This is a genomic window from Enterococcus lemanii, from assembly GCF_016909125.1.
Classification (GTDB): domain Bacteria; phylum Bacillota; class Bacilli; order Lactobacillales; family Enterococcaceae; genus Enterococcus_I; species Enterococcus_I lemanii.
The window spans coordinates 1-57,671 of the sequence record NZ_JAFBFD010000010.1 but is presented as its reverse complement, the minus strand read 5'-3'; the positions used below and the strand labels follow the sequence as shown (position 1 = coordinate 57,671).

Below are 57,671 nucleotides of genomic sequence, written 5' to 3'. Positions count from 1 at the left end.
AACCATACCATTCCTTTTTTTCTCATTGTCTACCCTCCTATCTTTGCATATTTTTTTTGGAAAATAACGCGATTCTTTCTTATATAATAGTAGGAACTTTTTTTGTTCGAATAATCAAATAGTGAAAGAAACCGATTTTCCGTTAAAAATTGGGTGACGAACGAAAAAAGTCATTTCACAACAAATTGAAAACCCTTCCTTCCGCAATAAATCAACATTTACCTGTATGTCCTAATACAACTTTAGCACATTTCTCATCTAATTTTCATGTTCTTCTTATCAGCTAGAATTGTTAGATATTTGAACATGCTCAAATGACGTGTTTGTAGTATAATGTTCATTAAGAGGGAGGGTTTACCATGAATAATGAACTATTGAAAGCGCAATCACTATTTGGTCTAGACAAAGAATTCCTCATAAAAAACCAGTTGTTACGAATTTTAGATAATTCAACGACTTATTTAACCACGGCTGAACTAACCAATCGTTTTTTTGAAGTGAGTCAAGATACGATTCAGCAAGCTTGTCGCGCACTTAAAAGTGACATTGAACTTTTATATTCAGAAAATGAATGTCGTTTAATTATTCATCAACGCTACGGTATAAAGCTCGTACGCGAACAAAAATCTTTAAAAAAACTGCTAAATTATTATATTCAGCAGGAACTCTCTTTTATCCTTTTACGGGATTTACTCTTACATCGTGAATTAATTTCTTATGATTTCTTAGAAGAAAGCCATGTTAGTGAGTCAACTTTACGGCGAAAAATCAAAACCATCAACCGTAGTCTCAATAAATATGAGTTGCATATTACTTACGCACAAAAAATTCGGATCGTCGGAACAGAAGTGGCCATTCGTTCTTTTTACTTCAGTTTTTTATTTTTAATCTATCGCCAAATTTCTACCGCTGACTTTATTGTTGAACCTGGTTTTTTTGAGTCCAGAGGCAATAAAATTCGTAAATATTTGAATTTATCTTTAAACTTAAAAGATTTTGATGTGTTTATGCTCGTTTATTACGCACACGAACACGGGGTGCGCACGGGTATTCCCTTACGACTATCCGATGATCAAAAAAAACTATTTAACCACTTTGAGATTCCTAGTAAGCCAATTTTCTTAAATAACTGGTCCCTTGACGATTGGCAATTTTTCTTATTGTTTTTAAGTTCTTCTAATTTATTTGAAGAAAGCTTCTCGGTAAAGTACCGCGATCATTTTTTACTAAGCGAACAAAAGGAAACGCAAGCTTGGATTGATACTTACGAACCTCACTTTCAAGCATTGACAGTGAAAGAAAAAGAGTTCGTTCAGCAAACGATTGCCAAAAGTTTGGTTTTTCAGTCATTTATCTTAATTGAAGATGAACTTTTTCGTCTTTTTGAAATGGTTGATTTAGACAGTTTTAATCAATTGAGTCCGTATTACTTTGAGCGCTTCCAGAGTTTCTGGGAGGAGTTCCGTTATCTAGTACCCTCCCTTGACTGCCAGTCTTTTCAATTAACGAGTTTAATGCTATCGGTTTACCTATCACCACTTGATGTTCGCTTGCATGAATTAACCCTTTGTATTTATACCGAGTTTTCAGTGCTTTTTAAAAACTTTTTACAAGAACGTTTGATTATGCAATTTAAAATGAAATATAGCTTAGCTTTTACCAACCAACCAGCAGAAGCTGATTTAATTATTTCTACCTTGCCTTTGTTTGAAGAGGAATTAACAAGAGCCATGCATATTATCATTGAACCTTTTTGTTCAAGCAATGATTTAGAACGGATTGATACAAAACTTCAAACGATTATTCAAAATCAAAATAGTAATCATTTTTAACAAAAAAAGGTTACTCGAAGAAAAATAATTCTTCGAGTAACCTTTTTTTTGTTAGCACCAGATTGCTTATTTCACTAAAGGAAGCACACTGCCTTTTTTATTAGCCAGTGCAATGGTAACGTCTTCGTTATCCAAATTCGAATAGACAACTTTTATAACATCGTTTTCATTTTCTAAAGATTTGGCGGCTTCTTCAACTAATAACCGGGCCTCATAAATGACATCCAGCTCTGAAGTGGTGGCTGTATTGGCAGCGAGCGCTTCTTTTGCTTGTTCGTATGCATCTCTTGTGTACCGCTCCATCGCACGAATTACGATTTCTTGGTGCCCAGGGTTGTTTCCGTCAGTCGTTATGTCGTTTATTTCTCCTGAAAAATTTAAATGATTATCATTAAAGGTCGCTAGTAGTTTTTCTGCCAGTTTGATGTTTTCTTTCGTTGACTGGGAAGTGATTGCTACTTGTCTTTCAGCTGAATCGACCAATTGATTGGCTTCTTCTAAAGTTTCTGCAAATTGATTGGTAAACGTTTCTTGTTGTAGTTCCGTCATATTTTTATAATCAATTTTTTGAGTATTTTTAAAGATGACGACCATCACTAAGCAGCCAATTAAAAATAGCGTTCCTCCTATTTTTTTCACTTGCTCACCTCTTTTGGTTTTCTTTTAGGACATTTGATTGTTGAAAAATTCCATTCTAAAAAACCTGATGCTTCAGTTGTTTCTAAAGCATCAGGTTTTAGTAAGTACGATATAAAAACTTTTAAAAATCTTTATTGCAAACCTAAAATATTTTCAACGGCACTTTGCATCTCTTCAACGCGCACGACTTGAGTATGGCGGACAGGTAAAGTCGGTAATTCTGCGACGGCTTCTGGTACGGTCGCCCCTGTCTTTTCTGCTATTTCTTCAACTAGTGCAAAATCATCGCCGGCTTGTGGTTGTTCTGTTAATCCTTCGATGACCGTTCTTGGGAATTTATACGGGCTTGCCGTAGAGACAATCACTGCTTTGGTGAAGTCATCGGTTTGGGCTTGATACTTTCGTAAGACGCGCTCAGCCACTGCAGTGTGTGGATCAATCACGTAATCTTCATTGGTAAAAGTTGCTAAAATTCCTTGTTCAACCTCTGCCTCTGTTGCAAAATCACTGGCAAATTCACTTAATTCAGCCATCATCGAATCACTAATTTGATAGTTTCCGTTCGTTGTTAAAGAGGTCATTAAGTCTTTTGTTTGTTTTGGATCATTTGCTGTCAAATGATAGATTAATCGTTCTAAGTTACTTGAGACAACAATGTCCATTGATGGTGACGTTGTTAAATAAAACGGTCGATTCTTATTATATTCACCTGTTGCAAAAAAGTCGGTTAACACTTTATTGTCATTTGACGCACAAATCAAACGATTGATTGGTACACCAATTTTTTTGGCATAGTAAGCGGCTAAAATATTACCAAAATTACCCGTTGGTACGCTAACATTCATCTTTTCACCGACTTTGATTTCGCCTTGTTTAACTAGTTGCGCATAAGTATATACGTAGTAAACAATTTGTGGAATTAAACGGCCAATATTCATGGAGTTTGCTGAAGAAAATTGCATTTTATTTTGTGCTAAATGTTCTTTTAATGCTTCATTATTAAACATTGCTTTAACAGCTGTTTGTGCATCATCGAAATTTCCTTTAACCGCAACCACATGGGTATTGTCCCCTTTTTGGGTGACCATTTGTTTTTCTTGGATTTTACTGACCCCATTTTCTGGGTAAAAAACAATAATTTGAGTGCCAGGTACATCCATAAAACCTGCCATTGCCGCTTTACCAGTGTCTCCTGAGGTTGCTGTTAAAATGACAATTTCTTTATCAGATTGATTTTTTTGGGCTGCTGTTGTCAGCAGATAAGGCAAAATCGACAAGGCTAAATCTTTAAAAGCAAACGTTGGACCGTGAAAAAGTTCCAAATAGTAATCTTTGCCTTTTTTTACGACTGGTGCAATCGTACTTGTCGTGAACTTCTCATCGTAGGCACCTGCCACACAAGTTTGAATTTCTTCTGCAGTAAAATCAGCTAAAAACCCTTGTAAGATCAACGTTGCTACTTCTTGGTAACTTTGGTTGGCTAATTGTTGAAAGTCTAATTGAAACTCGGGCAATTGGGTTGGAACATATAGTCCCCCATCAACCGCAAGTCCTTGTAAAATTGCTTGCGATGCGGTCACAACATTTTCTTTATCTCGAGTACTCTGATACAAAACCGTCATTTTTCCAACTCCTTAGAATTTTTCTTATTAATTTCATCATTCTATCATTTTTCACTCTAAAGGGCTAGTTAAATTTTATAAAACTATTCTTCAATGGTGCGTAATAAATACTTATCAAGCTCTTCAAGAATTTTTTTAGGCATTGTTTGAGGGATTGGGAACGTATTTGCTTCAATTAATCGCGTCGCAAACGTGATAATAAAATCAACACTTCGATTAAATGCTTCGACACTAATAAAATCAATCACGTCTTTTTTCGAATGAATGGCGGCCCCACCCGGCGCTGCGCTTCTGGCAAATGTGATGGCCGGCACGCCTCCATCGGCAAACGACGTTGAATCACTTGGATAAACGCCATCCGATGTTTTCAAACCAAAACCGACTTCTTTGGCTACAAAATCGATAGCATGCTTAATGCTTTCATCACCAGTGACACACGCGATATCATTGCCTAAAACGACACCTAACATGTCAATATTAATATTTAGTTTATAATATTTTAATTCTTCTTCGTGGGCTTTCACATAAGCCGCTGAACCTAACAATCCGCGTTCTTCCGTGCCACACCAAATAAATTTTAAGGTGCGTTTTGGTTTGTTTTGACTAAAGTGCTTTAAGAAATCAAGCACTGCTACGACGCCTGTTGCATTGTCATAAATTCCTTTTGAATGGCGCACAGAATCATAATGCGCACTAAAACAAATCACTTCTTCCCGAATTTCACCTGGAATCGTCACGACTAAGTTATGCGATGTCCGTGTGATTTCTTTTCCAGTGACTGTGAGGTTAACCGTTTTAGGATTCAAACGGACAAGCGCTTCTGCGTCATTGATGCTCATTGTAACTCCTGGTATTTTACCTAGCTCTTGTAATTTTGGTCGTAAATACCGTTCTTCGATTTCAACGGTTTCATCGTAAACACTTCCGTTAAAAGTAATAAAACCGACTGCACCTGCTTCAATAATTTTTTTATAATTTACGTAGCGTAAGCCACCGTTAAATAAGACAATTTTATCTTTTAATTGCGTAACGTGAATGGCATCAAGATCGTCTGCGTAAATAAAGGGCGCCTCTAGACCATCTGTGACACCCGCCATTCCCACGCCGGTTACTTGAAAAGATTGGTTCGTTTCTCCAACGGTTAACGTGGCTTGAACGTCTGCAGGAAACGCGATTTCAAATGGCTCAACCGTCGCAGATAGACCTAACTTCTCCACTTCTTCCTGAATAATGTGTCGTGCTTTGACTTCTTCTTTTGAGCCGGCAATTCGCTCAAAACCTAATGCTGTTAATAAATCTAAGTTTTCCAAAATACTTCGCTCCTTTAATATTAGTTCCAATGAATAGTATACCGTTCTTTTTGTCTAGTAACAAACCGCTTTCATATGATATAGTAAAAATAACAAATTGAAAGGTGCGAAATCCTTTGCTAACTTTAAAAGAAAAAATTATTGCCGAAAGCAAAAAATTAGGGATCGACAAAATTGGTTTTACCACTGCCGAACCTTTTGATTATATGAAAGACTCTCTGTTGGAGCAAAGAGAAAAAGGGCATACTTCTGGTTTTGAACATCAAAACATTGACGAACGACTATATCCTGAACTGACTTTTGAAAACCCTAAAAGTATTATCTCAATTGCTTTAGCTTATCCAACAAAATTTCATGGTGAAATCCCACGTGATGAAAAACGCGGTCAATTTGCTCGGGCATCTTGGGGCTTGGATTACCATTTTATTTTGCAAGACCGCTTAAAAAAATTAATTGAATACATTAAAAGTGAAGCTTCCTCTCAGCAAGAGTTGGAGAGTTGGGCTTTTAGACCACAAGTCGATACTGGCGAATACGTCGATGTGGCCGTTGCCCAAAGAGCAGGTCTTGGGTTTATTGGTCGTAACGGGCTGTTAATTACAGAAGAATTTGGCTCATTTGTTTATCTAGGAGAAATTACTACGAATATTCAATTTGAACCCGATACGCCGGTGCCAAATGGTTGTGGTGATTGTACACGTTGCATTACTGCTTGCCCTACTTCGGCTTTATTAGGCGATGGCCGGATGGATGCTAAAAAGTGTCTTTCTTATCAGACACAAACAAAAGGAATGATGCCAAAAGAATATCGTAAGAAAACGCGCAATGTTATTTACGGTTGTGACATTTGCCAACTCGTTTGCCCTTACAACCAAGGAAAAGATTTCCACTTCCATGAAGAAATGGAACCTAAAGTAGAAGAAGTTTTCCCAAAACTCGTCCCAATTCTAACCGTATCAAATCGTCAATTTAAAGAACAATTTGGACACTTAGCTGGTTCTTGGCGCGGAAAAAAATCACTCCAGCGTAACGCCTTAATTGCATTGGCAAACTTAGGCGGCCGAGAAGCACTGCCCGATATTATCGCCTGCCTAGACGATGGCCGTCCTGTTATTCGTGGGACAGCGGTTTGGGCCATCGCAGAGTTAAGTAAACGCCAGCCAGAAGAAGCCATTGAACGGCTCACTTTATTAAAAGAAACCGAAAGCGACGAAGAAGTCCTTGCTGAGATTGACGATGCACTTTTGACACTTACAACTACCAGAAAGAAAAAAAGAAGCAAAAAGGAATGACTTTAAAAAGAGTCATTCCTTTTTGCTTCGCTTTTATAGTTTTTAAAAAGTCTTTTAAAAACTGGGGCTAATATTAAATAAAATGCCCCGTTTCCCATGGCATGAGCAGTATCAAAAGGGAGTCCGGCCAAATAATAGGCCCACAAATTGGTTAAACCATAAACTTTTGTATCAATGATTGAAATCACAAAACCAAAAAAATATCCGGCAAAGACACTATATAAAATTTGTAGCCACAATCGTCGTTTAAAAATAGCCACTTTAGCGAATAGACCAGCAACTAAGATAATCACTGAAAAAGAGAGAATTTGCGAAATCGTCCATACGCCCATTCCTAGAAATAGATTGGTGATGATAATTGATAAGAGATTTACGATTAGGCCACGCAAGACACCTAACTCTAAGGTAATCAATAGAAAGATGGCGGTCATCGGTTGAACATTGGGAATAAATTGAAACATGAGGCGCCCGACTGTGCAAGTAGCAACCATCAAGGCTAACATGGCGATTTCTTTGGTTGAAAAAAATTGTTTTTGCATGACGTCTTCCCTTTTAATTGTTTTTATACTAAAAGCGTTCAATTTATTAAGCACAAAGATGTAAATATTGAACGTAAAATCTTTGTTTTGCGACCCGAATTCTGATAAAATAAGGATATCAAAGAAAGGAGGTAGTTACAATGTCTGATTCAATTGAACGCTTGAATAAACTTGCAGAAGAGAAAAGAAAACAACGTCCCTTTGCCAAACTCGATAAGATGGAAAAAGAGCTAAACCTAGACGACCAGCCAGATATAGATGTTGAAGACTCTGATTACATTGCACAAACACAGAATAAAAAAACCGTTATTGATGAACAATCGATTATTGAACTTTCTGCCTCCAAACAAGCAAAGTTTAATAACCAAGCACCTAGTTAAATATTTCACGAATTTATCATTAGCGACCTCTTATTCTGTTTGACCATCAAACGAAATAAGGGGTCGTTTTACTATTAAAAAAGAAAAAGAACAGCCGATGTTTTACTATAGGGGGGCCTATTTATTTGCTAATTAATCACATAAAGAAAGGAAGGTTTTATTTTTGTTTCGATTAACAAAAGATACTTGGCTAAAACAAGATATCCTCGACTACTTGGATAATCAACCTGAACCCATTTATTTCCAAGAATTATTGAAGGAGTTCCCTCAAATCAGTTTATCCACGCTACAAAAAAAGTGTCGTGAATTAGACGAACTGATTCAAGATTGCTGTCCGGATCAAACGGTGCAATTACTCATTGATAAAAGAAATGGGATTCAATTAGTCAGAGCGCAAGACAACTTGCAAAAAGTCACGAGTGCTCTCATTAAAAACGAACTGCCTTACCAACTGGTAAAACGTTTTATCTATGTCGACTCTTTTGAGGCATCCGATATTTGTGAAGAACTCAACATTAGTCAGTCGCAATTGAGAAGAAAAGTCAGAGATTTTAATACCTTGACGAACAAATATGGCATTCACGTAACTGTTTCACGCGAAGTCAAAATTTTTGGTAGTGAAGTGATGCGTCGTGCACTAGCAATTTATACCTTATCGACGACTTACCGTCAGTTTTCAGCGATCGAATGGATTGACAACCCTGATTTTTATTTTAATCAGTCGGTCAAAATTTTGGATTATTTAGATTTACCTTTAATTCACAGTCATATTGAAAGTATCTCATTAGTCACTTTGATTATTGAGCAAGCGATTCGCGGAAAAAGAGTGATCCACTTAAGCGATGAAATAATTGAGATCTTCAGCTTAATCCAACTACCTAAAAAGCCCTATTTTTTAGCTCATTGGGATGAGTACGACTGGATTTATTTTATCGCTACCATTTACGGTGCAAATTTTGCTTCTTTTGACTTAGACATAGCAGATTCCCTAAAAGGTTATGTTGTTCATTCAGAAATCGCCCAGACTTGGGTTACTCTATTTGAAAAACACTTTAGCAAGTTAAATGATAGTGACTACGAGTTAATTCATAATCATTTGTTTCGAGGATACCTTACTTATGAAGTGCTTCATGTAGATTTTACCTTTTTTGGTTCGCACACCTTAAATACCGTAAAAACAATTGAAACGCTTCACCCAAGATATTATAAGGTTTTCGAGTCATTCTGGCAAGCTTATATCACAACATATCCGTTATATAACACTGAATATGTCAAGCTGCAAAATTTACTGACTTGTCACCTGATTAAATCACTCGATTATTTTTTACCAACCATTACACTGTATCTCGACACGAATTTGATGTTTTCTTTTGAAAAACTTTTGCAATCAAGAATTATATCTTATTTTTCAACCGATTATGAGATTCGTTTTATAACGAATCGAGAAGACGCCGATTTTATAATTAGTACCTTTGCCTGTACAATTTGTAAAAACACCTCGCAAGATAAATTTATTTTAATTGAGCCAAGTTTATCTGCCAATGATTTTCAAGAAATGAAAAAAAGATTTGACGCCCACTCTTCCTGAGAAGCGTCAAATCTTTTTTTATTTTAAATACTTTTGCAATGCTTCTTTTAGGGCTTCGACCGTTGAAACAACCGCACCATTTAACTTAACTAAACCGACTGTATACAAATTAAGGTAATGAAATTGATTTTCGCCAATTTCATTTAATGCGTTAATTTTTTCCGGATGTCGTCCCCCTTGTTGTCTAGTGTCCGTGTATAACGCTAAGACAGGGATCCCTTTGGCATAAGCAACGCCGATTTCTGAAGCAACCCCTGGATCAATTACTGCTCCATCAAGGATCGCAATCATCAGTTGACTTTCTAAAACTTTTTGTGTATCGGCTAAAGCTATCATTTCGCTATTTGCATAAGCATTTTTGTCATTAATTGTCGCATTTTCTTGGGGCAAATAAATGTTCAACTGGGGGTACTCTGTCCGTAACTCTGAGACAATTGACTGATTATATAATTGTTCACTTTTAGCAAACAAAGGCGCAGCAAAATAAATATTCATTTTTTTCTCCTCAAGCTTCATTTTTTATTACAGTCTAAAACAAAATTGCAAGGCATGCATACAGTCGAATCAAGTATAAGCAAATACCGAAGTCCACTCAAAAATAATCACTAAAATAAGCAGCCATATCCGGAATAATTTCTTCGAGTGTTCGCAGCGCCCCTTTTCCTCCGGTAATGCGTTCAATTCTTGCTAAATAACCTACTCGGCGATAATTCATTAATAAACAAGTTAAGGTTTGAATATCTAAAACGACGGGTTCCCCAACGGGTTCTTTCACAACTTTTACTTGGTCGTTTTCCCAGATTAAGCCAAAAATCCCCTCGTTCCATTCAGCCATCGGATCACTGACGAAAAAATGAAACGGTTCGCGAAACGATTTAAACGGGAAAGCTTTTAAGAATTCCTCGACGTCAACAATGCGTGCCATGTAATAAGGGGCAATTGTTTCTTTAATTTGACCGTCTTCTAGTAAAAAAGCTAACGGCTCATTTTTAAAGATGTCTCCTTCAATCCAGTTAACCATGGAAAAGTGTGCACTAATGAAGTTCCATAAACCATTTCGTGCTTTTTGATTCAAATAAAACATTTCTTTCACATGAAAAACTTCTTCCGCTACCCAGTAAAATAAAACGCCTTTTGGCTGATTGTCTTCATCGTAATAAACAGCCGCGGTTCGCTCTTCTTCATTTTCGTAGCGCCAATACTCTTCCCAGTGAAACTCACTTCGCGTTAAAGCACCGTGGTTTTCTTTGGCAAATTGATTGTAAACGGCTAGGACGTCGGGATGAGCCACTTCATGTCTTTGTACATTTCCTGGCACTTCTACAAATTTAGGCAGTTGCGTATCTTTAATTTTAAAAGATAATTTATCCGACATAATTTCCCAACCTTTTTGACGATAGTAAGGAATGTTATAGGGGTAAAGGTAAGAAATCCATTGCTTATTTTCACGCATATTTTTTAAAGCCAACGTCACTAACTCCATCATTAGTCCGTGCCGAGCATATTCTGGATAGGTTCCAACGCCCGTGATTCCGCCCATTTTATAGGGAGTTCCATGAATATTCACTTCACATGGGTAGATAGCAATTTGTGAAACGAGTTTCTCTTGATCAAACCAGCCAAAAACTTTTGATAGTTCTAAAATCGGACGTTTTGACTTAATCATTTCTCTTTTATTTGCAAAGCCACTTTCTTCAATGTCTGCTTCGGTCACTTGAAACACATAACTTAAAAGTTCATTGAATTGCTGGACATCTTTTTCTTCAAGGGCACGAATTTGTAGTGAATCCGTAAAATCTTGTTCCATTGTTTCCACTTCCTTCAAGCTTTTTCTCTAGTATAGCAAAAGTTTCAGTCAATTTCTGCGCTTTTTGAAAAAAATGGCCTAACAAAAGGCTTTAAATCTTGTTCTTTCGTTGGTATAATGAAAGAGCTGACTAAAAGAAATGAGGAATAAATGAATGCCAACATTAGATGAAATGAGAAAACGCCAGCAGTTGATTCGAAATTTTTCGATTATTGCTCATATTGACCACGGGAAGTCGACTTTAGCTGACCGAATTTTAGAAAAGACCGATACGGTGACTACTAGAGAAATGCAAGCCCAATTACTCGACTCAATGGACCTAGAACGAGAACGGGGCATTACGATTAAATTAAATGCGGTTGAACTGACTTATGACGCCAAAGATGGAAATACTTATATCTTCCATTTAATTGACACTCCTGGACACGTCGACTTTACTTATGAAGTTTCGCGCAGTTTAGCGGCTTGTGAAGGGGCCATTTTAGTCGTGGATGCGGCTCAAGGGATTGAAGCACAAACTTTAGCGAATGTCTATCTTGCTTTAGATAACGACTTAGAAATTTTACCAGTCATTAACAAAATTGATCTTCCAGCAGCAGATCCGGAGCGTGTTCGTAAAGAAATCGAAGACGTCATTGGCCTGGATGCCAGCGAAGCCGTTTTAGCAAGTGCGAAAGCGGGTATCGGGATTGAAGATATTTTAGAACAAATTGTCGAATACGTCCCTGCTCCTACAGGTAATTTAGAAGAGCCTTTAAAAGCGTTGATTTTTGATTCGGTTTATGATCCTTATCGCGGGGTTGTCTTAAACATTCGCGTGATTGATGGGGTTGTTAGACCCGGAGATAAGATTCAATTAATGAGCAACGGAAAAACATTTGACGTGACTGAAGTGGGTGTCTTTTCACCAAAAGCGGTACAAAAAGACTATTTAATGGTCGGTGATGTTGGGTACATTACGGCTGCCATTAAAACGATTCAAGATACGCAAGTTGGTGATACGGTGACGCTTGCTTCAAACCCGGCAACAGAAGCGTTAGATGGTTACCGAAAAATGACACCAATGGTTTATTGTGGTCTATACCCTATTGATACGTCCCGTTACAATGATTTACGTGAAGCGTTGGAGAAACTGCAATTAAATGATGCTGCTTTACAATTTGAACCAGAAACTTCTCAAGCGCTTGGTTTTGGTTTTCGTTGTGGCTTCTTAGGATTACTTCATATGGATGTTATCCAAGAACGTCTAGAGCGTGAATTTAACTTAGATTTAATTACTACGGCTCCTTCTGTTATTTATCATGTGAATTTAACAGACGGCTCACAAGTCGTGGTTGATAACCCAGCGGAATTTCCTGAACCAGTTAAAATTGAAAACGTGGAAGAACCTTATGTGAAAGCTCAAATTATGGTGCCAAACGATTATGTTGGTGCGGTTATGGAGCTTGCTCAAAGAAAACGTGGTGATTTTATCACGATGGATTACTTAGATGAATTCCGTGTAAATGTGGTTTATGAAATCCCTCTTTCTGAGATTGTATATGACTTCTTTGATAAATTAAAATCAAGTACTAAAGGCTATGCTTCATTAGATTATGAATTGACTGGCTATCGTCCAAGTAATTTAGTGAAAATGGATATTTTATTAAATGGTGAAAAAGTCGATGCACTCAGCTTTATCGTTCACCGTACTTTCTCGTTTGAACGTGGGAAAGCCATCGTTGAAAAATTACGAAAACTCATCCCCCGTCAACAATTTGAAGTACCAATTCAAGCAGCGATTGGGCAAAAAATTGTCGCTCGTTCAGACATTAAAGCTTTACGGAAAAACGTTTTAGCAAAATGTTATGGTGGTGACGTTTCCCGTAAGCGTAAATTGCTAGAGAAACAAAAAGAAGGGAAAAAACGGATGAAACAAATTGGTTCCGTTGAAGTTCCTCAAGATGCCTTCATGGCCGTCTTAAAAATGGACGACGATGAATAAATTGATTTAAACGAAGTCTGGTGAGGTGAAGCGGTCGCTTTTATCTCACCTTTCTTTGAATTATTTGGAGGTGTTGTCTATGAAAAAAATTCAAGCCAACTGGAACGAATGGATTGTTCGTTTTCTTTTTATTATGCTCGTTATCATTGGTTATAAATTAATCGCAAATTACCAAGAAATTTATACCGCTATTCTAAATTTCATTCAAGTTTTATCGCCGTTCATTCTTGGTTTTGTGCTTGCCTATTTATTAAGTGGTGCGCAAGTTCGAATAAAACGATTATTAGAAAAAAAACCAAATACTTTTCTCTCGCGCAACAGTCAGCCCCTTAGTGTGTTGCTTTTATATTTATTATTATTTACGATTGTCTTTTTATTATTAAATTATATTGTTCCTTTATTAATTACGAATACAATCGAATTAATTAAATCGATTCCCGCGTTTGTAACTTATTTGCTTGATTTGTCTTCTAAAATTGAAATGGAGGGACTATCTTCGCATTTTTCAATTGAAGAATTTGCTCAAAAAATCTTAAGTAACTTATCAATTGAAACAGCTTTAAACAAATGGGCACAATCCTTGTCTTCGATTGGACAATTTTCAATTAACTTGTCTTCGTTCGTCCTAAATAGCTTCTTAACTTTGGTGATTTCTATTTATACTTTGCTTTATAAGGAGTCGATTTTTGCTTTTTTAAATGACTTTTTTGGGAAAATTCTACCGGAAAAGTTTTTCCAACAAGCGAAATTTTGGTTACAGACAACGAATAAAGTTTTTTATAAATTCGTTACTTCTCAATTTTTAGATGCTTGTATTATTGCCGTGCTATCGACGATTATTTTAACTGTTTTACGCGTTCGTTTTGCTTTGTCGCTCGGTTTGCTTTTAGGAATGGCGAATATGATTCCTTATTTTGGTTCCATTTTCGCGTCTATCGCAACAGCTGTCATTACTTTTTTCACCGGTGGACTCAGTCAAGCCTTAATTACTTTAGTCTCACTTACAGTCTTACAACAAATTGATGGCAACATTATCGGCCCGCGAATCATGGCTGGTGCTTTAAACTTAAACCCGATTATCATTATTATTTCCATTACGATTGGTGGAGCTTACTTAGGTATTCTAGGAATGTTTTTAGCGGTGCCCGTTGCGGCAATCTTAAAGATTATTACGATGAATTGGCTGAAAAAAGAGGACGAAAAAGAAAAAACGCAGCAAGAAGCCATTGATTGACGAGTTTGAAATTATTTAATGCCTACTGAATAATTGCCAAATATTCATAACGTGCCCAATTTAATTTGTAAGCGCCGCTCACCTACGAGAATTCATTGGCTTAAGGGGCCGTGAGACCGCTTCGAGCCTGTAGTCTCTCAGCTTTCGAGCTTCAAACGGAAAGCTAGTTGCTAAAGCACCAAGCTTCCGTAATTCACATCGAATCTTTTGACACGGCTCCGGCGCCAATGATTCTCTTCCGTTCGCTAGTATAGAGGAATTAACAATAGATGCATAAAAATCTTTATTTAACAAAAAAATATGAAATAATTTATAAAAAAAAGAATGAGTAACAAGTATCAATTAATAAATCGGGTAATTTCATCAAATAAATGATTGCAAATAAGGATTTTCTTGAATTTGCATAACGGCTTCTTATTCACTGAAGCCTTATTTTTTTTGAATTAGTAAGGCATCCAAAGCCATTCGTAAAAGTTGCGCAACATTGCCTTTTTTATTAAGGAATTTTTTAGTATATTTCTTTTCTAGCTCTACCCAAGGAATACGAGCCGCTTTTTTAATCCAACGATTTTCAGTATTCTACCGTTAATAGTTTTGCACTTGTTAGATAAAATATAGAGCTCAAACACCGTTGTTTCAATGTTTTTTATTTAATCGGTAGACATTATTTAAAAGAGCACTTTAAAAGTATTTTACTTTTAAAGTGCTCTTTTTTATAGTTCCCTTACCTACTAACGAAGTCACTCAGAAGATTTCAATCCACTTCTTTTGCTCGAATTTCAGCTTCTTGGACAAACTCTGTCATTTCATGGGCTAATGCTTCACGTAATTCACGTAAATCATGCTGTACTAGTTTCTTTTCTTTTACTAGTTGTTGCCCATCCACCCAAACACTCGTTACGTTGCTGCTATTTGCGGAATAAACGAGTGCAGAATACACATCATAGATTGGAAACAAATTAACTGAAGAAGTTTCAACGAGCACAAGATCGGCCTTTTTACCGATTTCAATGCTGCCAATTTCTTTTTCGAGACCGAGTGCTTTGGCTCCTCCAATCGTTGCAAGTTCGACGATTTCTTTTGCTGGAAATAGGCTACGATCGTGATTATAAGTTTTTTGAAAATTAGCAAACATCCGCATTTGCGTAAACAAATCGAGTGTGTTGCCACTACTTGGGCCGTCCGTTCCTAAACCGACCTTTAACCCTTGGGCGCGCATTTCTTTAACGGGTGCGACACCTTTTGCTGATTTGGTATTGGCACCAATGCAATGCGCAATCCCGATGATTTCTTTATATTTAGCTAAAATTGGCCAATCGCTTTCTTCAATAAATAGGCAATGCGCCATAATCAAACGTTCGGAAAAAAAGCCAAATCGCTCTAAAAAGGCAATCGGGGTTTGCTGATATTTTTCTTGGAATTCTTCCATTTCATAAGTCATTTCCGCCACATGCATAGTGACAGGCACCTGATATTTTCGACTCATTTGGACAATTGCTTTAAAAGTTTCTTCGTTATTTGTATTGGTTGCATGGGGTGCAATGACTGGCCTTACGCGCGGATGATTTTGCCAACGTTCGATAAACCCTTCTGTCCATTTCAGAGCGGCTATCGGATTTTCAAAGTCACAAGTCGGCATATCAATAATCGTTTGGCCGACAAGACCACGCATGCCCATTTCGTCCGTTGCGTGGGCGACTTCTTCTTCAAAATAATACATATCACAAAAGGTTGTCACCCCTGCAAGTAACATTTCAGCCATCGCATATTTTGCCGATGCTTTAACTAATTTTGGAGTCATAAATTGCTCGAGTGGAAATAAAAAACGGCGCAAACGATCGGGAACATCATCGCCCAATGAACGAAATGGAATCATCCCTGTATGCGTATGCGGATTAATCATTCCCGGCATTAAAATGCCATTTTGACCATCAATCACCACCTCAGCTTTGGGAAGTGAATGGGTCATTGGTCCAAATTCAGCAATTTTTTGCCCATCAATTAAAACATACGCTTGGGCAATTTCTGTTTTCTTTTCATCATTGGTGATTAGATGAATATTTTTAATTAACTGGCGCATGGACCAACACCCCATCTTCTGGAAAAACTAGCGGATAAAAGGTTTGCAATTTCGTATCCATCATGCCTTTATCGGTGACTTTAATTGCTGGCGATACGGGTAAAGAAAGTGTTGAAAAAGACATAATTTCATTCATATTTTCATAACCTAATGTTTGCATCGCTTCTCGCACTTTTCTCAAAGCTTGGCCTAACTCTTCAATCGGGGCTTGAGATAGGATACCACCAATTGGTAAGGGGCATTTCGCTAAAATTTCCCCTTCTTTGACGACCACGTATCCCCCTTGCATTTCTAATAAGGCATGTTGCGCTTTGATGATGGATTCTTCCTCATTCCCCATCACCATTAAATTATGGTGATCGTGTGCCCAAGTGGTCGCAATGGCTCCTTTTTCTTGAATTGGTTGGTTCATTAAGGCACGACCGATGTTGCCGTTTTTACCGTAACGTTCCATCACAATTAATTGTGCTAATTGCGCTTCTTTCCAAGCAAGCTTTTGTTCTTTAACGGCGAGTGTTTTTGTTATTCGTTTCGTGAAAGTTCCTATGGCTTCTTTTTGAATTACATTACAGCGCACGTGTTCTTTTTTTGTCTCAACTGGCAAATCTAAATCGGCTTTGGTCAGTTTTTTACACTGTACACTTTGATAATAATTTTCTGGAAATTGCTCAATTTGCTTAGGATAAGCGATTGGTTGATCTTTTTGATAAACTTTTTCGCCACTTTTATAAACAGCGGCAATTAAAAAGGCATTTAAATCGTCTAACAAAATAAAATCAGCTACCCGTCCTGGTGCAATCATGCCACGATCATTTAAGCTCATCCGACGAGCAGGTGTATAAGTCGTCATATAGATAGCTTCTTCTATTGGCAACCCACATTGAACAGCTTTCATTAGATTTTTGTTGAGATGCCCCGTTAAAAAGTCATCAGCCATAATATCATCGGTAATAAAACAAGCAAAATCATAAAACGCATGCTCGACGATAACCGCCATATTTTCGGGCGTAATCGATTTGTCTTGGAATTCGATAAATAAACCGGCATGGATTTTTTCTAGCAAATATTCAGGGAATTGATGGGTGTGATCTGAAGAAATACCACTTAGTAAAAAATCAGCTAGTTCTTTGTCATAGATTTTAGGGATATGCCCCTCTAAAGGCATCGTTGGTCGTTCTTTTTTACACAAAGCAATAATTTGGCGAATTAAAGAATCTGGTTCATAGGCGATCCCTTTGAAGTTCATTGCTTCACCTAAACAAATGACACGTGGGTCTTTCAGTAGCTCTTTGACTTCTGCTAAACCGATCATTCCCCCGGTTGTTTCAAGTTCTGGCGTAGTTGACGGTACTGATGAGGGAATCGCATGAAAAATATCCATTTTTGTCGGAGCACTCATAAACTCTTTTAACCCCTCTAAGCCAAATACATTGGCCATCTCATGTGCATCCGCTACGACCGTTGTAACGCCATAACGTAAAGCGGTCTCAGAAAAGATCGCTGGCGTAGTCATGGAACTTTCGATATGCATATGAATGTCAATTAAGCCGGGGATCATATATTGACCCTCGGCTTCAATCGTTTCTTTTATCGTTAATTGTTCCATGCGCGCATCACTCACATAATAAAATTTATCGCCAACAATTGCCACATTTTTTTTTGCAAAATTTCGTGTCGGTGTTTGGTAGATAAACGCATTTTTTATGACTAAATCAACGTGCATGTTTTTTCCTACTTTCTAGTTATTCATTGTCCGGTTCCATTGGTCTACCCAATTGGCCATGTTTTCATTAATCATGGTAAAATCAACCGGTTTTGCTCTTTCAGCAATTTCACCATATGTTTTGTGTCCGATTTCTTCACCGGTCAAAATAACTTCTTGGTTAACTGGGCCTTCATTTAAAGATAAAGCTTTGACTTTTTGGGAATCCGCACTAATACGATAGTTAACAAAAGCCAGGGCTAATTCTTTGTTTTTTGTATCTTTTGGAATATTAACGGTGTTGAAGTTTGCGTAAGTGCCACTTTCTGGTACCACATAGGTGACACCTTCTGCTGCCCCTTTAATGATATCAACCGCAAAATCGGCCACAACAGCGACACTAATTTCGCCAGATTGGAACATATTCGCTAAATCCGAAGACTTGGCATATGTTTTAACTACATTTGGTTTTAACGCTGTCATCGCTTCAAATGCTTTTTCACCATTATCTTTTGCGATTTCTTGTCCCGCATATTCACTTGCTACATAAAGCATTAACGGTCCAGCTGTTACGGTAATATCTGGAATTGAAATTTGACCTTTTAAGTCTTCACTCCATAAATCTTCCCATTTCGTAATGTCTCGGCCAACTTTTTCTTTATCATAAACAATTCCAATACTATTTACAGCAATTGGAACCCCGGCGCCATTTTCAAAGACTTCTTTCGCGCCTTCGGTTAATTGCGCTAAATTCGGTACGTCAGCTTCGGTAATTTCTAAAAACATGCCCTCTTGATTGCCTTGAGTTGAGTGGTTTTGAGCTAACTCAATTACATCAATGCCAGCGTTTGGATTGGTTTTTAGTTTTGTAAAGCGATCGGCACTATTACCTAAATCTAACGTGATATTGGCATTGTTTTCCTTTTCAAAAGGCTCCATGATGTCTTTGCGAACAATGTCTTCACTTAGACCAAATGTTGAAACAACCAGTGCTTGTGAGCCTTTATCTTCTTTTTGACCGCTAGCGTTTGAAGAGGAACCTTGGTTCGCCTCACTATTCCCACATGCACCTAAAACGAGTGTTGCAAATAAAGCAAATCCGACAAAATATTTCTTTTTCATTTTGTTTCCTACCTTTCTAGTAATACGACTTTTTCAGCTGGTAAATCTAATTGAATCAAATCGCCCGTTTGGTAAATTTGTTGGTCACTACCATTGACTAATAGCATGCCTAATGGTGTTTTAACTTCATATTGATGGCTCTTGCCTAAGAAAGTCCGAACGATGACCTCACCAGTTAGCATGCCTTTTGCTACAATTTGGATGTCTTCTGGTCGAATCGTCGCAATCCCTTCTGATTTTGTTAAAGATGAAATACTTGAAGCAATCGTTAAACCGTTTTTTGTTTGGAGTAACCCATCTTGATTGTGTTTCACTTCAAAAAAGTTTTCAAATCCAATAAATTGGGCCACAAATTTTGATACTGGTAAGCGGTAAATTTGCTCCGGTGTATCGTATTGTTCGATTACCCCATTATTCATGATCGCAACTTTATCTGAAATTGAGAAACATTCTTCTTGATCATGCGTCACAAAGACTGTCGTAATGCCTAGTTGTTGCTGAATCCGTTTAATTTCAATTCGCATCGCCACCCGGAGTTTTGCATCTAAGTTTGATAGTGGTTCGTCAAGTAATAATAATTTCGGTTCAATCACTAACGCACGCGCAAGTGCAACCCTTTGGCGTTGACCACCTGATAGTTGTTTTGGATAACGATTTTCAAAACCTTCTAAACCACAAATAGCGAGCATTTCTGTTACTTTTTGCTTCGTCGTCTCTTTACTTTCTTTTCTTAATTTCAAACCAAATGCGACGTTTTCTGCAATGGTCATGTGCGGAAATAAAGCATAACTTTGAAAGACCATCCCGAAATTTCTTTTATGAACCGGGACTTTTGTTAAAGCCTCCTGGTCTAAAAGAAACGTGCCATCTTTTGGCTCAATCAAACCCGCAATGACGCGCAAAGTCGTTGTTTTTCCGCAACCACTTGGCCCAAGTAAAGAAACAAGTTCGCCTTTTTCCATTGAAATATTCAAATCTTCTAATATATTTTTCTTCCCATCATAACTGACGCGAATATCTTTTAGTTCAACAAATGCCATCTTTTTCTCCTTTACGCAATCGCTGCTAAGCCTAGTGTTTTTTCAATTAAGTACATTAATCCAATTGTCAGTAACATCAACATGACAGAAATAGCTGAAACGGTTGGGTCATAGTTATACTCCATGTAACTTAGTAAATTAGTCGGAAGCATCGTCACTCCTGGTCCCGATAAAAACATCGAAACAGGTACGTTATTAAATGAATTGACAAAAGCCAACATAAAAGCCGCAAAAATTCCTGAAGAAACATTTGGCAATACCACTTTCGTAAAAGCTTTCAGACGTGTACACCCTAATGTCCAAGCCGCTTCTTCCATTGAATAGTCCAATTGATCCATACTTGAACCGACAACGCGAATGATATAAGGCAAACTAATTAAAAAGTGACCAATTAAAAGCCCTTGGAAAACCGGCAAACCTAGTGCAACCACAATAAATTGAAACAAAGTATACCCCACTACGATTCCTGGTATAACGGTAGGTGATAAAAAGAAACTCTTAATCCATTGATTGCCTTTCATCGAATAACGCGCTAACGCATACGAGGCAGGGATACCAACGATTAAAGCTAAAACCGTCGCTAAAATTCCAATAAGTAAACTTAATTTAAAACTATCCATCATTGTTTTTAAGCGAAGTGCATTGACATACCAATCCAAGGTAAAACCTTTAATTGGAAACTGGATCGCTGCTGCTGTGCCAAATGACGTCACCACAATTAAAATTAAAGGTAAAAATAAGAAAGCAAAGACACAAATCGCAATTATCGTCATCAATTTTTGTTTACGCATTCGTTGCTTCCCTCCGATCAATTTTCTTTGCAATAAAGTTTAACCCTTGCATCACAAGCAAAGTCGTGACAATCATGATGAGCGCAATAATTGCTACCCCATTCCAATCACCCAATGTCGATGCTTTTTGATAAAGAAAAGTAGCTAATAACATTTTTTGGTTGCCGCCTAATAAAAGTGGCGTCGTATAAGCCGTTAAAGTACCTGTAAAAACTAAAATGCTACCGACAATTGCTCCTGGTAAAGAAAGCGGTAAGACAATCTTAATAAAAGCAATCAGTGGCGATGCGCCAAGCGTTTCTGCTGCTTCTAACATTTCGCCTTCGATATTTTCAAGTACCCCAACTAGCGTCATAATCATTGTCGGTAAGAACAAGTAAACTGAACCAATAATAATCGCAAATTCCGTATATAAAATACTAATTGGTTGATCAATGAGACCAATGGCAACAAGTAAGTTATTGATAACACCATTTTTTCCTAAAATATTAATCCAAGCAAAACTTCGAATTACCGAATTGGTTAACAATGGAAACAACGTCATGGCCATTAGAATGCCACGCCATTTCTTATTTAACCCGGCAATAAAATAAGCCGTAGGAATTCCTAAAATTAAAGAAACGAGTGTCACAATACTTGAAATTCGTATCGTCCGCCAAAAAATCCCACGATTATAATCATCTTGGAAAAAATGAAGATAATTTTGGATCCCTCCATTGGCTGGGAAAAAAGTTGGAAAAATATTCGTTAATAGTGGAATCATTAGAAAAAAGACCAACAAAACAATTCCCGGGGTCAAAATTAAGTAAGGAATACTTTTTTTCATATTTACGCTCCTTTTTCTTTTTTAACACATAGAGATTATAGTCATCTCAGCTACCCTTTTCAACTAAAGGTTAAAAATAAGTGTTGGTACCTTCCAGATTGTTCGGTTATTGCCTAACAACGCTTGTTTTCTATCAGCTATTTCTCAGATTTAAAGCGAATTCTTCATAAAACACTTAACTAACCCTTACTTTTCTCTCATTTATCAATTCTCTCCTGTAGTATAACAACTTCCGGCTGTTTTCTCTAGTAATACACTTTCGACATTTAAAAACGCTTTTTTCAAGTCAAGTTTCTTTGCCCTTTGAAAACAATTCGAGTCCGCTTTGATTTTGGATATAATAAAAAGCGAGCACCGAAATGCTCGCTTTTTAAGTGAATTCGCTTGTTACACTAACTTTTTTTACTTATTCTTCAATTGCTTCATTTTGAAAGACAAGTTGATCATTGATTAACTGAATCGTTACTTTTGTTTTGGGCATCACACGGCCAGCTACAATCTCTTTTGCTAGAGGCGTTTCAACTTCTCTAGTAATAAAACGTCGCAATGGTCGGGCGCCGTAAGCCGGTTCATAAGCGTTTTCTGCAATCCAAGTTTTGGCTTCATCCGTAATTTGAAGATAAATTTCTTGATGTACTAAACGTTTAGATAATTGTTCAATCAATTTATCCACAATATTTTTGACGTTTTCTAAGCTAAGAGGTGTAAATAAAATGGTGTCGTCAATTCGATTTAAAAACTCTGGCTTAAAGTGGCCACGTAAAAGCTCCAAAACCTGTTCTTTTAATTCTTCTGGAATGGTGCCTGTTGCACTAACCCCACTTAATAATATTTGTGAACCAATATTACTAGTCATAATTAACACCGTATTTTTAAAGTCAACCATTCGACCTTTTGAATCCGTTAAACGGCCATCATCTAACACTTGCAATAAGATATTAAATACATCGGGATGCGCTTTTTCAATCTCATCAAGTAAGACAATCGTATACGGATTGCGCCGAACCGCTTCTGTGAGTTGTCCTCCTTCTTCGTAGCCAATGTAGCCTGGAGGCGCACCGACTAAACGAGAGACGGTATGTTTTTCCATATACTCACTCATATCAATACGTACCATTTGATTTTCTGTGTCAAAAAGATTTTCTGCTAAGGCTTTGGCTAGCTCCGTTTTCCCGACGCCAGTAGGTCCTAAGAATAAGAAGGAACCTAGTGGCCGGTTTGGATCTTGTAAACCTGCACGTGAGCGAATCACCGCATCGCTTACCGCATCAACCGCTTCATCTTGACCAATCACACGATTATGGAGTGTTTCGCTTAATTTTAATAGTTTTTCTCTTTCACCTTCAACTAATTTTGTAACAGGAATACCTGTTAAACGGCCAACGACGGTCGCAATCTCATTTTCTGTTACCGCCTCTTGCACCATTTTCCCTTGTTCTTTTTGATTTTTTTCTTCTAGCACCTTCAACTCTTTTTCTAATTGGGGAATCGTGCCGTGTCGTAAAACAGCTGCTCGTTCTAAATCATAGTTGTTTTCTGCGTCTTCTAATTCATGTTTGGCTTGATCAATTTCTGCTCGTTTATTTGATAATAAATTGACTTCTTCTTTTTCCGTTTCCCACTGCATCTTCATTTGATTGGCTTCTTCGCGTAAATCTGCCAGTTCTTCTTGTAAAATGACAAGTCGTTTTTTTGAAGCATCATCGCTTTCTTTTTTTAGTGCCGCTTCTTCAATTTCAAGTTGCATCAATCGACGAGTGACTTGGTCGAGTTCCGTTGGCATGGAATTCATTTCGACACGAATGGTTGCACTTGCTTCATCCACTAAATCAATGGCTTTGTCAGGTAAAAAGCGATCGGTAATGTAGCGGTTAGATAGGACTGCCGCTGCCACTAGTGCATTGTCGTGAATGTTAACACCATGGTGGATCTCAAATCGTTCTTTTAAACCACGCAAAATCGAAATCGTGTCTTCAACGGTTGGCTCTTTAACTAAAACTTTTTGGAAGCGACGTTCTAACGCTTTATCTTTTTCCATGTATTGACGGTATTCATCTAAAGTCGTCGCGCCAATTGTATGTAGCTCTCCTCGAGCAAGCATTGGTTTTAGTAAATTTCCGGCATCCATACTACCTTCTGTTTTACCTGCTCCTACAATGTTATGGATTTCATCGATGAATAAAATAATGCGCCCCTCTGATTTTTTCACTTCTTGTAAAACGGCTTTTAAACGTTCTTCAAATTCGCCACGGAATTTCGCTCCTGCAATTAAAGCACCCATGTCTAAAGAAAAAATCGTTTTATCCTTTAAATTTTCAGGAACATCTTTACGAACAATCCGTTGGGCAAGGCCTTCGACAATCGCTGTTTTACCAACACCTGGTTCGCCAATTAGAACCGGATTGTTTTTTGTTTTACGTGTTAAAATGCGAATCACATCTCGAACTTCTTCGTCACGTCCGATAATTGGATCCATTTTGCCGCTTTTTGCTTGTTGAACTAAATCAATGCCATATTTTTCTAATGCTTTGTATTGTTCTTCTTGATTTTGGGAAGTCACACGATCGCCCCCTCGAATTTCTTCTATATTTTTTCTTAGTTCTTTTTCATTGATTCCTTGTTGGACTAAATATTTGGTCAACGGATGGTTTTTTAATTTCATAAGCGCTAAAATGACAATTTCAGTTGCTAAATATTCATCTTGAAATTCATTTTTTAGTTGTTCGGCTTCATTGAAGAGTTGGAATAAGTTTTGACTCATTGATTGACCATATTGAACATTGCCACCAGATACGCTTGGCCGACGATCCAATTCTAAATCAACTTGCTTTTCAAGTTCATCCACGTTTAGTCCCGCATCGGTGTAAAAGTTGCGAGCAAATTGGTTCGGCTGTAAAAAGATTTTCCATAAATGCGCGATGTCAATTTCTTGATGATGGCGGGTCACGGCAACTTGTTGTGCTTCAGATAATGCACTTTGTAAAGTTGTCGTCATTTTCTCAAGATTCATAGTATTTTCCTCCCATCGATTTGGCTTTCACCTGTTTTTAATTATAATCCGTTGGTCAATAATGGTCAAATAATATCCTTTAAATCGGTGACAAAAAATTAAAAAAACTTAAATAATGCCTACTGAATATTTGGCAATTATTCAGTAGACATTATCTAGATGATGCAAAACAACACAATTTACCAAATACCTTTTTAAAGCACATGGTTGACGTAAGTTCTTCTATAGGTTGTTTCATCCGGTCATTAATGGTGATTTTTAATGACTTCTTTTTTAGTGACGATTACATAAATCAAGCCGATTAAAAACGGTAAAATAAAACTAGCAAAACGATATAGCAATAACGACGAAGCGGCATCAACGGTCCCCACATATGGCCGAAAAATAAGTAAATAGACAAATTCAAAAGAGCCAATCCCAGCTGGTGAAGGGATAATCCCGGAAAGAACGGTCACAAAACTAATTAAAATAATTGATTTTACAAGACTTAAATCAGGATGATCCCCAATCAAGCAAAGATAAGGCAAAATAAACCAAGTCAATGCTTTCACGATACTCCAAAAATAAATGAAGCAGAGGCGTTCTTTATCTTTTAAAACACCTTTTAAAGTCTTTCTTAAACCATTGATCTGCAAGTTAGTTTGATCCACAAATTTTCGCGCTTTTTCGCCTTTTGCAAAGCGATGGCTAAATCGGACCAAAAGAACTTGTAGTTTTGTATTTAACGCGGTCACCATTAAGATACCATTAATCAGGAAGTTCACTATAATTGCTAGCAAGGTAAACCATACCATTTGACTAGACATTTGGTAAAAGTAAGTAAAGTGGAAAATTAAACCCAAGATAGCAATACTTAATGCGGCTGTTTTAAATAACATAAAACGAAAAATAGCGACCCCTACACCTTGAGATACTGGGATTTTTTTGCGGTGATAAAAATTAATCTCAGCAAAAATAGTACCTGCTCCAAAAGTAACGACACGATAAAAAGCAGAATAACAAGAAGCGAACATCCCATCAAAAGCACTAAACTCTTTTGTAAAGCTATGGACCGTTTCTTTAACCATTTGTCCTTCAAAATACTGGTATAAGATACCTAATAACGAAACAAGCAATAATAAAATAAAACTGATTTCTTTCAACTCTAAAAAAATATCACCAAAAGACGGCCATAAATAATATAAAACAAGTGCAATAAAACTAGTAAATAAAATCCCTTTTAAAAAATCTTTACTTAGAACTAACGATTTCATCTGTCCGCCTTCTTTCTAAACAACCTTATTACCGATACTGGCTTAGCTCCATTTTCTCATATAATAAATCAGAGTCAAAGCAATAGCTCCTCCAATTAGATAAACCATCGTAAAGTATTTTTTTCTTGTTTTATGATGAAAAATTTTCTGACTCACTAAGCCTGCTAAACCACCCCCAATTAGTCCTAAAAGCAACAATGTTTTTTCAGGAATTCGTCTTTTTCTTTTAATTGCTCGCCTTTTATCTTCAGCCATTAACCAAAACAAACAAAGGTTAAGGAGAAGTAAGTAACTATAAATAATTTTATCCATTCTTTCAATCTCCTTTAAAAAAACTTTTAAGAAAAACTTTCCGCTATTAAATAAAATGAGCTAGGATGATCAAGCCTAGCTCATTTCACTCATTTTTTATTTTGCATTTAACTCAACAATTTTAACGATCACGTCGGTTGCTTTTTCCATTGCTTGTAATGAAACAAATTCAAAACGTCCATGCATATTTTCGCCACCTGCAAAGATATTCGGAGTTGGAATCCCCATAAATGATATCTTAGAGCCATCCGTCCCCCCGCGAACAGGTTCAATAATCGGCTCAATCTCAAGGGCCAACATCGCATTTTTAGCCAACTCAACAATACTCATATCCTTCTCAATGACTTCACGCATGTTATAATAGTTGTCTTCTAATTGAATTTGAATTCGTTCTTGATCAAAGCGCTGATTCATTTTCGCTTGAATTTCTCGAACAAGTGCTTTACGTGCTTCAAATTTCTCACGATCATGGTCACGAATAATAATACTCATTTTTGCTTCTTCTGGATTTCCCGTTAAACTCATCAAATGGAAGAACCCTTCATAGCCTTCTGTTTTTTCAGGGACTTCTTCACTTGGTAAAGCTTCGTTAAATTCAATGGCTAATGCAAGGGCGTTAATCATTGTGTTTTTGGCTGTACCAGGATGAACGTTCTTTCCTTGAATCGTAATGTCTGCTTGCGCTGCATTAAATGTCTCATATTGCAATTCACCAACTGGGCCACCGTCCATCGTATAAGCAAAATCGACCGCAAATTGATCAACATCAAATTTGTTCGCACCAACACCAATTTCTTCATCTGGCCCAAAAGCTACTTTGACTACCCCGTGTTCAATGCTTGGGTTTGCGAGTAGTATCTCCATTGCTGTCATAATTTCAGCAATCCCTGATTTATCGTCAGCCCCTAGTAAAGTCTGGCCGTCAGTGGTAATCAAGGTTTGACCAGTATAATTTTTTAAGTTCGGGAAATCAGCTGTATTCAAAGTGAATTTTCCTTCTTGGTCTAACGCAATCGTTGCCTTGCCGTCGTAGTTTTCAATGATTTGAGGATTCACATTGACTGCATTAAAATCAGCCGTATCCATGTGCGCAATAAAACCAATTGCAGGAACTTTTTTGGTCGTATTCGCTGGTAGCGTAGCCATTACAAAACCATTGGCTTCATTGTAAAAAACATCAGACAAACCTAAATCTTCTAATTCTTTTTTTAAAGTTTGGGCAAATGCAACTTGTGTTTGTGTCGAAGGTGTTGTCGTGCTTGTTGGATCGGATTGCGTTTCCGTCTTTACATAACGTAAAAATCTCGGTAATAAGTTTTCATATTTTGCCATTTTGTTCGCTCCTAATAATATTGGAAGGGATTTGTATTCGTTTTTGAAGCAAGCAATTCAACGTCCCAACCTTCTGTTAATTTCCAATTTTCCATTTTCTCAATCAGCTTTGGCACACATAATTTCTCAATATGGTGCCCAGGGTCAATCACTGTCAAACCGTCTGCTTGCATATCATGTGCGGTATGATAATAAACATCCCCTGTTAAGTACACGTCTGCGCCTTTTTGAAGGGCAGCTGGATAAAACTTCTCGCCCGAACCACCACAAATGGCAATTTTTTGCACGTATTCTTTTTTAATCGGTGGCTCAATCAAACGTAAGCCATCTAACGCAAAGGTTGTGCGGACTTTTTTAACAAACGTTTCTAGTAAAACTGGCTCTTTTAAGCGACCGATTCTTCCTAAACCATACGTTTTCGGTGGATTTTCAAGTTTGATTAAATCATATGCCGGTTCTTCATAAGGATGTGCTTCTTTCATTGCCGTTAAAACGATGGTGCTTAAAGGTTCGGGTAAGATCACTTCAATTCGTTCTTCTTCGACCGTCTCCGCTTGATTAATCTGACCAATCGCAGGAGTTGCTTGGTCATTTGGTGTAAAACGCCCTAAGCCATTCATTGAGTAGCTTGTATGATAATAGTTTCCTTGTTCGCCAGCACCAGCGTTCCCCAGTACTTGACGCATTTGGTTTGCCTGCTCTTTTGGTGTATAGACAATCAGTTTGAGCCATTTTACTTCGTGCGTTTTCACTAAATAATCTTCTACATTTATTTCTAACGCTTCACAAAACCAATCATTTAATCCATCTGGGATAATATCCATATTCGTATGAGCCGCATAGACTGCAATATCATGTTTAATTAAATCAAAATACATTTTATTTTGCGGCGTGTCAGGCGTCAGACGAGCAATTGGTCGGAAAATCGGTGGATGTTTAGCAATGATTAAATCGATTTTTTTGGCAATGGCTTCTTCAACGACTTCTGGACGAACATCTAGCGTCACCATAATGCGCTTGATTTCGCGCTTCAAACAACCGATATGTAGACCAACCGGATCTCCTTCTTCTGCTAACCACTGAGGACAATATTTTTCAAAATGATTGATGAAGTCAAGACCATAGACCATTACGTCAGCACCTCCTCAATCCATTGTAGTTGTTTTTTCACTTCATTGATTTTTTCATTTGGTGTCTTTTGTGCTTTTAATAATTGATCGAGTACGCGCTTTTTATTTTTAAGTTCACGGCCCCATTTTTTTAAAAAGATTTCATTTCGTTCTTTTAACAAACATGGCCCAAAAAATAATTCTTGTTCAGTATAGACTTTCGGCTGGTTTGGCTTGGCCACGATGATTTCGTATATCTTTTGGTTTTCTTCCAAAATTTCTTCATGACTAATTTCATAACCTTCTAAAACAAGCCACTGACGTAACGTCATTTCACCAACATTCGGTTGTAAAATCAACTTTTCTTCTTTACGCAATTGCCCATTCGCTAAACCTTCTGTTAAAATTTGACGAATTAAACTACCACCCATCCCTGCAATCGTGATGGCTGAAATTTGGTCTTCTGGTTGAATAGCCGCTAAGCCATTTGCTAGGCGAACTATAATTTTATTGCTTAATTGATTTTTAGCAACTTGTTTTAAAGCAGACTCATAAGGGCCTTGAACGACTTCACCAGCCACGGCAAATTTAATCTTTCCCTTTAACATTAAATAAGTCGGTAAATAAGCATGATCGGAACCGATATCGGCTAAGTGCGCATCTTTTGGAACATTCGCGCCAACTCGTTGTAAACGTTTAGATAAAACTTGTTCATTCAATATATATTTCCTCCAGCGTGACGAAAAGAAGGAGGCTAAAAACACCGCTCCTTCTTATTCACTGTTATTTTATTTGACGATTTCTACTAAGAAAATCGCATTACCTGGAATTTGTGGGGGAATTGACATGGTCATTGGTGCATGTTCACTTACAGTTACCTGGATTTTAGTTCCTACAATTAAATCACTTTGATCAAACTCAAAAGTGGTCGGATCTAAATTCAATGCCACGCCATCTTTAAACGAGACTAACATGTCTTCAGCATTTTCAACATTCTCAGGGTTTTCTAAAAGAACTTGGATGGCTTTTTCTTTTGTATCAAGTTCCGTGACTTCTTTTACTGTTGCGGTGAAGATCGCTGTTTTTTCTTCTTCCGTACTAGACGATGCAACTGTTGATGAGGGCGTTGTTTCACTTGGTTTTGTATTATTTGCTGTCGAACAAGCCGTTAATACGCCGACTGTTACAAATAAAAAACTTGCCATTAATATTTTTCTCATCTAAAATTCCTCCTAAAAATAATAACTTTTAATCGCAACTACACCATTTAATTAATGCGGATTGCGACGATTGACTCCTGACATTTCTATTTCTTTGGTTAAGTAGCGAATTCGTTCCATGATTCGCTTCGCCTTTAGTGGCTCATTGTCTCCTTGTTGCGACACTGCTAAATGTTGCTCCAAGCCACTCATCGGAAAATTCGAACTAAAAAAAGTCGGCAGTTGCTCTTGCATACGGTGCTGCAAAATCACCCCAAAAACTTCGTCACGAATCCAACTACTCATTGGTTCTGCACCAATGTCATCCATCATTAGGATGGGCGCTTTTTTGATGGCATTTAACTTTTCACCGACTAAATTCTTAGCGATGGCTTGTTTCATGTCACCGACAAAGGTTGGAAAATGAACTAACGTGGTTGAAAAACCACTTTCTGCCAACTCTCGCGCAATTGCCCCTAACAAATACGTTTTACCTACCCCAAAGCTACCCACTAAATACAAACCTTTATGAAAACTTTGCGGTTGCTTTTTATAGGTTTCGACAAAGTCCATCCCGGCCATCAATGCTTCGCCACGTCCAGTTGTTCCTTCAAAATTACTAAACTTTGCATTTTGAATGTCTTTAGGCATATTTAATGCTTGAATGCGACCTAAAACTTCTTCTTGATGTTTCCGTAAGAGTAAATCTTTTGTCGGAACATACGTCACGTCAATTGTATGATAATTTAATGTCAAACGTGGTTCATAGCCTGGGGCAATCATCCCTTGACCATTTGTTTCAAATTTTTGTTTTTCTTGCACGAATTCATATAGTTTCGCATAACTACGCTCGATATCACTTTTTGTTAAAACTTCTTGATACTCTTGCATGAAGGCGACAACATCTGGATGAGCCAGCACTTCTTCCATCATTTCTTGAAACTGACTACGATAATTTTTTTGGTCTAATAAATGGTTTAGCTTTTGACTAATATTTTCCATCACTGCTCACCTTCTTTGCGTTTTAAGTATTCTTGCAAGCGACGTTGAATCGCTGCTTGTTTTTCTGGATCTTCCTTAATTTCTTTTGGTTCAATAATCCACTCTGGTAATACTTCATTTCGTACAGGCGTTTTCGCATACGTTCGCTTGGCTTGTGTTTGTTTCTTTTCTTCTTTTTCTCTTTGCTTTTCTTTCGATTCACGGACATATTGTCGAACGTATTCAATTGCCATTTCAGGGGTTTTAAAACCTTTTTCTGACCAGTTGGCCGCAATCGTTGTGACAAAACGCTCTTGTAAAGTACTATTATTTTGAATCACTAAAACATAATGAATTAAAATATTAATGACTGCATTGGTTAAGGGCGTGCGTTCAATTAATGTTTTGAGTAAGCGGATTTCACTATCGGTTACAAAACTGTTTTTTTCTAATTTAATCGCTTGTAAGAAATCACTCGGTGCCGTTTCTTCACTAATTTTGATTAAGTTTAAGTCTCGTTGCGTAAAGCCTTTTTGACTTAACTGGCGATAACGTTCAACGTCTTGGCGACTATTTTGTGAAGCTTGTTGTTCTTTTTTGGGTTTTTGCAGCTGATTTTTTTCAATTAGACGTCTAAAATCATTTGGATTCACTAGGCCCGTATCAAGTGCGACCACTTGAGTGAGCAATTCAATTAATTCCATTTCTTTGTAACCATACAAGCTAGCATACACACTCAGCTGCAAACGAAATTCAGCAGTAAAGTTTTCTTTTGCAATAAATTTCTTTTGGGCCAATTGAAATAGGAAATCCCAATCTAATAAATTTTCTGCCACTTGAAGTGATTTATTTTTTTCTTCCTTAAATCCTTGAGCAGTCAATTCTAGTTGCGGTGCTTCTTGAGCAAAGCGGTCCAAATCTAATTGTCCATAAACTTGGGTAAAATTAGCTGTCGTATTCACATAATTCGTCAAATCAATTGTTTTGGGTTCAAAGCGACGAATCATTTGTTCAAAGCGCCTTTTGCCAATTGCTTGATGCAATAAAAAGCTATAAGTCATGTCTTGAATAAAAGATTGCGGGTTAACTGGTTCTTCTAATTGATACAAAAAAAGCTTACCAAACTCCGTATCTTCTTTTTCGTAGACAGTCAAAAGCCCCATACCTTCAAGCCTTCTTCTCGCCGCATAAAAATCATCCATTCCAACGTTTAACAAATTTAAACAATCCAAGTGGGTAAACTCTTGCTCGACCGAGTCAAAGGCATCCCCTAGTAAGTGGTAATACAAGGATAAGGCGTTCGCACCAATAATTGGTTGATACAAATGCATTAAACTCTTTTGTCCATCACTGGTTAAGGGGAGGGCTTTAAAAACCTGATAAATAGCGTTCGGTTTAATTTCTTCTAATGCATGTTTCACAGCAACTCCCCTTTTCTTTTAATTTTTCTCTTTCGCCTTTTCAACAATATCTTGTAATTCCTTTAAGAACACGGACATATCTTTAAATTGACGATAGACACTAGCAAAACGAATATAAGCAATTTCGTCTAAATCAACCAAGTATTCCATCACATATTCTCCAATTAAATGTGTTGGAATCTCATTGTCTCCAGATTCTCGAATTTTTCTTTCGACTTGATCAACAATTCTTTCCATTTGATCCATCGTAACAGGTCTTTTTTCAGCTGAACGGACTAATCCTCTTAAAATTTTCTCGCGGTTAAATTCTTCACGGGTACCATTTTTCTTAATTACTAATAGGGGTGTTTCTTCAACTCTTTCAAAAGTAGTAAAACGGAATCCGCATTTTTCGCACTCTCTACGACGACGAATCGCGCGTCCATCATCGGCTTGACGACTATCAATTACTTTCGAACTATTATGATGACATTTTGGGCACTGCATCTTCCCACCTCATTTCTCTCTTTCTCGGACATATTTTTTTCATCCTTAGTTATATTATAACATGGTTTTTCATTCTAATTTCATCTAAGTCGCAAAAAAACCCTAGTTTCCTAGAGTTTTTTAATGTTTTTTTACAAAAATCCTTGACCTTTTAACCAAGTGTTGACTTGTTGCTTTGTTTCAGCCAAACTTCCTCGATTATCAAAAAGAATATCGGCGCGCTCTTTTTTTTCTTCAATTGACATTTGACTAGCGATTCGTTGTTCCGCTGCCTCTTTTGACAAGTTATCTCTTTGCATTAGACGTTGCATTTGACTTTCTTTTGGTAAGTAAACAACGGCGACTTGATCCATTAGTCTTTCGTAATGCCCTTCATAGAGTAAAGGCAGATCGACAACGGTTAACGCCGCTTGCTTTTTTTTCTTTTCGACTTCTTGGTAGATTGCTTTTCTTAAGAAAGGATTTAACAAAGCATCTAATTCTTTTCTTTTAGTCGCATCAGCAAAGATCAGCGCACCTAACTTCTTTCGGTCCAACTCCTTGTTTTCTAACAAAATTTCTTGGCCAAAATGTGCGACAAGCGCTGCTAAGGCGGGTTGTCCAACTCGAACAATTTCACGAGCAATTTGATCCCCATCTACAATTGGAAAGTGATAATCTTTGAAAAATTGGAGCACCGTACTTTTGCCACTCGCGATGCCGCCTGTGAGTCCTAATACAAATCCCATCGGCTCACCCTTTTCTTATTTGGCACTTCGGACAAAAGTGTGTGCCGCGTTGTGCCACTTTTATTTTTTCAATTGGGGTTAGACAGCGTGGACAAGGCTCATTTGTTTGGCCGTATGCATTTAAAGCGACTTGGAAAGTCCCAACCTCTCCTAAAGCTCCGACATAAGAACGAATCGTTGTCCCTCCTGCTTCTACCGCTTTTGCTAAAACCTCAATAATTGCTTCATGCAAGTGTTGCGCTTCTTCATAAGTTAAGCTGTTCGCACGTGTTTCTGGATGAATTTTAGCTTGCCATAAAGCTTCATCAACATAAATATTCCCTAGACCAACGACAACTTTTTGCCCTAACAAAAGGGGTTTTATAGCCATACTTGATTTCGTTAATTGTTGATAAAATACTTCCACTTGAAAATCTGGTGCTACCGGTTCGACGCCAAGCAATCGAATCCCTTTATAATCGTGACTTTGATTTTTCGGCACAAGCGCCATTCGACCAAACTTACGAACATCATTATACGCTAATTGACTTTGATCACTAAAATGGAAAATCACATGGACATGCTTTGAAGGAGACTCTTCTTTTTGAGTAGGCGTAAATTCATATTTCCCTTCCATTCTTAAATGAGAAATCAAATCAAAATTTGTTAATTTAAAGATTAAAAATTTCCCTCGACGATCGACTCGTTCAATTTTTTGGCCAACTAATAACATTTTAAACTCTTCCACTTCTGGCCTTTCAATAATTCTCGGCCAAAAAACATCAACGGATTCAATGACTTTGTTTAACACCAGTCGGCTTAATCCTTTTCGAACCGTTTCTACTTCTGGTAATTCAGGCATAAGATCCACCTTTCTTTATTTGGCATCATACCACGTTTTTCCCCAACTGCTATCTACAATCAGCGGTACACTTAATGACACTGCACTTTCCATGATTTCTTTAATAATTAAATTCAGCTTTTCTAATTCATTTTCTGGCACTTCAAAAACTAATTCATCATGAACTTGTAAAAGCATTTTCGCTGTCATTTGTTCTTCTGCCAACCGTTTTTCTAATTCGATCATAGCAATTTTAATAATGTCAGCGGCACTTCCTTGAATCGGTGAGTTAATCGCTGTTCTTTCGGCAAATGAACGTAAATTAAAATTGCGCGAATTAATGTCTGGTAAATAACGACGACGGTGGAACAATGTCTCAACATAACCGTTATCTTTGGCTTCACGGACAATTTCTTCCATATATTTCTTGACGCCAGGATAACGCTCAAAATACGTGTCAATGTACTGCTGTGCTTCTTTTCGACTAATTCCTAAGTTTTGTGAAAGACCATAATCTGAAATACCATACACGATACCAAAATTCACCGCTTTGGCTTGACGACGCATATTTTGCGTTACGTCAGCGGCATCCATGATACCAAAGACACGCATCGCCGTACTCGTATGAATATCTTGTCCTTCAATAAAGGCTTGCTTTAAATGATCATCGTCAGAAATATGGGCGAGCACACGCAATTCAATTTGTGAATAATCCGCGGAATAAATGAACCAATCTTCAGCTTTTGGCACAAAAGCTTGACGAATTTTCCGTCCCTCTTCCAGACGAATCGGTATATTTTGTAAGTTCGGTTCCACCGAGCTTAAACGACCGGTTTGCGTTAACGTTTGCGTATAACGCGTATGAATACGTCCGTCTGGTTGAATGACCTTCAATAAGCCTTCAATATAAGTCGATTGAATTTTAGCAATTTGACGATAAACTAAAATATCATCCACAATCGGTGCTTGTTCACGTAGTTGTTCTAACACATCGACTGCTGTGGAATAACCTGTCTTCGTTTTTTTTATGACGGGCAAGCCCATTTTTTCAAATAAAATAACACCTAATTGCTTTGGTGAATTTAAATTAAATTCCTCGCCAGCGAGCTCATAAATTTTTTGTTCGATTTGCTTTAATCGTTCTGAAAATTCTTCTTTCATTTCGTTTAAGCGATTTGCGTCCACTTTGATACCTAAAATTTCCATCTGACCTAGGACTTCAGATAGCGGTAGCTCCATATCAGTAAATAAAGTCGTCTGGTCTTTTGTAGCTAATTCTTCCGTTAATATTGGCGTTAAGTGTTCAATGGCAATTACTTTTCGCGCCAAATGGTCAAATAAACGTTCTTTTTCTGGGACGGCAATTTTAGCCCCTTTCCCATAAATACCGACATCCGATTGAATAGCTGTATAACCGTAATGTTGTGCCAATTCTGCAATATCACTGCTTTGATCCGTCGTATTTAGTAAATAGGCAGCTAATAAAATATCAAAATGGACTCCTTTTAATTGAATCTTATGGTTATTTAAGGCTACCATTGTACGTTTAAAATCATAAACTGTTTTCTTTTTCGCTGAATCGGTTAACCAGTCAGCCATTATAGGTTGTGCCAAAATCGCCACATCTGTCGTCACATACACTTGGTCTTTGTTTTTCCAAGCCAGACCGATGATAGCTTCCGTATGGTAATTATCGCCTAACATCTCTACATACAAAGCCGTTTCCGTTGTAAACATATCCGCTGTTACTTCAGAAACTTCTATAAATTCAACCATTGGTAATTCTTCTTGTACTTCATGGATATTTAATTTTTCTAAAAACGATTTAAAGTTCATTTCTTTATAAAATGGGATTAATTTTTCTAAATCTTTGCCTTCATATTTTAATTCTTCCACTTGAATGGTCACAGGTGAATCGGTATGAATCGTTGCCAGTTTTTTTGAAAGGAACGCTTTTTCTTTGTCTTGAATTAAGTTTTCTTTCATTTTACTTTTTTTCATCTCAGCAATGTTCTCGTAAATCCCTTCGACAGACCCATATTGATTTAATAACTTGATGGCTGTTTTTTCACCAATTTTGGTTACTCCTGGAATATTATCAGACGCGTCACCCGCGAGACCCTTCATATCAATAATTTGTGCTGGTGTCAGGCCTTGATATTTTTCTGCAATAAAAGCAGGTGTATACGATTCAACTTCGCTCACGCCTTTAACCGTAATATCAACAGTGATATCTTCTGAAGCAAGTTGCGTTAAGTCGCGATCACCAGTTAAGATAACCACTTCAAATTCTTCTTTGTTCACTTTGGTTGCAAGTGTGCCAATAATATCATCTGCTTCATAGTTCTCCAGTTCATAATACTGCACCCCTAAAGCTTGAATGAGTTCGCGAATATACGGCAGTTGTTCTCTAAATTCTCCCGGTGTTTTTGAACGTCCATCTTTATACGCTTCATACCATTCATGTCGAAAAGTCGTCTTTCCAGCGTCAAAAGCAACTAAAACATGCGTTGGTTTTTCTTTTTCCATGATGTTATCAAACATCGTATGAAAAGCATAAATAGCATTGGTATGTAACCCATTGCTATTTTTAAAACGATCCATTGAATTGTGTAAGGCAAAAAAAGCACGAAATGCAACACTATTGCCGTCAATTAAGAGTAATTTATTTTTCATTTACCTATCTCCTCTTTTTCTTCATCCCTTTATTTTAACAAAGAATCACTATAATTGCGATTCTTTTAAACTAAACTTGCTTGGAGGCGTATTTGATTCTTGGTGCAAAAAACACCAGCTCAAGTTCCCTTTGGCTGGTGTTTCGATTTTTTTAATCTCTACTAAAAATTCGTAACAAAGATAAGAATAGGTTAATAAAATCTAAGTACAATTGCAAAGCCATAAAAGCAGCATACCCCGTATTGTCTTGCCCTTGGGTTGCAAAATAGATTTGACGAATGCGTTGATTATCATAAGCAGTTAAACCAACAAAGATTAAAACCGTGGCATAAGATAAGAAATAATCAACGGCTGTGCTTGCAAGGAACATGTTGATGAACGTTGCAATGATTACACCCCACAATAAGCCAATTCCTGCACGTCCAACGCCACTTAAATCTTTTTTGGTCATCACACCAAAAATTGACATACCAACAAATGTGGCTGCTGCAACGATAAATGCTCGGGCAACATCTGCGCCAGAATACATGGATAAGGTTAACGAAAAAATTAACCCATTTAATAAAGAGTAAACGATAAAACCAGCAATCGTTAGTGAAGGATTATTTTTGGCTTTTGCGCTTAAAAAGAGAACTAAACCAATTTGTAACACCCAAACACCAGTCAGTCCAAACGGAAAAGATTGTAAAAAATGGACTGCTTGTTCAAAAAAATAGTTCATTGAAATAAAAGCAGAAATGGCAGTTATTCCTAAACCTAAACTAAAAATACCATAGACTTTCGCATAAAACTGATTTAACCCTTTGGCCTCGACTACATAATTATTCATTGACGTCACTACTTTCTACTAATTTAATTGGCGGTTGAACTAACACAACAGCATCTAGCACACGATCATTTTCAATATTCACTGCTTCAACAGAGATGGTAATGACTTCTTTCATCTTATCAACTTTAATTACCTCAAAATCAAAGGTAATTGTTTCATAATGATGCACAACTTCGACAAAATTCACGGAAAAATTTACCACGTGAGAACCCGGCCCAGGTAAATGTTTCGAGATGGCACTCGTTACAATCCCCATTAACATAATCGAAGGGACAATCGGTCGTTCGTATGGTGTTTGACTGGCATAATCGTGTTGAATATAAAGCGGATTGGCATCGTTTGTTAGACCTAAATATAACAATAATTGTTGGTCTTCAATTGACTCTGTGACAGATAGCGAATCACCTTCCACAATTTCATCAATGGTTTTCCCGATTTTTCGCGGCTTGCCTATGTTCAAGTTTGTAACCTCCAAAAGTTTTAATTTCTTTTTATTTTAGCAGATGTCTGAAAAAGTGCAAGTTTGAATCACTCGCATACTTCTATCAAAAAAAGAATGGATGCCTTCTTTAAAGCACTTCTTCAAAAACTCTCTGCACTTTTGAGCTTGCAAATATTTCCTCATCTAACAAATATTTTTCAACAAGATCGCGAATAAAACCTGGCTCAAAAGTCGCTTCATGGTCACCGACTTTTAGACTGGGATAACCGCTTCCTCGTTGAAGATAGTCGTCTGTAATGACGGAATAGATTTGATCATCTTCCAACGGATATCCGTCAATCGTGATTTGACCGGTACTTTTTTCGACCTGTACATTTTGACTGAATCCTAACGTTCCTAAAATGCGACCTCTAAACCCAGGTCCTTTACCACTGTTCTTAATATGCTTAACATCAAAAGAGAGTAGAATTGCTTCACGGATAGCTTTACCGGAAAGTTGATATTGCGTTGGATTTAGCTTTGAAGGGAAATTCTCGATTAGACTTTTTTTTGAAACAGGATTTATCAGGGCTTGTTCAGCAATTCCGGTGTGCATGATGGCTAAATCAGACTTCTTTTCTTTCATCAAAGCATCGCAAATAAAGTTAATTAATTCGGATTCATTCAAGGCATCAAAAGCTAACTCACGAATAATTGGGAGTGGTTGAGACAATATTTGCGTAGTCGTTGTTTCTGCTTCTTTGTATAAGGTATCAAAACGCTCATTGGACTGCTCGATTAAATCGATTTGGATATTTTCGCTTTCAACAATGCCTGTGTCTGTAATTTCCAAGGTAATTTTGCCTAATTTTTCCCCTTGCCCTGATTGCGAGTATCCTTTAAACGTTGCAATATCATGCGTATGTCCCCCTAGACATAAATTAATTTCTGGCAGTTTTTCTAAAATTACTTTATCGACGAACAACCCGCTGTGAGAAAGCAAAATCGCATAATCAAATTGTCCTTTTTGTTTTTCAAGCTCTTCTTTTAATAAAACAATCGGTTCTTCCGTTGTTACACCACCCATCATAAAAAAGAGATCGTATGAGGCATGTTCAAAATTTTTACTGTAATAAGGAGATAAGCCTACGATTAAAAAACGTTTACCTGCTCTTTGAAGGATCAGCGATGAAAAAATACCATCGATGTTTTTATGATTCAAGTCTCTAATGTTTGTCGATAGGAGTGGCACACCGCTTTTGGCTAATTCAACAAGCGCCTCTTTTCCTAAATCAATTTCATTATTTCCTAAACTCATTGCATCTAACTGACTATCAACCATGAGTTGCATTGCTGATTTCCCACTGTCTGCTTGTACAATGATGCTCGATAAATCGGTATAATCACCACTATCAAGATACAAATCATCGGCCGTTTTATTAGCTTTGATATAGGCATGGACTTTCTTAAGATTATTAAAATTACTGTGAAAGTCATTCGTATGATAAATAATTACGTTCATTTTTCTCCTCCAGTGGTTAACTTGTCATGAAACTTACATTCTTTTGATTGACCAAATAAACAACGCTGTTTCAATGTTTTTTATTTAATCGGTAGACATTAAATATTCTCCAAAAAATAAAAGCAAAAAAGACTGGAAAATTCACTATTTATCCAGTCTTTTAGCCATTATCGTAAATTACGAGTCGTGCTGCTTAAAAGTTGTTCATAAGCTCTTTCAAATTTTTGAACATCTCCGGCACCCATAAAAATGACTAGGGCGTCTTCATAATCAAGTAAAGGTGAGACATTGTCTTCTTTAAGTACTTGACCACCTTTTTTAATTTTAGCACCTAAGTCTTCAATTTTTACGACACCTTGTGACTCACGTGCAGAACCAAAGATATCACATAAATAAACTTTATCAGCTAAATCTAATGCTTCTGCAAAGTCATCCATTAAAGCAATGGTTCTAGTAAAAGTATGCGGTTGAAAAACGGCAATAATCTCTTTATCTGGGTGTTTTTGACGAGCACCATCGATCGTTGCTCGAATTTCAGCTGGATGATGGGCATAATCATCGACAATCGTCATGTCTGCTACAATTTTTTCACTAAAGCGGCGTTTCACCCCTTTGAAGGTCGTCATTTCTTTGGCAACTTCAGCCATTGAAAGTCCTTCTAAGTAACTCACAGCAATCACACTTAACGCATTATTAATGTTGTGTTGCCCATAAGCCGGCAAACGAAAATGACCGATTTCTTTGCCTTTGAAAAAGACATCAAAATTGGAACCTTGTGTCGTTCGCTCAATATTGCGAACTTGAAAATCATCATTTTTATTTAAACCATAATAATAAATAGGAACATCCGCTTTTAATTGACGTAAATAGGGATCATCACCAAAGGCAATAATACCTTTATTTACTTGGTTAGCCATTGATTGAAAGGCAGAGTAGACATCTTCAATGCTTTCATAATAATCTGGGTGATCAAAATCAATATTGGTCATAATCACATAATTCGGTGAGTAAGCTAAGAAGTGGCGGCGGTACTCACATGCTTCAAAGGCAAAAAATTCAGCCGCTTCTACACCATGGCCCGTACCATCTCCAATTAAATAACTCGTTGGACGAATTCCTGAAAGAACGTGTGCTAACAAACCAGTTGTACTTGTTTTCCCATGAGAGCCCGTCACCGCAATGCTCGTGTAATTTTTGATTAATTGGCCTAAAAAATCATGGTAACGAATGATTTCTAAACCAAGTTCTTTTGCACGAATTAGTTCTTCGTGACTATCAGGAAAGGCATTACCTGCAATGACCGTCAATCCTGGGGTGATATTATTTTCATCAAAAACAAATAATGGAATTTCAGCTTTTTCTAAATCGCGTTGGGTAAAAAAATATTCTTCAACGTCAGATCCTTGAACATTAAAACCTTTCTCATGAAGGACTAAAGCGAGGGAACTCATCCCTGATCCTTTAATTCCGACAAAATGATAGGTAGGATTTTCTTGATTCAACATTCATAATTCCTCTTTTCTTAAGGCAGTACAAGTCATTTAATATGCTTTTAATTTTTTTATTAACGTTATAGATTATCTAATAGTTTATCTAAAATAGCAAACAAATTAGTGTTTTCTTAATAAATAAAGCCATTATTTTTCAAGACTTGTTTCCTTTGCTTTCGGCGCAATCATGGTTAAAGCGATCCGTCCTTTAGCCATATCGATTTGTTCGACCCAAACGGTAACAATATCACCGACTGTAACAACATCTTTGGGATGCTTGACAAAAGATTGACTTAGTTTGGATAAATGAACTAAACCATCTTGTTTAACGCCAATATCAACAAAGGCACCAAAATCAATTACGTTTCGAACGGTCCCTTTCAATTCCATGCCAACTTGTAAGTCTTCCATTGATAAAACATCTTTTCTAAGAAGCGGTGCCGGCATACTATCACGCATATCACGGCCTGGCTGTACTAGTGCGTGAATGATGTCTTCTACTGTTGCTTTCCCAACATTTAATTTTTGTGCAAGTTGACTTGGCTGACTTGCTTTTAACTTTTCAACCGCTTGAGTTGTTCCTAATTCAGAGGTTTGAATTTGAAGCTCGTCCAAAATTTGACTAGCAACCAAATAACTTTCTGGGTGAATCCCCGTATTGTCTAAAATATTTTTACCGGCAGGGATGCGTAAAAAACCAATGGCTTGTTCATATGCTTTTGGACCTAAGCGTGGTACTTTTTTCAGTTGATTCCTTTGTGAAAAAGCACCGTTTTCTTCACGGAAATGAAAAATATTTTGGGCAGTTGTCTTGTTTAAACCGGCAACATGCTCTAATAACTGTGGGCTTGCAGTGTTCACATCTACGCCAACTTGGTTTACAACCGTTTCAACGACAAAATCGAGTTGTTCTGTCAAACGTTTTTGCGAAACATCGTGTTGGTACTGACCGACGCCGACTGCTTTTGGTTCGATTTTAACCAGTTCGGCTAGAGGGTCTTGTAAACGCCGTCCGATACTAATCGCACTGCGTTCTTCTACTTGCAAGTCAGGAAATTCTTGGCGAGCAATCGGACTCGCCGAATAAACAGAGGCGCCTGCTTCATTTACAATTACATAATAAATTTCACGTTTTACTTTTTTTAGTTGTTCCGCAACAAATTGTTCCGACTCACGGCTAGCTGTACCGTTTCCGATTGCCACCATCTCTACTTGATATTGATTTAATAAATTGATAAAGGTTTTTTGTGCTTCTTCGTGTCGTTTCTCAGATGAAGCATGCGGGTAAATAACCGTTACGTTTAACAATTTTCCAGTTGCGTCCATAACTGCTAACTTGCAACCAGTACGATAAGCTGGATCAAAACCTAAAACAACTTTACCTTTTAAAGGCGATTGCAACAACAAATGACGTAAGTTCTCGCCGAATATTGCGATGGCTTGTTCATCCGCCGATTCGGTCAACTCATTGCGAATTTCACGTTCTACACTTGGTCCAATAAAGCGTTTATACGCATCTAAATACGCTGCTTCAATTAAAGCTGCGACACTAGAATTGGGCTCAGCAATTAATTGCTTGGCAAAATAAGTTTGAATCCTTGTTTCATCGACCGTTAACTGAACTTTTAAAATACCTTCTTTTTCTCCACGATTTGTTGCTAAAATTCGGTGCGAAACCATTCTTTTTATCGGCTCAGCAAAGTCGTAATACATTTCATAAACTTTTTTCTCATCAAGGCTTGCATCTTTTACTTGACTAACGTATTGACCGTTCTGGTAAAAAAACTGGCGAATCCAAGCACGGTATTTTGCTTCGTCACTAATTTGTTCTGCTAAAATTTCGTGGACACCTTTTAATGCTTCTTCGGGGGTCGTAATCGTTTCATTAAGGTATTCTTGCGCTTTGGTTAAATAGTCATCTTTTGGAAAAGTCCAAATCCAATCAGCAAATGGTTCTAACCCTTGCTCTTTTGCAATCGTTGCTTTCGTACGACGTTTTTGTTTGTAAGGTCGATATAAATCTTCCACCACTTGCAACTTGACCGCTAATTTAATTTCTTTTGTTAATTCAGGAGTTAGCTTTCCTTGTTCTTCAATGATTCGTAAAACTTCTTCTTTACGTTTTTCTAAGTTTTCTAAATAATGGTAACGTTCTTCAATCTCACGAATTTGTACTTCGTCTAAAGCATTGGTCATCTCTTTTCGATAACGCGCTATAAAAGGAACGGTATTTCCTTCATGTAATAAATTTAGAACTTTTTTAATTTGCTCTAAATGAAATTGTGGTAGTTCTTTCTTTAATAAATCAATAATCACTTGGTTTAATTCCGTTGCCATACACTCACTCTTTCCTACGTTTTTTAAAAATCTGGTTGCCATGGACCAGACATGTTTTGATATTCAATATCTTGCACTATGCCTGCTTGATTAAAGATAACCCCATGAACAGAGCCGCCAAAAATTGCACCACCATCAATACCGATTTTACGATCAGAAAACCATAAATCAGTGGTCTGCATATCTCCATGAAGCATTGGGGTAATCGTATGACCAAACACAATCGTTTTATCCGTTGTATTTTTCCCTTCTAAAAAAGGCTCACGAATCCAAATAAAATCATGTAAAGATGTCTTGCGCCAATCCGTTTGCTTAAAATCAACTCCGGCATGAACAAAAACATATTGCTGCCATTCAAAGTAAAAGGGACGTTCAATTAAAAAATCAATCAATTCTTTATAACGATGGCGAATCATCATGCCCATTTCAGTGGGAGAATATTCTTCGGTTGCTCCTGAATGAAGTAAACTATTGATTGTTTCTTTGCCACCATTTCGTGCATATTTTTCATACCAGTCTTCAGGGCGATTTAAAAACTGTAGTAAATATTCTTCGTGATTTCCTCGTAAATAGACGGCTCCAAACTGCTCGACTAATTCTTTTCCTAACAACAAACACTCTTTACTATGCATCCCTCGATCATTGAGGTCGCCTATCAAAACGAGTTGATGCCACTTGGGATCGAAGTCTTCTAAAAGTTTTTTAAACAAATCAATTTGACCATGGATATCACTAATTACATAGATTAATTTCTTCATTTTATCCCTGCTTTCTTTTTAACCAAAGAAAGGACTATGACTTCATTTTCGTCACAGCCCTTTTTACTTAGCTAATCGATTGGCCCAGAAACAGCAAAATAGTTTCCATCTGGATCAGAAAAATTAAATACGTATTGATCTTCTAATAAGATTAACTCCCCGATGGCAACACCTTGCTCTTTTACCTTCTTATACAGTTCAATCATTTGATCTGAGTAAAACATTAAAGAAGGTGAATTGGTTGCGACTTCTGGTGAATGTGCCTCAATAAACTTGCGATCGTATAAAACAAAATGAATCGGACTACCTTTGGCTAGTGCAAGTTCGACAACCAGCGTTCCATCCATTGACTGTTCTTCAATCACAACAAAATCTAGCGCAAGCCAAAACTCTTTCGCCTTTAAAACATCATCGACATAGAGCATCAATTGAATTTTATTAGCAAACATAAACGCACCTTCTATTCATTTTCTTGATTAAAGTTCAAATTAATTCCTGGTTGATCCATGACAATTTCAGTGACTTCATACGTTAAACGTTGCAACATATCAAAAAGCGGTGCCACTAATTCATTGGCTTCTTCTTTTGTTAAATCTTCTTGTTTTGTCACTTGACGATTGATAAAGTGGTTTACTTGACCAATTGCGCCACGAATCATAAATTCAGGAAAGACAACTTGAAATTGTAAACGTGCTGCTAAAATACTATTTTCTTTCGGATAGTTTTCATCTGGTGCAGGAAATGGTGCAAAGCCTGCATGAATTTTTGTTTCTACTTCTATGTTTGGATCACGCATATCAAAGTGATACGATTCTACAATCGGTTTTTGTCTTTTTAATTCCATCTTATTAATTCCTCCAAATATAATGCTTTCAATCTCTATATATTTTAGCATAGGCCTCTGCAATAACCTAGTTAAATATCAAAGAGCGGTTATTTTTTGAGACTGACGCAAGTGAATCAGCGGTGCTTTTCATTCATTTTTTTAAATGACTTCTGGTTTATCCTTTTACTAAGCAAGAACGATGCAACAAGAAGTCGTTACTCTTTCGTTTCTTTCAAATAATCAATCGCATCTTGTACGGTTTTGACAGGAACTAATTTCATCTTGGTATTCAATTTTTTCATTGCGCGTTTTGCCTCTTCATAATTTGAAAGAATGCCTGGGAAATTCACTTTCATCTCCTCTGTAATTTCATCATCTGGAGCAAAAAAGACGTCCATTCCAGCCGCACTGGCACTGGCTATTTTTTTATCAATTCCACCGATTCTTCCAACGACTCCCTCTGAATTAATTGTTCCAGTTCCTGCAATTTGACGATTTTGTCGTAAATTTTCTTGGGTTAACTGTTCATAAATTTGTAAAGTAAACATTAACCCGGCAGACGGCCCGCCAATATTTTCGACATGAAAATCAATTTTTTCTTCAGAAGAAATTTCGGTATGATCAACCAATGAAATGCCAATTCCAGCTTTTTTGTTTGTTGCCAATTCGATTAACTGACCACTCGCTTTTTCTTCTTTGCCATTGTGTAAGAAGGTAATTTCAACTTCTTCACCGATCATCTTGTTTTGGACATAATCCATGAATTCTTGTGAACTTTTAAAAGTTTGTCCATCTACTTGTGTAACCGTATCACCAACATGGATTTTATCAATGAAGTTCGAGGATGGATCGATGTGCATCACGTAAACCCCTTTAAATTCAAAGGTAAATGGTTTATTGGCTAGTGTCAAAGCTTGTTCAACAGCACTATTTTGAGAAGAACTCATGTAGTATTGCTGCATTTGGCTATATTCTTCACTCGTTGCATCACCGAAAAATTCTTCTTCACTCACAATATCAGAAAACGGATCAAATTTTGCTTGCGCGGCACGTAGCAAGGTCGCTTGGTAAACACCAACTGAAGTAAGGGAAAAAGAGCCTGGTTCTTGATCTTTTTGCCCATTGACGGTCACTAGTTCGTTTAATGCAATCGTTGAGCCGGGTTTTTCTATGTAGTAAGGAATTGGTAAAAAGATACTTGCGACAATAAACAATGCCAGTATGCCTAGAAGAATATATTTTATTGGTGCCTTATTTTTCATTGATTTCACCCTTCTTTTCCATCATCATCTGATAAACGTTTTTTGGCAAATACGCCTGCACATTACCATCAAAAAGTAAAACCTCTTTTATTAAACTCGAACTAATATGGCTGTATTGCGATTGTGCCAATAAAAAGACGGTTTCAATTTCAGGATTTAAATGTTGATTCATTTCCATAATTTCACGTTCATACTCATAGTCTTTAATGCTACGAATACCACGTAGTAGAAAATTCGCACCTAAACGCTCGGCTGCAACAACCGTTAGTTCTGTTTCTTGTGCGATTACACGAACGTTAGAAATATCTGCTACCGCCTCTTTTACAAGCATTAATTTTTCTTCCATGGTAAATAAAGAAGATTTATTACTATTTACAAATACACCGACGATCAATTCATCGAAAAGTTTTGCCCCACGACGAATCGTCTCGAGATGCCCCATAGTTAATGGATCAAAACTCCCTGGAAATAATGCTCTTTTCATCTTTCATTCCTCATTCCTATAGATCGTTACCGCCGAAGTCCCATACACTTGTCGACGAATTTGAGTCAAATTTAAAATCATTTCAGGTAATTCGACACTTTTATCTGTTTCACAAACAATCGTTGCTCTTTCATTTAACAACTGTCCCTCAATCATTTTTTCAATTTGATCGACAATTTCTTGTCTTGCATATGGTGGATCTAAAAAAATAAGATCGAACGAACGTTTTTCCAAAGATAAACGCTTAATTGCTTGATTGGCATCCATTTTTAATGTTTCGAATTTTTGAGGATTTTTGGTAATTTTAATATTTTCTTGTATAACTTTCATCGCCTGATAGTTTCGATCGACACAAACCGCTAAAGTCATTCCCCGTGAGATGGCTTCAATGGCTAAGCCCCCACTTCCGGCAAATAAATCAAGAACCATTCCATCTTCAAAATACGGTCCAATCATATTAAAAATCGATTCTTTTACCTTGTCGCTGGTTGGGCGAGTATTGTCTCCTGTTAAACTTTTTAATTTTCTACCACGATATTCACCAGATATAACGCGCATCATGCTTCCCTCCACAAAAGAAAAGACCACTTTAGGCAAATCACGCAAAGTTGTCTTTTCTTTTTTTTCAATTTATACTTCTTCTGCCAACTGAATTACCGGTATTTCTACTTCATTTTCATAATCTGGTTCATCCTCTTGGACTTGAAAAGCAGCTCTCGTGCCAATTTTATCAGCAAAGTTCATTTCAATATCCGGTCGATACGACTGCTCAATTTCACGAACAAAGTGTAATCGATTGATCTTTTCCATCGCTTCTTCGACTTCTTCTTCATTCACGTATAAAACAACGTATTTCATTTTATTCGAAACAAAATGAATTGTCCCAAAACGTCTTAAATTTTTTAATTGACGCAAGCTGTAAACCCAGACAATCAAACCTCTTCTTTTTTGAATGACAAACTCACCCATGAGAACACCCTCCTTTACAACCAGATTTCGATTCAAAAAACGGATTTCCCGTTTCGACAATAATATCTTCTGAAAAGATCTCAGCCACTTTTAAGCTAATTTCATCAAGTAGTCCTTGTAACTGTGTTTCAGCTAAACGATACTGGGCAACTAAAGGATGCAAATCAAGCGCTCGTTTACTCTTTCTTAAGGCCCGTTGTTTTTCACGATAATCAGGAGCATATTTCCCGTAACTTTCAATTCGTTCAAAACTCCCTTTATGCTGCGTAAATTCTTGCCGCAATTTTGCTACCGTTGCATCATGGTGCATCATTTTTTTAGCTTGAATATAGGCATTAAAAGAAGAGCTCTTAATAATTTGATTGACAAGTTGTCCAACTTGATCTTCAATGGCGAAAAAATGATCATTGTAAATCACTAGTTGTCCCCGCTTTCTTCTATTTTATTCATCTCTTGGAATAAGACTAACATATTCTCTTTTGAAAAGGCAATCCCTAGCGCTTCTGATTTTTCATAAAAAAGATGAGAAACTAAATAAGGGTTGCTATACCAAGATAAAATCGTAAAAATCGGATCATAAACCGGCATTTCAAAATGACCATATAGAATTTTATGCTCGTAATCTTTTAACAAAATCGCAAGTTCTTGCTTACTTAAGACCCATTTTTGTTGTTCTGCATTTTCTTGAATTCGCAAATAACTCTTTAACCGCTCCGTCGAAATAATATCTTCAGGGTTTTCTAAAAATTTCCCTAATCGTTCTTCCGTCGTATATTGTAAAGGGGGTTGCGTTTCATACACTGGAAAATTAAAATTTTGGCGTAACATTTGCATGACACGCTGACTTTTTTCGCTTTTTTGAACGTCAATGCTAACCCAATTTGCTTCTTCGTTCACACTAAAAAATAGCGGCGTTCCTTCCGTCAATTGAAATGGCGCTAATTTTAAGAGGGTTTGCGCATCTAGGTACATGATTGCATATAAATTACTATTATTTTTTTGTTGGTCAAAAAAAAGAATGGCAAAGGTCGAATTATCAAAGACCATTAATGGGCGATAGTTTAAATCGTCTTCCATCAACTCAAAACTATATTTTTCATTATTGTATCTAAATTGTATGTTAGGAGAAATGACATAATCTTTTGCCAAATCAGCAATCGTCATGCCGATTTCAAAAGGTGCGCTTTTTATTTCATCTGAACCAATAAATTTAATACTTGTAATCTGGTTTAACGTGGTTGTCACTTCAAAAAAAGAGCCCTCACCGTATTGATAAATATGGTTTTTAAAGCCAAAGCCTGAATCATTCACTACTTCAGCTGTACCATACTCTTTTTCAAATGATGAGAGCTCTTGCCCGATAAATAGCGCCAATCCTGATGATGGAATGACCTCTGCATTTAAAGAAGTTGAAGGAGGCTGTAGTGAACGAGGTTGATTTATTGTTGTTTCTGCCGCTCTTTGATAAGTAAATACCGGATATAAATAAACAAGCAATAAAGAACCAATAAGAATACTAATAAACAATAGTATTTGACGTTTCACTGTTGTTGTCTCCTTCAATCATTTTTTATTTTTCTTTTAATTCCATTAATAAATCACCTGAAGAAATTGGTTCGCCGGCTTCCACATAAATACTGCCAACAACCCCATCAAATCGCGCTTCAATAGATGTTTCCATCTTCATTGCTTCTGTCACCATTAAGGTATCCCCGCGTTTTACTTTGTCTCCTTTTTTAACGAGTACTTGTAAAACAGAACCAGACATCGTTGCCCCAATGTGTTCTTTATTACTTGGCTCTACTTTTCGTTTCGTAATGACTTTACTCTTAATTGAACTATCACGAACAACAATTTCACGACGTTGACCGTTTAAGTTAAAGAAGATTGTTCGGTTTCCTTCAATATCAGGTTCCCCAATATCGTCTAAACGAATAATTAGCACCTTGCCTTTTTCAATTTCTACATCAATTCTTTCGCCAATTCGCATACCACTAAAGAATGTTGGTGTATCAAGGACTTTTATATCAGCAAATTGGTCATAAGCTTTACGATAACCTAAGAAAACTTCTGGATACATTAAGTAACTCAAAATTTCTTCTTGCTTTGGTTCATAACCAATTAAAGCGGCTAATTCTAATTTTACTTCATCAAAATTGACTGCTTTGGCTCTTAAACCTGGGCGTTCTGTATAAGCAGGACGGTTTTTCAAGATAATTTGTTGTAATTCAACTGGGAACCCACCAACTGGTTGGCCCAAATCACCTTGGAAGAACGTGACCACTGACTCAGGGAAACTAATTTCTTGTCCTCTTTCGTAAATGATTTCTTCCGTTAAATCATTTTGAACCATGAATAACGCCATATCCCCAACGACTTTTGAAGAAGGTGTTACTTTAACAATATCACCAAACATCATATTTACTTTGCGATACATTTTAGTAATTTCATCCCAACGCTCGCCTAGACCGACAGCTTTGGCTTGTTGTTGAAGATTCGAATACTGTCCACCTGGCATTTCATGTGCGTAAACTTCCGTTTGTGGTGCATTTAGGCCATTTTCAAACGGACGATAATACGGACGAACGTCTTCCCAGTAGTGGTTTAATTTTTGAACTTTTTCAATTTCAATATCCGGAACACGTTTTCCGTTAACTAAAGCGTAATACAAACTACTTAAGCTTGGTTGGCTCGTATGACTACTCATCGCACTCATCGCGACATCGACAATGTCAACGCCCGCTGTTACAGCAGCAGAGTACGTAATAATCCCATTTCCGCTCGTATCATGTGTGTGCAAATGAATCGGCAAATCGATGGCCGCTTTTAATTCGCTAATTAAACGATAAGAAGCTTGTGGTTTTAATAACCCCGCCATGTCTTTAATTGCAATTGTATGTGCACCCAATGCTTGTAGTTCTTTAGCCATATCAATGTAGTATTTCACGTTGTATTTCGCTCGGCTTGGGTCATTAATATCACCCGTATAACAAATGGCTGCTTCAGCAATTTTACCAGCATCACGAACCGCTTGAATACTTTTTTCCATTTGCGGAATCCAGTTTAAGCTATCAAAAATTCGGAAAACATCAATTCCTTGTGAAGCCGCTTCATTGATGAATGCCACAAGGACGTTATCTGGGTAATTTGAATACCCAACCGCATTTGATCCTCTAAATAACATTTGCAGTAAAGTATTTGGCATCTTTTTGCGTAATGTCCGTAATCTTTCCCATGGGTCTTCGGTTAAGAAGCGATAAGATACGTCAAAAGTCGCGCCTCCCCACATTTCGCTTGAGAACAATTGTGGAATGGCTTGCTCGGTTTGGCTTGCTATCGCGGCAATATCTTTTGTTCGCACACGCGTTGCAAGTAGACTTTGGTGAGCATCACGGAAGGTCGTATCGGTTAATAAGACATTCTTTTGCTCTTTGACCCAAGCAACAACGGCATCGGCCCCTTCTTCATCTAAAATATTTTTAGCAGAACGGAAGGTCGGTAACATTTCCATTTTCTTTGGTCGACGAGGCGCATCAAAATATTTTTTCGTTTGCTTTTCAATACCGGGGAAGCCATTTACCGTAATTTCTGCGATGTATTTCATAGTTTTATTCCCGCGGTCACGCATTTGTGGGAACTCAAACAACTCAGGAGTTGTATCAATAAAAGTGGTCTTAGCTAAACCAGATTGAAACTCTGGGTGTCGAATCACATTTCGCATAAATGGAATATTCGTTTCTACTCCACGAATCCTAAATTCACGTAAGCAACGTTCCATTTTTTGCGTTGCTTGTGCATAGGTGGCGCCATGTGTACAAACTTTTACAAGTAAGGAATCAAAGTAAGGCGTAACAACGGCACCAGCATACGCATTACCAACGTCTAAACGAACCCCGAAGCCACCTGGCGAACGATAAGTATCAATCTTACCTGTATCAGGTAAAAAGTCGTTCAATGGATCTTCTGTTGTAATTCGACATTGAATGGCTGAACCTTCATAAGTTAATTGATCTTGGGTTGGAATGCCAATTTCTTTATGTAAGTCTTTTCCTTGAGCAATCAAAATTTGACTCGTTACAATATCTACATCTGTAATTAATTCGGTAATTGTATGCTCTACTTGCACACGCGGATTGACTTCAATAAAGTAGAAATGATCTCCTTCAACTAAAAATTCAACCGTTCCCGCATTAACATAGCCCACGTGTTTCATTAATCGAACAGCCGCTTGGCAAATTTCTTCTCGTTGTTCGTCATTCATCGACACACAAGGGGCTACTTCAACTACTTTTTGGTGACGACGTTGAACCGAACAATCACGCTCAAATAAGTGCATGACATTTCCATGTGTATCGCCTAAAATTTGTACTTCAATGTGTTTTGGTTGACTAATATACTTTTCAACATACACTTCATCACTACCAAAAGCCGCTTTCGCTTCACTTTTAGCACGTTCGTACCCATCTCTTGCTTCATGCTCATTGTGGGCAACTCGCATCCCACGGCCGCCACCACCTAAAGCCGCCTTAATCATCACAGGGTAACCATATTCTTTTGCAAATGCAACCACTTCATCAACCGTAGATACCGGGCCATCCGAACCAGGGATGGATGGGATACCTGCTTCTAAAGCCGCTTGTTTGGCTTTAATTTTATCACCAAAGATATCTAAATGGTGGGTGCTTGGACCGATAAAAATCAAGCCCTCTTCTGCACATCGTTTAGCAAATTCTAAGTTCTCTGATAAAAAGCCATAACCCGGGTGAATCGCTTCGGCCCCAGATTCTTTAGCAATTCGAATGATATCTTCAATATCAAGGTATGCATCAATTGGACGTTTTCCCTTACCAACCAAGTAAGCTTCATCTGCTTTAAAGCGATGAACAGAATATTCGTCTTCTGCTGCATAAATTGCAACCGTCTTTATTTTTAATTCTGCTCCAGCACGTAAAACGCGCGTTGCAATTTCTCCTCGGTTAGCCACCAATATTTTTTTCATTTAACCACTCCTTCAAAATTTACTTCAATCGATATTGTTTTTTTCTTTCATCTGCACTAATATTTAGCACAAATCCAATACAAATTGAAAACATTAATAAACTAGAACCTCCTTGACTAATAAAAGGAAATGTAATTCCAGTTAAAGGGATAATCCCTGTAATACCACCTAAGTTAATAAAAACTGATACTAAAAATAAAACACCGATCCCTAAACACATCATGGAATTAAATGGATCATCTGAACGAATGCCAATCAAGATAATTCGGGTAATCAAGTAAAATAATAAACCTAAAATCACAATTGCAAAGAGCAAACCGAGCTCTTCAACAACAATCGCAAAGGCAAAATCCGTATGAGCAAATTTTAAAAAGCCATTTTTTTGAATACTATTGCCTAACCCACGACCAAAAATTCCACCATTAAACATCGCATAGTAACCTTGAATCATTTGGTGTCCATCTCCGTATTCGTCAATGAAAGGATTTCGAAAAACTAAAAAGCGGGAGACTACGTGGCTAGGTAACAATTTTGAGCCAATCGTATTCACAATGAAAACGATCATAACACTACCGACAAGCGTTAAGCCACCTGCTAGTAACGTATAATAGTAACTAATCCCACTTGTTAAAAGTACCGCCATAAATAATAAAACAATCACCGCGGCATTTCCAAAGTCAGGATAAGCCATAATAAGCACAATCTGGAGGGCAAAAATTAATAACGTCCCTTTTAAATTCTGAAGCAAGCCAAGATGAATAACATTTTGACAGCTCGCTAACTTAACTGAAAAGTACCAAATCACAATGAATTTTAAAAATTCAACGGGTTGGATTGTTCCCCCAATAATCGGAAGAGGAATCCATCCCCAAGAACCGTTTACTTTATCAAAAAAGAAAGCCAAGATTAAAAAAACTGTAATAATCATCATTGCTAAATTGACTAAATTGTTCCTTCGCAAAAATTCTACTTTCATTTTATAAATAATCATAATTACGGTTAGACTTAACAGCCAAAAAAACAATTGCGAGATTGCTTGTTTAGCAGGATTGGCCCCTTTGATTAATTGTACATAGGAAGTGGTACTATACACCATCATTAAACCGATAATACTCAACGTCAAATAAGGTAATAAAATTCCCCAATCTAACAGGTGTCTTTTCTTTAATTCTTTGGGCAAAGACTAAACCTCCTTGCCTAATTCGTTTTCTTGTTGATCTTGATAAACTTCATGATACATTTGATTTAAATCTCTTTCTAAATCACTTAATATTTGTTGTCCTATCACGTTTGAAATCGCTCCTAACGAAATGGCAAAAGCAATTTGTCGAGATAACCCATACATCTGCGTATCCACTACTTCTTCAAACGCCTTGCAGTGGGCAATGCAAAGACTATGCTTTTGATTTTTAATTAAAAGCCGAATGCGATTCGCTTCTTCCTCAAGCAATTGTCTTGCTTTGGACTCTGAAGACAGTTCCATGTTCACTCCCCCTATCTTATATTCGTTTTTCTATTATAGCATAAACTACCGGTTAATTCTTTGGAACTTTTCAGGAAATTTAATTTTCTTTTATTGTGAAACATACCCGTATTATGAAACACAAAAAGCGAATTGTCCAAGGTGTTTTTTTTCGAAAGCCGACTAGGTCAATCTTTTTGGTTTTGATATTTTTAAGTTACCCACAATTTCAGAAGAAACTTTAATCTCTTTTAACTGATGTCGCATGATTATTCGGCCATCTCATTTTCGTTTTTAAGCCAACAAGTTGATCAAAATCTGCAAAAATAAGCTGCTGGTAAATTTGTGGTTTACGCATTAGAAGCCTCCAATATTGATAAAAGTGCACGATTTTCCGTATTTTACCGTTGAAAATCGTGCACTTGTTATATAAAATACCGATGCCAAACACCGCTGTTTCAATATTTTTTTATTGAATCGGTAGACACTAATTAACGAATGATTTCTACTTTTATATAAAAAAACAACCGACAAAAAGTTAAAGAGCCTTTTTCGTCGGTTGTCGCTTTATTTTATTCGATTCATCAGCAAGCTTATTTTTTAATTTACTCTGCTTTTTTCTTTTTCTTCGCTGCTTTTTCACGTTCATTTTTATTTAAAATTTGTTTGCGTAAACGAATACTTTCTGGTGTAACTTCGCAGTACTCATCTTCATTTAAAAATTCAAGTGATTCTTCTAAAGTTAATTTCTTCGGTTTTTTAATCACTGATGTTTGATCTTTTGTTGCAGAACGAACGTTAGTCATTTGTTTAGCTTTCGTAATATTAACCGTCAAGTCATTCTCACGAGAGTTTTCACCAACAATCATTCCTTCGTATACTTCTGTTCCTGGTTCAACAAAGACTGTTCCACGCTCTTCGACACTCATAATCGAATAGGTGGTTGCTTTTCCAGTATCAATTGATACAAGCGCACCATGGTGACGACCACCAATTTGTGATTGAATCATTGGTAAGTACTGATCAAAAGTATGGTGCAAAATACCATAACCACGAGTCATTGATAAAAATTCCGTCGTGTAACCAATTAATCCACGAGCTGGTGCCAAGAAAATAATACGTACTTGACCATTGCCTGTATTAATCATATCTTGCATTTCTGCTTTACGGTAACCAAGGGATTCAATAACTGAACCCATATACTCTTCAGGCGTGTCAATTTGTACACGCTCAAATGGCTCGCATTTTACACCATCAATTTCGCGTTCAATTACTTCAGGGCGTGATACTTGTAGCTCATAGCCTTCACGACGCATATTTTCAATTAAAATAGACAAGTGTAATTCACCACGACCAGAAACAATCCAAGAATCCGGACCAATTGAATCAATTCTCAAAGAAACGTCCGTTTGTAATTCTGACATTAAACGTTCCTCAATTTTACGAGCAGTAATGAATTTTCCTTCGCGGCCCGCAAAAGGTGAGTTATTGACTAAAAAGGTCATTTGTAAAGTTGGTTCATCAATATGTAAGATTGGTAACGCTTCTTGATGGTCTGCAGGCGTGACGGTTTCCCCAACGAAAATATCTTCCATACCAGAGACCGCAATTAAATCGCCGGCTTTCGCTTCTTGAATCTCCACGCGATCAAAACCTAAGAAACCAAGTAATTTTGTGACACGGAAATTTTTGAATGTGCCGTCTAACTTCATTAAAGAAACTTGGTCACCGACACGAATCGTGCCACGGAAAACGCGCCCAATTCCAATTCGGCCAACATAGTCATTGTAATCAAGTAAAGAAACTTGGAACTGTAGTGGCTCATCGCTATTATCAACTGGGGCTGGAATGTGATCAATGATTGTATCGAATACATGGTTCATTGTAGGCTCTTGGTCAGCAGGGTCATCTGATAGACTGGAAGAACCGTTTAAAGCAGAAGCGTAAATAACTGGGAAGTCTAATTGGTCATCTTCTGCACCAAGTTCAATAAATAACTCTAAGACTTCATCAACGACAAATTCCGGGCGAGCGGATGGTTTATCGATTTTATTTACGACAACAATTGGTGTTACTCCTTGTTCCAAAGCTTTTTTAAGTACAAAGCGTGTTTGAGGCATCGTCCCTTCATATGCATCAACGACTAAAATAACGCCATCGACCATTTTCATGATCCGCTCAACTTCTCCACCAAAATCCGCGTGTCCTGGGGTATCTAAAATATTAATACGTGTACCATTATATTCTACGGCCGTATTCTTAGCTAAAATTGTAATTCCACGTTCTTGTTCAATTGCATTTGAGTCCATTGAGCGGTCTTTATCTTGACCACGCTCTTTCACAGCATGAGATTGTTTCAATAACTCATCGACCAAGGTCGTTTTCCCGTGGTCAACGTGAGCGATAATCGCAACATTGCGTAAATCATTTCTGTATTTCAATTAATTTTACTCCTTTTTTCTTATGGCATTACATCGACGAGTAATTATAACAAAAAAACTTTCTGAAATATAGTGAAAAGTTTTCAAATTTTAAAAAAATTCAAGAATCCCAAGGTAAATCGACCGAAAGTTGCGCGGAAAAGTCTTTATAAGCTTTTCTTTCGGCTAAACGGTGCAAGCGACGTTGTTCATAACCGGCACAAACTAACTTTTCTTCTGACGTTTCAGGAACAACCATTGGCAAAACAAAATCAACTTCTTCATTCATATGCGAAGGAATGGCAACAAAGGTCATAAAGCTAGTTGCAGCGAGATAACGTTCGCCTGTGACTAAATCTTCTCCAATGACTTTAACAAAAACTTCCATTGATTTACGATGCACCCCAGAAATATACGTTTCGATACAAACAGAATGGTTCGAATGAAGCGGCTTTAAAAAATTCAACTGATCTAAAGAGGCTGTTACTGCCCCTCGACGACAATGGCGACTAACAGAAATTGAAGCCGCGTCATCAATTAACGTCATCAACTTGCCACCAAATAAAAAACCAAATGGATTTAAGTCAAATGGAAAAATGCGATGGGTTTGAATTACTTTCGATACACGGCAATATTTTGGTTCATTCATAGATTGATCTCCTTATTTCTAAACTATTGGTAGTCACTAGTGGTGCAAAGATTATTTCGCACTAAAAACCTCATTTATCACTATCTAAACCAAAAAAAGTCCTTTATACTGAATCAAGGATGACTTAT

The 57,671-nt window shown here is 37.2% G+C and carries 51 protein-coding genes (1 of these 51 running past the window's edge); 6 read left to right on the top strand and 45 right to left on the bottom strand.

Annotated elements, in window-relative coordinates:
* Nucleotides 1-26 carry the 5' end (the start) of a SpaA isopeptide-forming pilin-related protein gene (locus JOD14_RS04310; protein WP_204653544.1) on the bottom strand. 3,577 nt of this gene lie to the left of the window's left edge, so only the first 26 of its 3,603 coding nucleotides appear in the window; its start codon is at nt 24-26; its stop codon lies off the left edge, out of view.
* A gap of 333 nt (nt 27-359) precedes the next feature.
* Between JOD14_RS04310 and JOD14_RS04305 the strand changes: the two genes are divergently transcribed.
* Nucleotides 360-1,832 (top strand): helix-turn-helix domain-containing protein, encoded by a 1,473-nt coding sequence (locus JOD14_RS04305; RefSeq protein WP_204653542.1) that lies wholly within the window; start codon nt 360-362, stop codon nt 1,830-1,832.
* 66 nt (nt 1,833-1,898) lie between these two features.
* Here JOD14_RS04305 and JOD14_RS04300 read toward each other — a convergent pair whose 3' ends face one another.
* The 3 genes from JOD14_RS04300 to JOD14_RS04290 all read right to left on the bottom strand — a co-directional run bounded on the left by JOD14_RS04300 (nt 1,899) and on the right by JOD14_RS04290 (nt 5,403).
* Nucleotides 1,899-2,471, bottom strand: a complete 573-nt coding sequence (locus JOD14_RS04300; RefSeq protein ID WP_204653540.1) for a hypothetical protein — start codon at nt 2,469-2,471, stop codon at nt 1,899-1,901.
* A gap of 131 nt (nt 2,472-2,602) precedes the next feature.
* Nucleotides 2,603-4,093 (bottom strand): threonine synthase, encoded by a 1,491-nt coding sequence (gene thrC / locus JOD14_RS04295; RefSeq protein WP_204653538.1) that lies wholly within the window; start codon nt 4,091-4,093, stop codon nt 2,603-2,605.
* A gap of 83 nt (nt 4,094-4,176) precedes the next feature.
* On the bottom strand, nt 4,177-5,403 hold the full coding sequence (locus JOD14_RS04290; RefSeq protein ID WP_204653537.1) for a M28 family metallopeptidase: 1,227 nt from the start codon (nt 5,401-5,403) through the stop codon (nt 4,177-4,179).
* A gap of 116 nt (nt 5,404-5,519) precedes the next feature.
* Here JOD14_RS04290 and queG point away from each other — a divergent pair, with 116 nt between their 5' ends.
* The gene (queG, locus tag JOD14_RS04285; RefSeq protein WP_204653536.1) at nt 5,520-6,695 is read left to right on the top strand and encodes a tRNA epoxyqueuosine(34) reductase QueG; all 1,176 of its coding nucleotides are present in this window, start codon (nt 5,520-5,522) and stop codon (nt 6,693-6,695) included.
* Between the two features lie 2 nt (nt 6,696-6,697).
* Here queG and JOD14_RS04280 read toward each other — a convergent pair whose 3' ends face one another.
* The gene (locus tag JOD14_RS04280; protein ID WP_204653535.1) at nt 6,698-7,234 is read right to left on the bottom strand and encodes an ECF transporter S component; all 537 of its coding nucleotides are present in this window, start codon (nt 7,232-7,234) and stop codon (nt 6,698-6,700) included.
* A gap of 140 nt (nt 7,235-7,374) precedes the next feature.
* Between JOD14_RS04280 and JOD14_RS04275 the strand changes: the two genes are divergently transcribed.
* Complete coding sequence (locus JOD14_RS04275; RefSeq protein WP_204653534.1) at nt 7,375-7,614, top strand: hypothetical protein; 240 nt, start codon at nt 7,375-7,377, stop codon at nt 7,612-7,614.
* A gap of 163 nt (nt 7,615-7,777) precedes the next feature.
* On the top strand, nt 7,778-9,202 hold the full coding sequence (locus JOD14_RS04270; RefSeq protein WP_204653533.1) for a helix-turn-helix domain-containing protein: 1,425 nt from the start codon (nt 7,778-7,780) through the stop codon (nt 9,200-9,202).
* An 18-nt stretch (nt 9,203-9,220) separates the two neighbouring features.
* On the opposite strand, the gene JOD14_RS04265 is transcribed toward JOD14_RS04270, so the two are convergent.
* Both JOD14_RS04265 and JOD14_RS04260 read right to left on the bottom strand, forming a co-directional pair.
* A complete protein-coding gene (locus JOD14_RS04265) occupies nt 9,221-9,697 on the bottom strand; it encodes a nucleoside 2-deoxyribosyltransferase (protein WP_204653532.1) in 477 nt (158 codons plus the stop codon).
* A 97-nt stretch (nt 9,698-9,794) separates the two neighbouring features.
* Nucleotides 9,795-11,009: a GNAT family N-acetyltransferase gene (locus tag JOD14_RS04260; RefSeq protein WP_204653531.1), complete on the bottom strand. Its 1,215-nt coding sequence runs from the start codon at nt 11,007-11,009 to the stop codon at nt 9,795-9,797.
* A 154-nt stretch (nt 11,010-11,163) separates the two neighbouring features.
* Between JOD14_RS04260 and lepA the strand changes: the two genes are divergently transcribed.
* Together lepA and JOD14_RS04250 are read left to right on the top strand one after the other, a co-directional pair.
* Nucleotides 11,164-12,993 (top strand): translation elongation factor 4, encoded by a 1,830-nt coding sequence (gene lepA / locus JOD14_RS04255; RefSeq protein WP_204653529.1) that lies wholly within the window; start codon nt 11,164-11,166, stop codon nt 12,991-12,993.
* Between the two features lie 79 nt (nt 12,994-13,072).
* Entirely contained in the window at nt 13,073-14,227 is a 1,155-nt protein-coding gene (locus tag JOD14_RS04250) for an AI-2E family transporter (protein ID WP_204653527.1), read from the top strand.
* 754 nt (nt 14,228-14,981) lie between these two features.
* Here JOD14_RS04250 and JOD14_RS04245 read toward each other — a convergent pair.
* The 38 genes from JOD14_RS04245 to JOD14_RS04060 all read right to left on the bottom strand — a co-directional run bounded on the left by JOD14_RS04245 (nt 14,982) and on the right by JOD14_RS04060 (nt 57,543).
* Complete coding sequence (locus JOD14_RS04245) at nt 14,982-16,307, bottom strand: amidohydrolase (protein WP_204653525.1); 1,326 nt, start codon at nt 16,305-16,307, stop codon at nt 14,982-14,984.
* Nucleotides 16,291-18,030, bottom strand: coding sequence for an adenine deaminase C-terminal domain-containing protein (locus tag JOD14_RS04240; protein WP_204653523.1), 1,740 nt, complete (start codon nt 18,028-18,030; stop codon nt 16,291-16,293). The genes JOD14_RS04245 and JOD14_RS04240 overlap by 17 nt, the downstream gene beginning before the upstream one ends.
* A gap of 15 nt (nt 18,031-18,045) precedes the next feature.
* On the bottom strand, nt 18,046-19,131 hold the full coding sequence (locus tag JOD14_RS04235) for an ABC transporter substrate-binding protein (RefSeq protein ID WP_204653521.1): 1,086 nt from the start codon (nt 19,129-19,131) through the stop codon (nt 18,046-18,048).
* A gap of 8 nt (nt 19,132-19,139) precedes the next feature.
* Nucleotides 19,140-20,171 carry an ABC transporter ATP-binding protein gene (locus JOD14_RS04230; protein WP_204653519.1) on the bottom strand — a complete coding sequence of 344 codons (1,032 nt, stop codon included), beginning with the start codon at nt 20,169-20,171 and terminating at the stop codon, nt 19,140-19,142.
* An 11-nt stretch (nt 20,172-20,182) separates the two neighbouring features.
* Nucleotides 20,183-20,962, bottom strand: a complete 780-nt coding sequence (locus JOD14_RS04225; protein WP_204653517.1) for an ABC transporter permease — start codon at nt 20,960-20,962, stop codon at nt 20,183-20,185.
* Entirely contained in the window at nt 20,955-21,788 is an 834-nt protein-coding gene (locus tag JOD14_RS04220; protein WP_204653515.1) for an ABC transporter permease, read from the bottom strand. The genes JOD14_RS04225 and JOD14_RS04220 overlap by 8 nt, the downstream gene beginning before the upstream one ends.
* Nucleotides 21,789-22,194: 406 nt before the next feature.
* Nucleotides 22,195-24,798 carry an ATP-dependent chaperone ClpB gene (clpB, locus tag JOD14_RS04215; protein ID WP_204653513.1) on the bottom strand — a complete coding sequence of 868 codons (2,604 nt, stop codon included), beginning with the start codon at nt 24,796-24,798 and terminating at the stop codon, nt 22,195-22,197.
* 245 nt (nt 24,799-25,043) lie between these two features.
* Nucleotides 25,044-26,051 (bottom strand): lysylphosphatidylglycerol synthase transmembrane domain-containing protein, encoded by a 1,008-nt coding sequence (locus tag JOD14_RS04210; protein ID WP_204653508.1) that lies wholly within the window; start codon nt 26,049-26,051, stop codon nt 25,044-25,046.
* A gap of 42 nt (nt 26,052-26,093) precedes the next feature.
* Nucleotides 26,094-26,363 (bottom strand): DUF1294 domain-containing protein, encoded by a 270-nt coding sequence (locus JOD14_RS04205; protein ID WP_204653506.1) that lies wholly within the window; start codon nt 26,361-26,363, stop codon nt 26,094-26,096.
* Between the two features lie 96 nt (nt 26,364-26,459).
* On the bottom strand, nt 26,460-27,695 hold the full coding sequence (gene pepT / locus JOD14_RS04200) for a peptidase T (RefSeq protein ID WP_204653504.1): 1,236 nt from the start codon (nt 27,693-27,695) through the stop codon (nt 26,460-26,462).
* A gap of 11 nt (nt 27,696-27,706) precedes the next feature.
* Nucleotides 27,707-28,825, bottom strand: coding sequence for a Nif3-like dinuclear metal center hexameric protein (locus tag JOD14_RS04195; protein ID WP_204653502.1), 1,119 nt, complete (start codon nt 28,823-28,825; stop codon nt 27,707-27,709).
* A complete protein-coding gene (locus tag JOD14_RS04190; protein WP_204653500.1) occupies nt 28,825-29,523 on the bottom strand; it encodes a tRNA (adenine(22)-N(1))-methyltransferase in 699 nt (232 codons plus the stop codon). The genes JOD14_RS04195 and JOD14_RS04190 overlap by 1 nt, the downstream gene beginning before the upstream one ends.
* A gap of 69 nt (nt 29,524-29,592) precedes the next feature.
* Entirely contained in the window at nt 29,593-30,024 is a 432-nt protein-coding gene (locus JOD14_RS04185; protein ID WP_204653498.1) for a hypothetical protein, read from the bottom strand.
* 51 nt (nt 30,025-30,075) lie between these two features.
* Nucleotides 30,076-31,005, bottom strand: coding sequence for a primosomal protein DnaI (dnaI, locus tag JOD14_RS04180; protein WP_204653496.1), 930 nt, complete (start codon nt 31,003-31,005; stop codon nt 30,076-30,078).
* The gene (locus JOD14_RS13490) at nt 31,005-32,405 is read right to left on the bottom strand and encodes a DnaD domain protein (RefSeq protein ID WP_204653494.1); all 1,401 of its coding nucleotides are present in this window, start codon (nt 32,403-32,405) and stop codon (nt 31,005-31,007) included. The genes dnaI and JOD14_RS13490 overlap by 1 nt, the downstream gene beginning before the upstream one ends.
* Nucleotides 32,406-32,423: 18 nt before the next feature.
* Nucleotides 32,424-32,891, bottom strand: coding sequence for a transcriptional regulator NrdR (gene nrdR / locus JOD14_RS04170; RefSeq protein ID WP_204653492.1), 468 nt, complete (start codon nt 32,889-32,891; stop codon nt 32,424-32,426).
* Between the two features lie 131 nt (nt 32,892-33,022).
* Complete coding sequence (coaE, locus tag JOD14_RS04165) at nt 33,023-33,619, bottom strand: dephospho-CoA kinase (RefSeq protein WP_204653490.1); 597 nt, start codon at nt 33,617-33,619, stop codon at nt 33,023-33,025.
* A 4-nt stretch (nt 33,620-33,623) separates the two neighbouring features.
* Complete coding sequence (mutM, locus tag JOD14_RS04160; RefSeq protein WP_204653488.1) at nt 33,624-34,460, bottom strand: DNA-formamidopyrimidine glycosylase; 837 nt, start codon at nt 34,458-34,460, stop codon at nt 33,624-33,626.
* 15 nt (nt 34,461-34,475) lie between these two features.
* The gene (gene polA, locus JOD14_RS04155) at nt 34,476-37,115 is read right to left on the bottom strand and encodes a DNA polymerase I (RefSeq protein WP_204653486.1); all 2,640 of its coding nucleotides are present in this window, start codon (nt 37,113-37,115) and stop codon (nt 34,476-34,478) included.
* A 151-nt stretch (nt 37,116-37,266) separates the two neighbouring features.
* Entirely contained in the window at nt 37,267-37,944 is a 678-nt protein-coding gene (locus tag JOD14_RS04150; RefSeq protein WP_204653484.1) for a Bax inhibitor-1/YccA family protein, read from the bottom strand.
* Nucleotides 37,937-38,404 (bottom strand): MaoC family dehydratase, encoded by a 468-nt coding sequence (locus JOD14_RS04145; RefSeq protein ID WP_204653482.1) that lies wholly within the window; start codon nt 38,402-38,404, stop codon nt 37,937-37,939. The genes JOD14_RS04150 and JOD14_RS04145 overlap by 8 nt, the downstream gene beginning before the upstream one ends.
* 109 nt (nt 38,405-38,513) lie before the next feature.
* The gene (locus tag JOD14_RS04140) at nt 38,514-39,887 is read right to left on the bottom strand and encodes a bifunctional metallophosphatase/5'-nucleotidase (protein WP_204653480.1); all 1,374 of its coding nucleotides are present in this window, start codon (nt 39,885-39,887) and stop codon (nt 38,514-38,516) included.
* A gap of 167 nt (nt 39,888-40,054) precedes the next feature.
* Nucleotides 40,055-41,392: a UDP-N-acetylmuramate--L-alanine ligase gene (murC, locus tag JOD14_RS04135; RefSeq protein ID WP_204653478.1), complete on the bottom strand. Its 1,338-nt coding sequence runs from the start codon at nt 41,390-41,392 to the stop codon at nt 40,055-40,057.
* Between the two features lie 132 nt (nt 41,393-41,524).
* Nucleotides 41,525-43,714 (bottom strand): Tex family protein, encoded by a 2,190-nt coding sequence (locus JOD14_RS04130; protein WP_204653476.1) that lies wholly within the window; start codon nt 43,712-43,714, stop codon nt 41,525-41,527.
* 23 nt (nt 43,715-43,737) lie between these two features.
* Nucleotides 43,738-44,472 carry a metallophosphoesterase family protein gene (locus JOD14_RS04125; protein ID WP_204653474.1) on the bottom strand — a complete coding sequence of 245 codons (735 nt, stop codon included), beginning with the start codon at nt 44,470-44,472 and terminating at the stop codon, nt 43,738-43,740.
* 71 nt (nt 44,473-44,543) lie between these two features.
* Nucleotides 44,544-44,921: a VOC family protein gene (locus JOD14_RS04120; RefSeq protein WP_204653472.1), complete on the bottom strand. Its 378-nt coding sequence runs from the start codon at nt 44,919-44,921 to the stop codon at nt 44,544-44,546.
* Between the two features lie 11 nt (nt 44,922-44,932).
* A complete protein-coding gene (locus JOD14_RS04115; RefSeq protein WP_204653470.1) occupies nt 44,933-45,316 on the bottom strand; it encodes a DUF1149 family protein in 384 nt (127 codons plus the stop codon).
* Nucleotides 45,317-45,513: 197 nt separating this feature from the next.
* Nucleotides 45,514-46,560 carry a SepM family pheromone-processing serine protease gene (locus tag JOD14_RS04110; protein WP_204653468.1) on the bottom strand — a complete coding sequence of 349 codons (1,047 nt, stop codon included), beginning with the start codon at nt 46,558-46,560 and terminating at the stop codon, nt 45,514-45,516.
* Nucleotides 46,550-47,044 (bottom strand): pantetheine-phosphate adenylyltransferase, encoded by a 495-nt coding sequence (gene coaD / locus JOD14_RS04105; protein ID WP_204653466.1) that lies wholly within the window; start codon nt 47,042-47,044, stop codon nt 46,550-46,552. Before coaD ends, JOD14_RS04110 begins: the two co-directional genes overlap by 11 nt.
* A gap of 3 nt (nt 47,045-47,047) precedes the next feature.
* Entirely contained in the window at nt 47,048-47,602 is a 555-nt protein-coding gene (gene rsmD, locus JOD14_RS04100; protein WP_204653556.1) for a 16S rRNA (guanine(966)-N(2))-methyltransferase RsmD, read from the bottom strand.
* A gap of 72 nt (nt 47,603-47,674) precedes the next feature.
* Nucleotides 47,675-48,037 carry a YlbG family protein gene (locus JOD14_RS04095; RefSeq protein ID WP_379962477.1) on the bottom strand — a complete coding sequence of 121 codons (363 nt, stop codon included), beginning with the start codon at nt 48,035-48,037 and terminating at the stop codon, nt 47,675-47,677.
* Nucleotides 48,006-48,431, bottom strand: a complete 426-nt coding sequence (locus JOD14_RS04090) for a YlbF family regulator (protein ID WP_204653462.1) — start codon at nt 48,429-48,431, stop codon at nt 48,006-48,008. The genes JOD14_RS04095 and JOD14_RS04090 overlap by 32 nt, the downstream gene beginning before the upstream one ends.
* Nucleotides 48,431-49,558: a CAP-associated domain-containing protein gene (locus tag JOD14_RS04085; RefSeq protein ID WP_204653460.1), complete on the bottom strand. Its 1,128-nt coding sequence runs from the start codon at nt 49,556-49,558 to the stop codon at nt 48,431-48,433. The genes JOD14_RS04090 and JOD14_RS04085 overlap by 1 nt, the downstream gene beginning before the upstream one ends.
* Nucleotides 49,559-49,583: 25 nt before the next feature.
* A complete protein-coding gene (locus tag JOD14_RS04080; protein WP_204653458.1) occupies nt 49,584-53,012 on the bottom strand; it encodes a pyruvate carboxylase in 3,429 nt (1,142 codons plus the stop codon).
* A gap of 19 nt (nt 53,013-53,031) precedes the next feature.
* Nucleotides 53,032-54,192: an FtsW/RodA/SpoVE family cell cycle protein gene (locus JOD14_RS04075; RefSeq protein WP_204653456.1), complete on the bottom strand. Its 1,161-nt coding sequence runs from the start codon at nt 54,190-54,192 to the stop codon at nt 53,032-53,034.
* A gap of 3 nt (nt 54,193-54,195) precedes the next feature.
* Complete coding sequence (locus JOD14_RS04070; protein WP_204653454.1) at nt 54,196-54,495, bottom strand: DUF1507 family protein; 300 nt, start codon at nt 54,493-54,495, stop codon at nt 54,196-54,198.
* Nucleotides 54,496-55,079: 584 nt separating this feature from the next.
* On the bottom strand, nt 55,080-56,915 hold the full coding sequence (gene typA / locus JOD14_RS04065; RefSeq protein WP_204653452.1) for a translational GTPase TypA: 1,836 nt from the start codon (nt 56,913-56,915) through the stop codon (nt 55,080-55,082).
* 100 nt (nt 56,916-57,015) lie between these two features.
* The gene (locus JOD14_RS04060) at nt 57,016-57,543 is read right to left on the bottom strand and encodes an acyl-CoA thioesterase (protein WP_204653450.1); all 528 of its coding nucleotides are present in this window, start codon (nt 57,541-57,543) and stop codon (nt 57,016-57,018) included.
* Between the last annotated feature and the right edge of the window lie 128 nt (nt 57,544-57,671).

Excerpts from the sequence above, each read along its gene's own strand:
- JOD14_RS04130 (WP_204653476.1), bottom strand. The coding sequence starts at position 43,714 with ATGGCAACGGAATTAAACCAAGTGATTATTGATTTATTAAAGAAAGAA.
- JOD14_RS04140 (WP_204653480.1), bottom strand. The coding sequence starts at position 39,887 with ATGAACGTAATTATTTATCATACGAATGACTTTCACAGTAATTTTAAT.
- rsmD (WP_204653556.1), bottom strand. The coding sequence starts at position 47,602 with ATGCGCGTTATATCTGGTGAATATCGTGGTAGAAAATTAAAAAGTTTA.
- JOD14_RS04120 (WP_204653472.1), bottom strand. The coding sequence starts at position 44,921 with ATGTTTGCTAATAAAATTCAATTGATGCTCTATGTCGATGATGTTTTA.
- JOD14_RS04205 (WP_204653506.1), bottom strand. The coding sequence starts at position 26,363 with ATGGATAAAATTATTTATAGTTACTTACTTCTCCTTAACCTTTGTTTG.
- JOD14_RS04210 (WP_204653508.1), bottom strand. The coding sequence starts at position 26,051 with ATGAAATCGTTAGTTCTAAGTAAAGATTTTTTAAAAGGGATTTTATTT.
- mutM (WP_204653488.1), bottom strand. The coding sequence starts at position 34,460 with ATGCCTGAATTACCAGAAGTAGAAACGGTTCGAAAAGGATTAAGCCGA.
- JOD14_RS04110 (WP_204653468.1), bottom strand. The coding sequence starts at position 46,560 with ATGAAAAATAAGGCACCAATAAAATATATTCTTCTAGGCATACTGGCA.
- JOD14_RS04080 (WP_204653458.1), bottom strand. The coding sequence starts at position 53,012 with ATGAAAAAAATATTGGTGGCTAACCGAGGAGAAATTGCAACGCGCGTT.
- dnaI (WP_204653496.1), bottom strand. The coding sequence starts at position 31,005 with ATGGAAAATATTAGTCAAAAGCTAAACCATTTATTAGACCAAAAAAAT.
- murC (WP_204653478.1), bottom strand. The coding sequence starts at position 41,392 with ATGTTGAATCAAGAAAATCCTACCTATCATTTTGTCGGAATTAAAGGA.
- coaD (WP_204653466.1), bottom strand. The coding sequence starts at position 47,044 with ATGAAAAGAGCATTATTTCCAGGGAGTTTTGATCCATTAACTATGGGG.
- JOD14_RS04235 (WP_204653521.1), bottom strand. The coding sequence starts at position 19,131 with ATGAAAAAGAAATATTTTGTCGGATTTGCTTTATTTGCAACACTCGTT.
- JOD14_RS04280 (WP_204653535.1), bottom strand. The coding sequence starts at position 7,234 with ATGCAAAAACAATTTTTTTCAACCAAAGAAATCGCCATGTTAGCCTTG.
- JOD14_RS04260 (WP_204653531.1), bottom strand. The coding sequence starts at position 11,009 with ATGGAACAAGATTTTACGGATTCACTACAAATTCGTGCCCTTGAAGAA.
- JOD14_RS04150 (WP_204653484.1), bottom strand. The coding sequence starts at position 37,944 with ATGAATAATTATGTAGTCGAGGCCAAAGGGTTAAATCAGTTTTATGCG.
- JOD14_RS04195 (WP_204653502.1), bottom strand. The coding sequence starts at position 28,825 with ATGGTCTATGGTCTTGACTTCATCAATCATTTTGAAAAATATTGTCCT.
- JOD14_RS04185 (WP_204653498.1), bottom strand. The coding sequence starts at position 30,024 with ATGAGAAAAATATTAATGGCAAGTTTTTTATTTGTAACAGTCGGCGTA.
- nrdR (WP_204653492.1), bottom strand. The coding sequence starts at position 32,891 with ATGCAGTGCCCAAAATGTCATCATAATAGTTCGAAAGTAATTGATAGT.
- JOD14_RS04115 (WP_204653470.1), bottom strand. The coding sequence starts at position 45,316 with ATGGAATTAAAAAGACAAAAACCGATTGTAGAATCGTATCACTTTGAT.
- thrC (WP_204653538.1), bottom strand. The coding sequence starts at position 4,093 with ATGACGGTTTTGTATCAGAGTACTCGAGATAAAGAAAATGTTGTGACC.
- JOD14_RS04275 (WP_204653534.1), top strand. The coding sequence starts at position 7,375 with ATGTCTGATTCAATTGAACGCTTGAATAAACTTGCAGAAGAGAAAAGA.
- JOD14_RS04230 (WP_204653519.1), bottom strand. The coding sequence starts at position 20,171 with ATGGCATTTGTTGAACTAAAAGATATTCGCGTCAGTTATGATGGGAAG.
- coaE (WP_204653490.1), bottom strand. The coding sequence starts at position 33,619 with ATGGGATTTGTATTAGGACTCACAGGCGGCATCGCGAGTGGCAAAAGT.
- JOD14_RS04060 (WP_204653450.1), bottom strand. The coding sequence starts at position 57,543 with ATGAATGAACCAAAATATTGCCGTGTATCGAAAGTAATTCAAACCCAT.
- JOD14_RS04245 (WP_204653525.1), bottom strand. The coding sequence starts at position 16,307 with ATGCGCCAGTTAATTAAAAATATTCATCTAATCACCAATGATGAAAAG.
- JOD14_RS04305 (WP_204653542.1), top strand. The coding sequence starts at position 360 with ATGAATAATGAACTATTGAAAGCGCAATCACTATTTGGTCTAGACAAA.
- JOD14_RS04240 (WP_204653523.1), bottom strand. The coding sequence starts at position 18,030 with ATGCACGTTGATTTAGTCATAAAAAATGCGTTTATCTACCAAACACCG.
- JOD14_RS04250 (WP_204653527.1), top strand. The coding sequence starts at position 13,073 with ATGAAAAAAATTCAAGCCAACTGGAACGAATGGATTGTTCGTTTTCTT.
- clpB (WP_204653513.1), bottom strand. The coding sequence starts at position 24,798 with ATGAATCTTGAGAAAATGACGACAACTTTACAAAGTGCATTATCTGAA.
- JOD14_RS04070 (WP_204653454.1), bottom strand. The coding sequence starts at position 54,495 with ATGGAACTGTCTTCAGAGTCCAAAGCAAGACAATTGCTTGAGGAAGAA.
- JOD14_RS04220 (WP_204653515.1), bottom strand. The coding sequence starts at position 21,788 with ATGAAAAAAAGTATTCCTTACTTAATTTTGACCCCGGGAATTGTTTTG.
- JOD14_RS04265 (WP_204653532.1), bottom strand. The coding sequence starts at position 9,697 with ATGAATATTTATTTTGCTGCGCCTTTGTTTGCTAAAAGTGAACAATTA.
- JOD14_RS04225 (WP_204653517.1), bottom strand. The coding sequence starts at position 20,962 with ATGCGTAAACAAAAATTGATGACGATAATTGCGATTTGTGTCTTTGCT.
- polA (WP_204653486.1), bottom strand. The coding sequence starts at position 37,115 with ATGAAAAATAAATTACTCTTAATTGACGGCAATAGTGTTGCATTTCGT.
- lepA (WP_204653529.1), top strand. The coding sequence starts at position 11,164 with ATGCCAACATTAGATGAAATGAGAAAACGCCAGCAGTTGATTCGAAAT.
- pepT (WP_204653504.1), bottom strand. The coding sequence starts at position 27,695 with ATGGCAAAATATGAAAACTTATTACCGAGATTTTTACGTTATGTAAAG.
- JOD14_RS04125 (WP_204653474.1), bottom strand. The coding sequence starts at position 44,472 with ATGAAGAAATTAATCTATGTAATTAGTGATATCCATGGTCAAATTGAT.